Source organism: Xanthomonas vasicola, assembly GCF_000772705.2.
GTDB classification, from domain to species: Bacteria; Pseudomonadota; Gammaproteobacteria; order Xanthomonadales; family Xanthomonadaceae; genus Xanthomonas; species Xanthomonas vasicola.
In genome coordinates, this window is the sequence record NZ_JSBW02000048.1 from 1 (window position 1) to 57,671 (window position 57,671).

40 protein-coding genes, 3 pseudogenes and 1 riboswitch (1 of these 44 running past the window's edge) are annotated in these 57,671 nt (G+C 63.8%); of the genes and pseudogenes, 14 read left to right on the forward strand and 29 right to left on the reverse strand.

Annotation, left to right across the window (positions count from 1 at the left end; genetic code table 11):
- Positions 1-472 (reverse strand): IS5 family transposase (locus tag NX05_RS13120; protein ID WP_155550128.1); only part of this gene is annotated, 472 nt, incomplete at its 3' end.
- Positions 473-1,169: 697 nt separating this feature from the next.
- On the opposite strand from NX05_RS13120, the gene NX05_RS13125 reads away from it, so the two are divergent.
- The 5 genes from NX05_RS13125 (at position 1,170) to NX05_RS13145 (ending at position 8,380) form a co-directional block, all read left to right on the forward strand.
- Positions 1,170-2,468, forward strand: a complete 1,299-nt coding sequence (locus NX05_RS13125) for a NupC/NupG family nucleoside CNT transporter (RefSeq protein ID WP_039436707.1) — start codon at positions 1,170-1,172, stop codon at positions 2,466-2,468.
- Positions 2,469-2,559: 91 nt separating this feature from the next.
- A complete protein-coding gene (locus NX05_RS13130) occupies positions 2,560-3,510 on the forward strand; it encodes a ribokinase (RefSeq protein WP_010367542.1) in 951 nt (316 codons plus the stop codon).
- A gap of 535 nt (positions 3,511-4,045) precedes the next feature.
- Positions 4,046-6,391: a glycoside hydrolase family 98 domain-containing protein gene (locus NX05_RS13135; protein WP_039436705.1), complete on the forward strand. Its 2,346-nt coding sequence runs from the start codon at positions 4,046-4,048 to the stop codon at positions 6,389-6,391.
- A 134-nt stretch (positions 6,392-6,525) separates the two neighbouring features.
- On the forward strand, positions 6,526-7,524 hold the full coding sequence (gene dusB / locus NX05_RS13140; RefSeq protein WP_039436703.1) for a tRNA dihydrouridine synthase DusB: 999 nt from the start codon (positions 6,526-6,528) through the stop codon (positions 7,522-7,524).
- A 28-nt stretch (positions 7,525-7,552) separates the two neighbouring features.
- Entirely contained in the window at positions 7,553-8,380 is an 828-nt protein-coding gene (locus tag NX05_RS13145) for a methyltransferase domain-containing protein (protein ID WP_010367551.1), read from the forward strand.
- Here NX05_RS13145 and NX05_RS13150 read toward each other — a convergent pair.
- Positions 8,374-9,474: a metal-dependent hydrolase gene (locus tag NX05_RS13150; RefSeq protein WP_039436701.1), complete on the reverse strand. Its 1,101-nt coding sequence runs from the start codon at positions 9,472-9,474 to the stop codon at positions 8,374-8,376. The two genes, NX05_RS13145 and NX05_RS13150, sit on opposite strands and share 7 nt — an antisense overlap.
- Before the next feature lie 246 nt (positions 9,475-9,720).
- On the opposite strand from NX05_RS13150, the gene metK reads away from it, so the two are divergent.
- On the forward strand, positions 9,721-10,932 hold the full coding sequence (gene metK, locus NX05_RS13155; protein ID WP_039436699.1) for a methionine adenosyltransferase: 1,212 nt from the start codon (positions 9,721-9,723) through the stop codon (positions 10,930-10,932).
- Positions 10,933-11,540: 608 nt separating this feature from the next.
- On the opposite strand, the gene NX05_RS13160 is transcribed toward metK, so the two are convergent.
- Positions 11,541-13,142: a histidine-type phosphatase gene (locus NX05_RS13160; protein ID WP_039436697.1), complete on the reverse strand. Its 1,602-nt coding sequence runs from the start codon at positions 13,140-13,142 to the stop codon at positions 11,541-11,543.
- A complete protein-coding gene (locus NX05_RS13165; RefSeq protein WP_039436696.1) occupies positions 13,132-15,903 on the reverse strand; it encodes a TonB-dependent receptor in 2,772 nt (923 codons plus the stop codon). Before NX05_RS13165 ends, NX05_RS13160 begins: the two co-directional genes overlap by 11 nt.
- 6 nt (positions 15,904-15,909) lie before the next feature.
- Here NX05_RS13165 and NX05_RS25370 point away from each other — a divergent pair.
- Together NX05_RS25370 and NX05_RS13170 are read left to right on the forward strand one after the other, a co-directional pair.
- A pseudogene (locus NX05_RS25370) lies at positions 15,910-16,152 on the forward strand (hypothetical protein); the annotation flags it as partial.
- 221 nt (positions 16,153-16,373) lie between these two features.
- Entirely contained in the window at positions 16,374-17,024 is a 651-nt protein-coding gene (locus NX05_RS13170) for a DUF4917 family protein (protein WP_230597682.1), read from the forward strand.
- A gap of 384 nt (positions 17,025-17,408) precedes the next feature.
- Here NX05_RS13170 and NX05_RS13175 read toward each other — a convergent pair whose 3' ends face one another.
- From NX05_RS13175 to NX05_RS13185, 3 genes are all read right to left on the reverse strand, one after another.
- Complete coding sequence (locus NX05_RS13175; RefSeq protein WP_017112764.1) at positions 17,409-17,966, reverse strand: TetR/AcrR family transcriptional regulator; 558 nt, start codon at positions 17,964-17,966, stop codon at positions 17,409-17,411.
- A gap of 137 nt (positions 17,967-18,103) precedes the next feature.
- On the reverse strand, positions 18,104-20,818 hold the full coding sequence (gene ppc, locus NX05_RS13180) for a phosphoenolpyruvate carboxylase (RefSeq protein WP_039436694.1): 2,715 nt from the start codon (positions 20,816-20,818) through the stop codon (positions 18,104-18,106).
- A gap of 341 nt (positions 20,819-21,159) precedes the next feature.
- The gene (locus tag NX05_RS13185) at positions 21,160-23,694 is read right to left on the reverse strand and encodes a S9 family peptidase (RefSeq protein ID WP_052252035.1); all 2,535 of its coding nucleotides are present in this window, start codon (positions 23,692-23,694) and stop codon (positions 21,160-21,162) included.
- 124 nt (positions 23,695-23,818) lie between these two features.
- A riboswitch (S-adenosyl-L-homocysteine riboswitch) is annotated at positions 23,819-23,932 on the forward strand.
- A 31-nt stretch (positions 23,933-23,963) separates the two neighbouring features.
- Between NX05_RS13185 and ahcY the strand changes: the two genes are divergently transcribed.
- The gene (gene ahcY, locus NX05_RS13190) at positions 23,964-25,406 is read left to right on the forward strand and encodes an adenosylhomocysteinase (protein ID WP_010367570.1); all 1,443 of its coding nucleotides are present in this window, start codon (positions 23,964-23,966) and stop codon (positions 25,404-25,406) included.
- A 237-nt stretch (positions 25,407-25,643) separates the two neighbouring features.
- Here ahcY and NX05_RS13195 read toward each other — a convergent pair whose 3' ends face one another.
- The 6 genes from NX05_RS13195 to NX05_RS13220 form a co-directional block, all read right to left on the reverse strand.
- Positions 25,644-26,426: a class I SAM-dependent methyltransferase gene (locus NX05_RS13195; RefSeq protein ID WP_039436692.1), complete on the reverse strand. Its 783-nt coding sequence runs from the start codon at positions 26,424-26,426 to the stop codon at positions 25,644-25,646.
- Between the two features lie 31 nt (positions 26,427-26,457).
- On the reverse strand, positions 26,458-27,390 hold the full coding sequence (locus tag NX05_RS13200; RefSeq protein ID WP_172645763.1) for a sulfotransferase domain-containing protein: 933 nt from the start codon (positions 27,388-27,390) through the stop codon (positions 26,458-26,460).
- A gap of 496 nt (positions 27,391-27,886) precedes the next feature.
- Complete coding sequence (locus NX05_RS13205) at positions 27,887-28,573, reverse strand: sulfotransferase family protein (protein ID WP_039436688.1); 687 nt, start codon at positions 28,571-28,573, stop codon at positions 27,887-27,889.
- 152 nt (positions 28,574-28,725) lie between these two features.
- On the reverse strand, positions 28,726-29,283 hold the full coding sequence (locus NX05_RS13210; RefSeq protein WP_039436685.1) for a DUF3228 family protein: 558 nt from the start codon (positions 29,281-29,283) through the stop codon (positions 28,726-28,728).
- 227 nt (positions 29,284-29,510) lie between these two features.
- Positions 29,511-30,056 (reverse strand): DUF2058 domain-containing protein, encoded by a 546-nt coding sequence (locus tag NX05_RS13215; protein WP_010367587.1) that lies wholly within the window; start codon positions 30,054-30,056, stop codon positions 29,511-29,513.
- 619 nt (positions 30,057-30,675) lie between these two features.
- On the reverse strand, positions 30,676-31,611 hold the full coding sequence (locus NX05_RS13220) for a Gfo/Idh/MocA family protein (RefSeq protein WP_039436683.1): 936 nt from the start codon (positions 31,609-31,611) through the stop codon (positions 30,676-30,678).
- A 377-nt stretch (positions 31,612-31,988) separates the two neighbouring features.
- Here NX05_RS13220 and NX05_RS25250 point away from each other — a divergent pair.
- Positions 31,989-32,434: pseudogene (locus NX05_RS25250) on the forward strand (VOC family protein).
- A 37-nt stretch (positions 32,435-32,471) separates the two neighbouring features.
- On the opposite strand, the pseudogene NX05_RS13230 reads toward NX05_RS25250, so the two are convergent.
- Together NX05_RS13230 and NX05_RS13235 are read right to left on the reverse strand one after the other, a co-directional pair.
- A pseudogene (locus tag NX05_RS13230) lies at positions 32,472-34,228 on the reverse strand (S8 family serine peptidase).
- Positions 34,229-34,463: 235 nt separating this feature from the next.
- Positions 34,464-35,441, reverse strand: a complete 978-nt coding sequence (locus NX05_RS13235) for an NAD(P)H-quinone oxidoreductase (protein WP_039436681.1) — start codon at positions 35,439-35,441, stop codon at positions 34,464-34,466.
- A 540-nt stretch (positions 35,442-35,981) separates the two neighbouring features.
- Here NX05_RS13235 and NX05_RS13240 point away from each other — a divergent pair.
- The 3 genes from NX05_RS13240 (at position 35,982) to NX05_RS13250 (ending at position 39,042) form a co-directional block, all read left to right on the forward strand.
- Entirely contained in the window at positions 35,982-37,364 is a 1,383-nt protein-coding gene (locus tag NX05_RS13240) for a glycoside hydrolase family 2 TIM barrel-domain containing protein (protein ID WP_039436679.1), read from the forward strand.
- Between the two features lie 39 nt (positions 37,365-37,403).
- On the forward strand, positions 37,404-38,231 hold the full coding sequence (gene metF, locus NX05_RS13245) for a methylenetetrahydrofolate reductase [NAD(P)H] (protein WP_039436935.1): 828 nt from the start codon (positions 37,404-37,406) through the stop codon (positions 38,229-38,231).
- 139 nt (positions 38,232-38,370) lie between these two features.
- Positions 38,371-39,042, forward strand: coding sequence for a hypothetical protein (locus NX05_RS13250; protein ID WP_052239577.1), 672 nt, complete (start codon positions 38,371-38,373; stop codon positions 39,040-39,042).
- Positions 39,043-39,112: 70 nt separating this feature from the next.
- Here NX05_RS13250 and NX05_RS13255 read toward each other — a convergent pair whose 3' ends face one another.
- The 3 genes from NX05_RS13255 to NX05_RS13265 form a co-directional block, all read right to left on the reverse strand.
- Positions 39,113-40,060: a Nudix family hydrolase gene (locus NX05_RS13255; protein ID WP_010381749.1), complete on the reverse strand. Its 948-nt coding sequence runs from the start codon at positions 40,058-40,060 to the stop codon at positions 39,113-39,115.
- 340 nt (positions 40,061-40,400) lie between these two features.
- Positions 40,401-43,139 (reverse strand): preprotein translocase subunit SecA, encoded by a 2,739-nt coding sequence (gene secA / locus NX05_RS13260; RefSeq protein ID WP_039436676.1) that lies wholly within the window; start codon positions 43,137-43,139, stop codon positions 40,401-40,403.
- Positions 43,140-43,295: 156 nt separating this feature from the next.
- Positions 43,296-44,237, reverse strand: a complete 942-nt coding sequence (locus NX05_RS13265) for a M23 family metallopeptidase (RefSeq protein WP_026112340.1) — start codon at positions 44,235-44,237, stop codon at positions 43,296-43,298.
- On the opposite strand from NX05_RS13265, the gene NX05_RS13270 reads away from it, so the two are divergent.
- The gene (locus NX05_RS13270) at positions 44,238-44,684 is read left to right on the forward strand and encodes a DciA family protein (RefSeq protein ID WP_026112341.1); all 447 of its coding nucleotides are present in this window, start codon (positions 44,238-44,240) and stop codon (positions 44,682-44,684) included.
- Positions 44,685-44,870: 186 nt separating this feature from the next.
- On the opposite strand, the gene lpxC is transcribed toward NX05_RS13270, so the two are convergent.
- From lpxC to NX05_RS13325, 11 genes are all read right to left on the reverse strand, one after another.
- Entirely contained in the window at positions 44,871-45,782 is a 912-nt protein-coding gene (lpxC, locus tag NX05_RS13275) for a UDP-3-O-acyl-N-acetylglucosamine deacetylase (protein ID WP_039436675.1), read from the reverse strand.
- A gap of 236 nt (positions 45,783-46,018) precedes the next feature.
- Positions 46,019-47,263, reverse strand: a complete 1,245-nt coding sequence (gene ftsZ / locus NX05_RS13280; RefSeq protein WP_010367620.1) for a cell division protein FtsZ — start codon at positions 47,261-47,263, stop codon at positions 46,019-46,021.
- 315 nt (positions 47,264-47,578) lie between these two features.
- The gene (gene ftsA / locus NX05_RS13285; RefSeq protein WP_003485272.1) at positions 47,579-48,814 is read right to left on the reverse strand and encodes a cell division protein FtsA; all 1,236 of its coding nucleotides are present in this window, start codon (positions 48,812-48,814) and stop codon (positions 47,579-47,581) included.
- Positions 48,811-49,677 (reverse strand): cell division protein FtsQ/DivIB, encoded by an 867-nt coding sequence (locus NX05_RS13290; RefSeq protein ID WP_039436674.1) that lies wholly within the window; start codon positions 49,675-49,677, stop codon positions 48,811-48,813. The genes ftsA and NX05_RS13290 overlap by 4 nt, the downstream gene beginning before the upstream one ends.
- A gap of 112 nt (positions 49,678-49,789) precedes the next feature.
- Positions 49,790-50,746 carry a D-alanine--D-alanine ligase gene (locus tag NX05_RS13295; RefSeq protein ID WP_039436673.1) on the reverse strand — a complete coding sequence of 319 codons (957 nt, stop codon included), beginning with the start codon at positions 50,744-50,746 and terminating at the stop codon, positions 49,790-49,792.
- The gene (gene murC / locus NX05_RS13300; RefSeq protein WP_039436671.1) at positions 50,743-52,176 is read right to left on the reverse strand and encodes a UDP-N-acetylmuramate--L-alanine ligase; all 1,434 of its coding nucleotides are present in this window, start codon (positions 52,174-52,176) and stop codon (positions 50,743-50,745) included. Before murC ends, NX05_RS13295 begins: the two co-directional genes overlap by 4 nt.
- On the reverse strand, positions 52,173-53,453 hold the full coding sequence (murG, locus tag NX05_RS13305; RefSeq protein WP_039436668.1) for an undecaprenyldiphospho-muramoylpentapeptide beta-N-acetylglucosaminyltransferase: 1,281 nt from the start codon (positions 53,451-53,453) through the stop codon (positions 52,173-52,175). The genes murC and murG overlap by 4 nt, the downstream gene beginning before the upstream one ends.
- Positions 53,450-54,745: a putative lipid II flippase FtsW gene (gene ftsW, locus NX05_RS13310; protein ID WP_039436666.1), complete on the reverse strand. Its 1,296-nt coding sequence runs from the start codon at positions 54,743-54,745 to the stop codon at positions 53,450-53,452. Before ftsW ends, murG begins: the two co-directional genes overlap by 4 nt.
- Positions 54,745-55,830 carry a phospho-N-acetylmuramoyl-pentapeptide-transferase gene (mraY, locus tag NX05_RS13315; protein ID WP_010367638.1) on the reverse strand — a complete coding sequence of 362 codons (1,086 nt, stop codon included), beginning with the start codon at positions 55,828-55,830 and terminating at the stop codon, positions 54,745-54,747. Before mraY ends, ftsW begins: the two co-directional genes overlap by 1 nt.
- A complete protein-coding gene (locus tag NX05_RS13320; RefSeq protein WP_039436664.1) occupies positions 55,820-57,331 on the reverse strand; it encodes a UDP-N-acetylmuramoyl-tripeptide--D-alanyl-D-alanine ligase in 1,512 nt (503 codons plus the stop codon). The genes mraY and NX05_RS13320 overlap by 11 nt, the downstream gene beginning before the upstream one ends.
- A protein-coding gene (locus NX05_RS13325) for a UDP-N-acetylmuramoyl-L-alanyl-D-glutamate--2,6-diaminopimelate ligase (protein WP_172645765.1) crosses the window boundary here: on the reverse strand, positions 57,328-57,671 show its final stretch. It continues 1,132 nt past the right edge of the window; 344 of the gene's 1,476 nt are visible here — the last part of the coding sequence; the start codon falls outside the window, past its right edge — the gene reads right to left on this strand; its stop codon occupies positions 57,328-57,330. Before NX05_RS13325 ends, NX05_RS13320 begins: the two co-directional genes overlap by 4 nt.

Genomic DNA, 57,671 nt, shown 5'->3' on the forward strand with positions numbered 1-57,671 from the left:
CGTGATCGGCGTTCTTGGTCGAACTGGGTGCAGCGATCAGCGTCGCATCGACGATCGTGCCCGACCGCAGGCTCTGGCCCTTGCGCGCCAGATGCGCGTTGACCGCTTCCAGCATCCGCGCGGCAAGACCATGGGTCTCCAGCAGGCGCCGAAAATTGAGAATCGTGGTCGCGTCGGGAATGTCGTCCAACCCGCCGAGCTGGGCAAATCGCCGTAAGGTCGGAATCTCGTGCAGCGCTTCTTCCATTGCCGGATCGCTCAACGCATACCACTGCTGCAGCAGATGAATCCGCAACATCGTCGCCAGTGCGTACGGCTGCCGCCCGGGCCGCCCCGACACCGGATAGTGCGGCGCGATCAGCCCGAGCAGTTGCTGCCACGGAATCACCTGCTCCATCTCGGCCAGGAAGATCTCGCGCCGGGTCTGCTTGCGCTTGCCCAGGCCCTCAGCGTCACCGAACGTCAGTTGCATGGATCACTCCTCAACATGAGGCGGGTAGTGTCGCGTATCTGTGGTGAGTTGATCAGACCTTCCTTAAGCGATTGCTTACCGATCAGCGACCGGAAATCGTGGAAGCGTGGCGCCGCATCCGGGGGCGGGACCGTTGGCGGCATGGATGCCGCCATCGCGCCGCCAGGGACGGATTCACGGCGTGTCCCGACACCGGTGCGGCGCCGCGCACCGATAAACCAAGCATGACGCCTGCCGCCGCGTATGCATGCGCCATCAGCACCGCTGGTGAACGCACAGTCGCCACTGATCGCCATCACTACCGTTGGCAGAAAAATATTTATCCACTGAGGCCGATGCAGCACCGGCAGCACCAGCCATGCAGCTGCTGCGTCAGATCGACCACACGCGATCCGACAAATCCAATGCCAACCGACCGGCCCTCTACACGCTGGCGAGTTCCGCATGCACCTCTTCTTGCTACCCGCCAAGACCGCGACCAACAGCGCCGCCGCGATGTGAAACGCCGCCTCCATCAGCCCCGTGAACTCCCCACTTTGCGCAAGCACCACCCAACAGCTCGCTAGCGCAGTTCTGTCCGTGCCCGCCGTGGCTTGGCTGCGGGCAGGCAGGGAGCGTCTGAATGCCGCTCACCTTGCCCCCTGTCACCCCCTGCTCTAGGCTTTCTGTTTTGCCGTCAGCAGCCCCGGGGATTGGAATGGTCGAAGGTTTAGGAAGGATCGGTTTCGGCCTGTTCGGTCTGGCGGTGCTCATCGGCATCACCTGGTTGTTTTCGAGCAACCGCCGCGCGATCGACTGGAAGCTGGTCGCCACCGGTCTGGCCCTGCAGATCTCATTCGCCGCACTGGTGTTGCTGGTGCCGGGCGGGCGCGACGTGTTCGACGCGCTGGGCAAGGGCTTCGTCAAGGTGCTGAGTTTCGTCAATGAAGGGTCTACCTTCATTTTCGGCAACCTGATGAACATCGACAGCTACGGCTTTATTTTTGCGTTCCAGGTGCTGCCCACCATCATCTTCTTCTCGGCGCTGATGGGCGTGCTCTACCACCTGGGCGTGATGCAGGTGGTGGTGCGTGCGATGGCGTGGGCGATCACCAAGGTGATGCGCGTGTCCGGTGCGGAAACCACCAGCGTGTGCGCCAGCGTCTTCATCGGCCAGACCGAAGCGCCGCTGACGGTGCGCCCGTACATTCCCAAGATGACCCAGTCCGAACTGCTGACGATGATGATCGGCGGCATGGCGCATATCGCCGGCGGCGTGCTGGCTGCCTACGTCGGCATGCTCGGCGGCAGCGATCCTGCGCAGCAGGCGTTTTATGCCAAACATCTGCTGGCCGCCAGCATCATGGCCGCGCCCGCCACCTTGGTGGTCGCCAAGCTGCTGGTACCGGAAACCGGCACCCCGTTGACGCGCGGCACGGTCAAGATGGAAGTGGAAAAAACCACCAGCAATATCATCGATGCAGCTGCGGCCGGTGCCGGCGACGGCTTGCGCCTGGCGCTGAACATCGGCGCGATGCTGCTGGCCTTCATCGCGCTGATTGCGCTGATCAACGCTCCGCTGACCTGGCTGGGCGACGTCACCGGCGCCGCCGCGCTACTCGGACGCCCCACCAACCTGTCGACGATCTTCGGCTACGTGCTGGCGCCGATTGCCTGGGTGATCGGTACCCCCTGGGTGGATGCGACCACAGTGGGTTCGTTGATCGGCCAAAAAGTGGTGATCAACGAGTTTGTTGCTTACAGCGAGTTGTCGCGCATCGTGAAGGGCGAAGTGCCGGGCGTGGGCCTGAGCGCCGAAGGACGCCTGATCGCCACCTACGCGTTGTGCGGCTTCGCCAACTTTAGTTCGATTGCGATCCAGATCGGCGGGATCGGCGGGCTCGCGCCGGAACGTCGTCACGATCTGGCCAAGTTCGGCCTGCGTGCGGTGCTCGGCGGTTCGATCGCCACCTTCATGACCGCTACCATTGCCGGCGTGCTATCGCATTTCGGTTAAGGCGGCGCGGGTTCATCGGCGTAACGGTCTAATCACTGCACGCCGCGTTTCATACAGTCATTCAAGTCAGTCATTCAAGGCAAGGGTATTTATGAGTTCGGTCGTCGTTGTCGGGTCCTTCAATGTCGATCACGTGTGGCGCTGTGATGCCTTGCCTGCACCGGGCGCCACCATCGCCGGGCGCTACAGCACCGGCCCGGGCGGCAAAGGCTTCAACCAGGCGGTTGCGGCTGCACGTGCCGGCGCCAAGACGCATTTCTTGTGCGCGCTGGGCGACGATGCCGGTGGTGCGCTGGCGCGCTCGCTGGCGGCGCACGATGGTTTTGCGCTGATTGCCGAACCGAGCAATGAACCGACCGGCACCGGTGGCATCTATGTCGACGGGCACGGCCGCAACACCATCGTGATCGGTGCCGGCGCCAATTCGGTGCTGAGTGCGGGCTTTGTCGACAATCAGCGTCCGCTGATTGCTGCGGCAAAGGTACTGCTGGCGCAGCTGGAATCGCCAGCCGAAACCGTCGAATCGGCACTGGCGCTGGCACGCGAATGCGGCGTGCTGACTGTACTCAACGCTGCGCCGGCCAATGCGCCGACCTCGATCAGTCTGCTCAAACTGTCGGATGTGTTAACGCCGAACGAAACCGAATTTGCCGCCCTGCTCGGTCGCCATGTCGGCGAACGCATCAATGTCGACGATGTCGCCGCGCTGGATGGCAATACGTTGCACTCGCTGTGCCGCAAACTGCTGCCGGGCGGTACCGTTGTGGTGACGCTGGGTGCTGTGGGCGCCTTTATTTCGCACGCCGAAGAACAACTGCGCGGCGATACCGCAGCGCATTACCGGGTGGGTGCGGAAAGCGCACAGACCATCGATACCACCGGTGCTGGCGACGCGTTCAACGGGGCGTTGGTGGCATCGCTGGCGCAACTGCCGGCTGTCAGCTTCGCAACCCACGTGCGCTTTGCCACACGTTATGCAGCGCGCTCCACCGAAGTGGAAGGTGCGGCTGTGTCGATGCCGCGGCTGCGCGCAGACGACTGAGACCGCGTTTCACGGCAGTTCGGCGTGCGCTACATGCGCACGCCGTCGATACGATACGGCACCCACATTGGCCTGCCCAGGTCTCCTGAAAGCATGCGTGCGCGTGTCTCGCGCTCCATGACGACTACAACAATCCGGCAACCCCGTCGCACGGCCTTGCGCCCACGACGTGACACTGCAATGACCGCATCTTTTTCCTCGCAGTGCTGCGCACGTCCTGCTGCTTTCGGCACGCCACCCGATGCGCCATCGCGCTCACGCGTGACCGAGCGCTGCTTTCTGTGCTCGAAAAGCGAAAGCGCATTGCATAAAACGTGCTGACCGGTTGCGCGCGCTAGCGCGTTGTCCTCGCCTCACTACTATCGCCGCATCACCGGGCGCACCACGACCATTGCCTGTTGTCATGCGGGGCCGCCTTTGGCGGCGCGGCTTGCCAACATGCGGCCTGCATCGTCGAACTGGCACACTCCACGCCACGCAATCGGCAGTGCAGCGTGCGCCTGGCCCTGCCTCCCCAAGCTCAACGGAACAACCGATGATCCTGCGTCGATCGCGCAAGCCAATGCTGCTGCCATGCGCCTTACTTCCCTGCCTGCTCAGTTCCTGTGGTGGCCAGGATGCTCCCGATACCAGCGCCGCTGCGATGCCATCGCCGGCGGCGACAGTCACCGTGAGTGCTCCCCGCGCCATGACGTCCACCACTACGCCGGCGGCCACGATAACAGCGAGCGTGACCTCCGATCCGTCGCTACGCCGCACGCTCTCGCCCGACCAGCCGATGTTCGTCATCACCGCCGACACCTGGAATGCGGCCGACCCGCAAAAGATCATCGACCTGATTCCCGCCGATCTGCGCCCGTATTCGGTTCTGCTGATCTCGCTGTCGATCAATCACAAAGGCGCCACCGGGAATCAGTGCAACTGGATCCAGGTGGAAAACGGCATCGAAACCGCGCGCTCGTGGATCAAGACGGCGGCCGCCAATGGGGTCTGGGCGATGATCCAGCCTTCCAGCGGCGGCTTCAGCCACTTCCCCGATTATCCCGCCGGCACCGATCTGGAATCGACCGTCTACGGTGAATTCTTCCGCGACTATCCGAACTTCCTCGGCTTCAATTATGCCGAGCAGTTTTGGGGCTTCGATGAGCCCTGTTCGGTGTCGGCGGCGCAGCGCTGGGAGCATTGGTCCAACCTGCTCAAGCTCACCAACAAGTACGGCGGCTACCTGGCGGTGAGCTTCACCGGCGGCTACTGGGGCGCAAACATCAATCCATTGGCGATGGTCAAACGCAACGAAGCGCTCCGCAATGCGCTCGGCAGCTATTCCAAGAATTTCATCATCGAAGAAAAGTTCACCGCCAACTACGGCTTCCACGACATCGAAAGCGTTAGCCTGGGCATGTTCCTGTCCGGTTTCGCCGGACACTACGGCATCCGCCCGGATCGCACCGGCTGGTACGCCGCCGATGGCAGCAGCTATCCGGTGCAGGCAGGTGCGCCGCATTTGATCGAGCACTTAACGCTGACCGGCGAAACCTATTTCGACGGCCCGGAGTTGATTACCGCCGACACCGTGCATAGCTTGTCCAATGGCCTGACCGCCGATGGCTACAGCACCCGGCGCTGGGAATTTTTCCCGCAGTTCAAGAACATCCACATGGATGTCTACCGCAAGATCATCGATGGCACCCTGCGCATCCTCAGCCGCCAGCAGGTGATCGACCGGACCAAAGTCGTCGTGGTGGACGACACCACCAGCGGCAACGACCGGACACTGTATGCATCGCCGGAAACGCTGTTCTCCGGCCTGTATTTGATGGACGACGACGGGACGTATCTCAACCAGCACAGCTGGTACAAAAAGAGTGGACGCTGCCCGGCCATTCCGACCGTGTTGAAGCTCACCGACGAAGCGGCCAAGTCCTTTCCGGTGCAGATCAAGCGCAGCGAATACGCCACGCGCTGGCCCAGCATCGCAGCCAAGACCCAGGAGTTGAACGCGCTGTTTCCGCAGGAATACAGCGGCGATATCTACGCAGGACGCCAGGACAACACCTGGGTGACCTACAACCCGTACAAGACCAATCAGAGTGCAAGCGGCACGCTGGACCTGAAGTACAACACCTGCGCATCCGTCAAACTGACCTACGGGCAGTACACGACCGGCGTGATCAAGGAATTTTCCGACTCACTGTCGATCTACCTGACCAATTTCGATTCCGAAACCGGCCCGCTCAAGACCGACACCCTCACCATCAGTGGCGCCAGTGCTCCTCCCACCTACACCTTTGCCGATCGCGGCGACCACCAGCCCAGCACGATCACGGCCACGCGCAGCAGCGACGGGCTGACACTCAACGTCGCCCACAACGGCCCGCTGGACATCACCGTGAAATGTTCCGGCCCTGCCACCGGGCGCCTGAGCGCGTTCCCGACCGCCAACATCCAGGCACCGGCCGCGCCAGCCACCTACACCGGTGTGCGCCAGTACGAGGCCGAAAACTTCGATTTCCGAAGTATTGGCAGCCTGGTCGCCAACGGCCTCTACGGCGCCGTTCGCAATTACCAAGGCATGGGATATGTGGACGTCGGCGGCAACCCGGGCGCACGTCTGCGCACCACCGTCACCGTCCCCACGGCCGGCACGTACACCTTGAGCACCCGCTATTCCGCACCCGGCGGGAGCCTCAACACCATCGACCTCTACGTCAACGGCGTTCGGGTCGGGACGCCGGCCTTCACGCAGACCAGCTCGGCCAGCGACTGGGCCAGCAGCCCGCAGACGGCAACACTGACTGCCGGCGACAACGTGGTCGAGTATCGCGCGCGCGCCGGGGCGCAGACCAAGCTGTATCTGGACAACCTGGCCATCTCGCAATAAGCGCAGCTAACAAAACGACTGCGCAGCCCGGCCAGTGCTCGGACATTGCCCTGCACCGTCGCTAGCGGGCAGCACGCGGCGGCGGCAGGCGCACACACACGGCAGGCAAGGACGCCTGCCGATACACTAGTGCCATGCAAATCGGCCCTTACTCCATCGCCCCCAAGGTGATCCTCGCGCCCATGGCGGGCGTCACCGACAAGCCATTCCGGCTGCTATGCAAGCGGCTGGGTGCGGGGCTGGCGGTATCGGAGATGACCATCTCCGACCGGCGCTTCTGGGGCACGCGCAAATCGCTGCACCGCATGGACCATGCCGGCGAGCCGGACCCCATCAGCGTGCAGATCGCCGGCACCGAGCCGCAGCAACTGGCCGAGGCGGCGCGCTACAACGTCGACCACGGTGCGCAGTTGATCGACATCAACATGGGCTGCCCGGCCAAGAAAGTGTGCAACGCCTGGGCCGGGTCGGCGCTGATGCGCGATGAAGACCTGGTGGCACGCATCCTCACCGCGGTGGTGCGGGCAGTGAACGTGCCGGTGACCTTGAAGATTCGCACCGGCTGGGATTGCGACCACCGTAACGGGCCGGTGATTGCGCGCATTGCGCAGGACTGCGGCATCGCCGCGCTCGCCGTGCACGGGCGCACCCGCGACCAGCATTACACCGGCAGCGCCGAGTACGCGACGATTGCGCAGATCAAGGCCGCGCTGCAGATTCCGGTGGTGGCCAATGGCGATATCGATTCGCCGCTAAAGGCAGCGCAGGTGCTACGCGAGACCGGCGCCGATGCAGTGATGATCGGCCGCGCCGCACAAGGGCGCCCGTGGATCTTCGGCGAAGTAGCGCACTTCCTCGCCACTGGCGAAGTGTTGCCGCCACCGTCGCTGGCGTTCGTGCGCGACACCTTGCTCAGCCATCTGGAAGCGCTACACGCGTTCTACGGCCAACCCCAGGGCGTGCGCATCGCACGCAAGCATCTGGGTTGGTACGCCAAGGATCACCCGCAAAGCGTAGACTTCCGTGCGGTGGTCAATCGCGCCGAAACGCCGGAAGCCCAGTTGGCCCTGACACGCGATTACTTCGACGCCTTGATCGCCGGCGTGCCGCCCGCATTGTCCGACGCTGCCTGAGTCTTTCTGCATTGCTGGAGCCGCACGCATGAGCGCACCGAGCGACACCCCGACCTATCTGCACGGATTTTCGGCCACCGAACAGGCGCGTCTGCTCAAACAGGCGCGCTTGCTCGAAGCCACGCTGTTCAATCAGATCGATTACAGCGGCGCGCGTCGCCTGCTGGAAGTGGGCAGCGGCGTCGGTGCGCAGACGGAGATTCTGCTGCGCCGTTTTCCCGACCTGCATGTCACTGGCGTGGATCTGAGCGAGGCGCAGCTGGGCGCGGCGCGGGCAAATCTTGAACGGCTGGCGTGGTGCCGCGAGCGCTACACGCTGCAGCAGGCCGATGCGAGCGATCTGCCGTTCGAAGCGCGTCAGTTCGATGCGGCGTTTCTATGCTGGGTGCTTGAGCACGTGCCCTCGCCTGCGCGCGTACTCAACGAAGTGCGGCGCGTGCTGCTGCCCGGCTCGCCGGTCTACGTGACCGAGGTGATGAATGCCTCGTTCCTGCTGCATCCGTATTCGCCCAACCTGTGGCGCTACTGGATGGCATTCAACGACTTCCAGCATGACCAGGGTGGCGACCCGTTCGTCGGCGCCAAGCTGGGCAACCTGCTGCTGGCCGGCGGTTTCCGTGACGTGCACACCGAGATCAAGACGCTGCATCTGGACAACCGCGAGCCGGGTCGGCGCAAGACCATGATCGGTTTCTGGGAAGAAGTGCTGCTGTCGGCGGCCGACCAATTGCTGCAGGCCGGCGCGGTCGACGCCGCCACCGTGGATGGCATGCGCCGCGAACTGGCGCAGGTGCACAGCGACCCGAACGCGGTGTTCTTCTATTCGTTCGTGCAGGCGCGCGCCACGGTCTACTGAGTTGCCGATGCGGGCGCGGTGGCCGGAGCGCCGGCGTGTTCCAGGTCGCCGGTCAGCACGGTGCTGCTGGGCTCGTGCCAGATGCGCTGCCACATCTGCGCCAACACCGCGCCGATCTGGTCGCGTGCCACCGGCGCGCGGTACGCCGCCTGCACTTGCCGCGGCACGATCGGCTGCCACGTTCCATTGTCGCGATGGGCAACCACGAAGTTAGAGTTGTAGTCCGGCTCCAGCCCCATGCGCAGGTCGCTCAGCATCAGGTCGTCATCGACCAGGCGCGCGCGCATGAAGCCGCGATTGAACCAGGTAAGCCGGCGCACCGAGTCGAACGCAGCCACTTCGCCCAAGGCCTGGGTGTTACTGGAAAACCCGCGAAAGTGCATCGGGCCGGTGTCGGCCACCAGCGAACGCTCGCCGATGACGTAGCCGCTGGGCGTCATCGCCACCACGCGCCACAACAACGTATTGAGCGGCATCGGTACCGAGAACCGCGGTGCATCGGCCAGGCCCATCGCCCCCAGCGCACGTTCGGCTTGGCGGTCGACCAGTTGCTTGGCAATCAACGACCAGCCCAGATACGCGGTGCTCGCCACCAAGCCGATCACCAGCACGTGCTGCGCAAACGGACGCGCACGCGCAAACCAGGCCACTACGCAGGCCAGCAGGAGCCACAGGGTGTACGCCGGATCGATGATGAAGACGCTCGACCACATCGTCGGATGCGGATGCAGCGGCCACCACAGCTGGGTGCCGTAGACGGTGAACGCATCCAGCAGCGGGTGCGTGATCAGGGCCAGCTGGATCGCCCAGAACCAGCGGGTGGGCGCACCGGCTACCCGTCCGTTGCCATAGCGCCGGAACAGCCACCAGATCAACCAACCGACCAACGGCAGCACGAACAACGAATGGCTGACGCTGCGGTGCACCGTCATCAACGTCACCGGGTCGTCGGTCAGCGGCAGCAGCGCCAGTGCATCAAGGTCGGGTAAGGTGCCCAGCGCCGCGCCGGCCAGCAAGGCGGCACGCCGCTGTCCGGGCGGCGCAATGGCGGCAGCGATGGCGCCGCCAAGAACGATCTGGGTCACTGAATCCATCGGCCGATGCTAGCAGGCCGGACATGCACGGATACGACTGTTTAACGTGGTGTTCGGCCGGCTCGCACCGGTCCGTCACCGGACAGTTAATCGCCGTGCCGACGTAAGGCCGCCGTGCGTGCGGCCGGTTTGCACCGATATCGGCTTAACCCTAAAGCGATCCATTCAGGCGCACAATACAATCGACACACGGGGCGTGTATCATCCGCACCCATCTTTTCATCCGAATAAAGGGATATAAGCCTGATGTCCAGCTACCTGTTCACCTCCGAATCGGTCTCCGAAGGCCATCCGGACAAGATCGCCGACCAGATCTCCGACGCAGTGCTGGACGCCATCCTGGCCCAGGACAAGCGCGCCCGCGTGGCCTGCGAGACGATGGTCAAGACGGGCGTTGCGATCGTGGCCGGCGAAGTGACCACCAGTGCCTGGATCGACCTGGAAGCCTTGACCCGCAAGGTTATTCTGGACATCGGCTACAACAGTTCCGAGGTCGGCTTCGACGGCGAGACCTGTGGCGTGCTCAACCTGATCGGCAAGCAGTCGCCGGACATCAACCAGGGCGTGGACCGCAAGAACCCCGAGCAGCAGGGTGCTGGCGACCAGGGCCTGATGTTCGGCTATGCCACCAACGAAACCGACAGCTTCATGCCGGCGGCCATCCACCTGTCGCACCGCCTGGTCGAGCAGCAGGCCAATATCCGCAAGAAGAAGAACTCGGCGCTGTCGTGGCTGCGTCCGGACGCCAAGTCGCAGGTCACCCTGCGCTATGAAGACGGCGTGGCGACGGCGATCGATGCGGTGGTGCTGTCGACCCAGCACGACCCGGGCGTCAAGCAAAAAGACCTGATCGAAGCGGTGCGCGAGGAAATCCTCAAGCCGGTGCTGCCGGCCAAGTGGCTGCACAAGGGCACCAAGTTCCACATCAACCCGACCGGCAAGTTTGTGATCGGCGGCCCGGTGGGCGACTGCGGCCTGACCGGTCGCAAGATCATCGTCGACACCTACGGCGGCTGGGCGCGTCACGGTGGCGGCGCATTCTCGGGCAAGGATCCGTCCAAGGTCGACCGTTCGGCCGCCTACGCGGCGCGCTACGTGGCCAAGAACGTGGTGGCTGCGGGCCTGGCCGACCGTTGCGAAGTGCAGGTTTCCTACGCCATTGGCGTGGCCGAGCCGACCTCGATTTCGGTCACCACCTTCGGCACCGGCAAGATCGCCGACGAGCAGATCGAAAAGCTGATCCGCAAGCATTTCGACCTGCGCCCGTTCGGCATCATCCAGATGCTCGACCTGATCCACCCGATGTACCAGCAGACCGCGTCCTATGGCCACTTCGGCCGCAAGCCGAAGGACTTCACCTACACCGACGGCGCCGGCGCGCAGCACAGCGCGACCTCGTTCTCGTGGGAAAAGACCGACCGCGCCGACGCTCTGCGTGCTGCTGCGAAGCTGAAATAATCACGCCGCTCCCTGCGGGAGCGAGCGAGATGCTTCATGACTGGGCCGCTGATGCGGCCCAGTTGCGTTTTAGGGTTTGTCGGTAGGATGCAACGGATGCTGTTGCAGCTATCTCGATTGCAGTTTGTATCGCTTGCAGTGGCCTGATGCAGCAGCTTGGCGCGGCATGGCTGGAGCGATGGTGTTGTTGTCGTCATTAGATGCGGCGCACATCGGCGTAGGAGATAAAGCCCCTCTCCCCACGGGAGAGGGGTTGGGGTGAGGGTACGGAGCGATGCAATCGGTGCAGGCGCGTGGCAACGCATTGGTCATTGCAGAAACTGGTGACTCTCTGCCGCGCACCCTCATCCACCCCTGCGGTGCACCTTCTCCCCCATCAAGGAGGACACTGTTCCGGTGGGAGGAAGCAATAGCACGCTCCTGATGTAAGCGGGTAAGCTCCTCTCTTTCCAAGCTCCAACGCACACGCTTGAGCGCCGCTGGTGCAGCGCCCTGGAGCGCACACGCAGCAAGCGTAGGCAGCGACGCAGGGCGAAAATCGCCAGCAGGTATGCGACCAAGCTACACCGCATGCCAACTACTCAAAGATAGCCATCGCGATCATGCGGCTATTGATCAAGCCGCAATTGCTGCTCAAGCGCCTTGGCAAATTCAGACAATGGGCACGCGATGCGCCGCTCCGGAGCACACAGACCCAGCGCCACCTGCTGCTGCAAGGGTGGGTGAGCGAGATCCAGCGGTGCCAGGGTGCGCAATTGATCCAGCGATTGCGCCAGGTATTGGGCGCGCACGACCCGCTCGCCATTGGGTTCGCGCCACAAACCAAGCAACAGAGCGCCGCCCGGTGGCGGGTCGTCGGCGCCGTAGCCAGGCAGATGAAAATGCACACCCAGCAGGCCACTCAAGGCGGCGATGTGGGTGTCGCTGCCGACGAACAGCGAGACTTTCGGTGCCTGGGCATCGCTGAAACGTTGCAAGACCTCGCGCGCCAGCGGTGCACCCGACCGTGCGGCCATGTAGTGCGGCCGTGCATAGATGTCGAATAGCAATGCGTGCAAGCGCGACACTTGTGCCAGGCGTTCGGGTGTGGCGCGCCCCCAGCCGACCTGCGAGAGCGGCAGACCTTCTGCGTATTGCAGCAGCAACACCTCGCCAGTGCCGGAGGTCAGGTCGATCGGGCCGCCTAATTTGAGGCCACGCCCGTTGGCCGATGGCGCCAGCGTGGAAGGCATCTGTGCGAAATCGCAGGGCGTCTGCGTGCAACCCAGAATCTGCTGCAGCGCCTGCAGCTCGGCGGCATGGCCTTGCAGCAAGGCAGCAGGGCCACCGGTCTGTTGCTGGATCGATGCCACCGCTGCAGTCGCGTCGAACGGTACCGCGCCGGCTTCGATCGGTCGGAACAGCGGATCGTTGCTACCAGCCTCCCGATGCCCGGCGACAATGCCGCAACCAGGGGCCAGTGCATCGGCCAGCAACGCGCCGCTAGCGATGGTGCGTTGATCGGTATTGGCCCACACCGACACGCTGCCGCTGGCCGGGCAGCTGCTGCTCGGCAGCAAGGCCTGCTGTGCCAACCACTGACGCAGGTACTCGCCGCTCAATTGCACACCTTTGCGACCATGCGCGGTGAGCAGGCTGGCAGGCGTGGACCACTGCGGCCAGGGTTGATCGGCATAGTGCGCAGCGGCGGCCTCGCCTTGCAGCGGTGCGCGGACGCCGTGCCGGAACACCACCACCACGCGCTCCAGTTGTGCGGTTTGCGCAGAGGCCGGCGTACCCGTGCCTGCCTGTTGGCCGGCGGTGTCGGTCGATTGATCGCCAACACGCGGCGTGGATGCACTCGGCGTTGAGGCTGCGCAGCCACCCAACGCAAGCCCAACCACCAACAGCATGCACAGCGCGCTGCCAGTTGCCACGGACATGCCGCTAGGCATTTTGTTAGGCATGCGCGCAATGCCAACGCGCTGCATGCGTACTGCATATAACGTGCGTGCCGCGATCCCCATCGCGTCACGCACGCCAACGACCAAGCGCGCGGCCAACGGCGGTTCCCCACCGCCGGCCAACAGCGCAGGTTGCGACGCCCCCTGCCCCGTTCCATGGCAACCATCTGCGCGTCCTGCGTCTTGTTGCGCATCAGTCATGACATTGGCGCCTTGCTGCGCGCCTGCTAGGTCGTCGCCTGCGCATCGTGCTTGATCAGAACACATATTTTGCGGTCACCAGACTGGTCATGCCGGAATCGACGATGTCGGAAATTGCATCACTATCGTGGCCCACGTGTGCCCAGTAGCTGTGCTGCTTGGTGAGGTTGGCCACCGACAGATCCACGCGCAGGTGGTCGGTGGGCGCATAGCCCAGGTGCAGATCGACGCGGGTGATCGGCTTGATCCACACGTTGTCCCAATGCGCGCCCCGGTTGAGATAGTCGTACACCGACACGTATTCACCGGAGTAGTGATAGCTCACGTTGACCGACCACGGCCCCTTTTCATAAAACAGTTCTGCGTTGGCGAGCAGGTTGGGGGCGTTCTGGATGCGTTCGTGTGCGAAGCCTTCCGTCCCCAGATCCACGCGCGTGGTCTGACGGGTGACATTGGCGCCGATGCCGAAGCCATCCAGCGGCGCGGGCAGGCCCTGGAAGGTCTGCCGCACAGCCGCTTCCATGCCCAGCACGCGGCCGTCGCCGCCGTTTTGCGGACGCACGAAACGGGTACTGGCGGTACCGCTTTCGCCGGGGTTGGCGGCATTCGACCCGCTCTCGTAGATGTAATCGGTGAGGCGCTTGTAATAGCCGGCCAACATGGCGTGGCCGCCGCTGTCGTTCTGCCATTCGCCCGACACATCCACATTCAGCGACTTGATCGGTTTCAGATCCGGGTTGCCTTCGGTGATGGTGGTCTGGCCGTCGCTGGAAATATCGGTGGAGCGGCCGCCGCCCAACTGCACAAAGGCCGGGCGCGTGTAGCTGGTCCACACCGAACCGCGATACACGGCGCCATCGCCATCGGGCCGGTAATTGACGAACACGCTCGGCAAAGCGACGTTGTAGCGCGTGTGATTGTTGGCGAATGCGCCGACCTGCTCGGCACCGTTGATGGCGGCCGGCTGGGCCCAGAACGTGTTGGTGATAGCCGTATGTTCGAAACGCATGCCCGGCAGAATTTCCCAGTTACCGGTGCGCAAAGTCGCCATTGCGTAGGCCGCGCTCACCGCTTCGGTGGCGCGCATGGTGTTGCAGTTGAGGTTATTGATCGCCAGCTTGCCGCAACTGTCGAAACTGGCCGGCGTGAGCGTGCGCGCAATCAGGTCGTTGAGCGCTGCATTGCTCAGGCGCACGGTGGGAAACGCATATTGGTCCGGATAGACCGAATCGTAACGCTGCGCGATCAGGCCGGTGTCGCGCAACAAGGTACCGTCGGTGTACTTGGCATTGGTCCAGTCGCGATCGGTGAAGTTGCGCGAGCTGTCAACATACTTCACGCCGAACGCAATGCGGCTAAGCAGCCCGGCATCGAAATCGTATGCCACATCGAACTTGCCGCCACCCTTGTCCTGGCCGCTGTATTGCCTGGAAATCTGCCCGGTGCGTCGCGCGTACAGGCTGCCCACATCCGAGGCCTGTGCCTGCATGGCCGGAGTGAGCAGCGGCATCGGAAAGCCGTTGGCGTCGTAGCTGATGAAGCGGTTGGCGCCATAGGCGAAGTTGCTTGACCTGTATTGATCGTTGCGCGCTGAAATTTCCACGTGGTCCGGGCGATCGTTATTGCCGGTGCCGTAGAAGATGTTCGGTGAGAATGTCCAATGCCCGAGCTGCTTGTCTGCACCGAACTGCACGGTGGCAAGGTCAGCCTCTTCGGGGTTAGTTTCATACCAGTAACGCACTGCAACGCGATTGATCTGCGGCTGATACACGCCGCTGCTGCCGATCTGGGTGAAGCTGACATTGGCCGGGACAAACTGCGTGTAGCCGGTGTTTTGCTCGGTCTTGGCGAAGGCGTAGGTCATGCGTGCATACAGATGCAGGCTGGGGTCCACGCGCCAATCGAACGCCGCATTGCCGCCGTAGCGGCGCGTCTCGCCTTGCGAGTAACCGATATTCATCCCGGTGCTCTGCAACACATCCTGCGGGTCGGCGCCGGCTGCCAGATTGCCGCTGGCATCGGCACGGGCAAATTTCCACGCGCCATCGTTGCGTGCAGCCGAAGCGGCGGCCACTTCGCTGTTCACGAAATGGCGCTCGTCGTAATAAGCACTGACCGCCACGCCGAACTGCCCGGCATCGCCAAAACGCGCATGCCAATCGCCGGCTGCGCCGCTGCCCAGACCGGAATCGCCGTAGTCGCGTGCACGGCTTTCCAGTCGTCCGCTTAGCGTCACGCTGCCGCCCTGGCGGTCGGTCGAATCGAATGCGCTGGGGGTGCGGTAATCAATGGTGCCGCCGATCGCATCGCCGTCCATATCGGCGGTGGAGGTTTTGTTCAGGGCGATGGTCTGCAAGCCGGAGGGCGGCAGCAAGCTGAGTTGCACACCGCGGCTATACGGCATGCCCTGTGCCACGTTGATGCCGTTGATCAGGTTGACGTTGTATTCGGCATTGAGGCCACGCACCGATGAGAACATGCCTTCGCCGCGTGCAGCGCCGTCGATGCCGCCGAAATACGATTGCCCGGTATTGATCACATTGACGCCCGGCATCAGGCCCAACGCTTCAGCCACGTTGTGCACGGCGGTGGTCTTGAGATCGTCGGCTGACAACACATTCACGGTGTTGGTCGCGGCCATCTGCATGTCGGTCGCGTTGTAACGCGTGGCAGCGACAGTGACTTTGTCCAGCGTGGCCATCTCACCCTTGGCAGGTGTGGTGGCCTGCGCCTCCTGGGCAGCGGCATGCCCGCACAGCGCACACAACGATAAACACAGCGCCTGCGACAACCGCGAAGGACGCAACAGCGAACAACGAAAGATCATAGGTAATCCGATGAATGCAGCAGCGCGCCATGTACCGAAGCCACAGCTACGCCACCGCGAATGTGGGGAGCGAGGCAGCCAGCAGCGGCGCTGCTGCATCACACCTGCAAGCAGGCGCCGCGCATGGTGGTGATGCGGTATTTCAGTTTGGTGACCGTGCCTGCGAACATGAAAAATGCACGCATCGCATGCGCAAGTCGGCACATTCACGGACGTATTAATGCTAATTTTGTGCTGTCCTGCGCGTGCGGCCGCTTAGCCAGTCGGCGTGCCTGCGTGCAAGACAACATGTCGTAAGCGACATCGACCGTCATGCTGCCGGCAGCTGTCTCCCCCGAGGGAGCCGCCATCCAGCAAAGACATCAGACCTTCCATGGGTCAACTTCTCAGTTACTGCCTGTCAAGTCATATGTTCCAGTGCAGCGAGGCATTGTCGACGCAAGTGTTGCACTCTTACAGCGGAGGAATGGGTGGCCAGAGCGACGTTGGTTTTTGTAAACGGGTTGGGGATGGCATTGGACCCAACGTTCTTCTCGCTGGACAACGCCATCGGGCGCACGTGGGAAGATAGCGTGGCTCTTGATGAGCCCACAAAGGACCTGGTCCGCTACTGCTTGAGCGATGAAGGAGACCGTCCTCATGGCGAAGACGACTTGGACGACCTGCAACTCGTCGTATCGGCCTGCGATTTTCTTTCTCGAACCGGGAGTGGCGAGCTTCATTGGTTAAGCGACGACGGGAAGCGCTTTCCTGAGGCGGTCAGAAAATTCCTCTACCAAACGTCACTCCATTTCCATCGGCGGGATTCTGGGCTGCCCATGGATTTCATCACGTCTCTTGTCGCTTACTCCAAGAAAACAAAATCTCACGTCGCCACGTTGAACTACGACAATCTCCTTTATCAACCCATGATTAAAGAAGAAGTTATCGATGGCTATAACGGAGCACTTGTGGACGGATTTTTGAGAAATGGATTCGCAGAAGACAACCTTGAGAGGAAATACGGGCGCGACTTCGGCTATTACATGCACCTGCACGGATCGCCGCTATTTGTTGATCGAGATGACGGCGATAGAGATAAGAAAGTAATTAAAACTTCGGCAGGCAGAGCTCGGCACTGATCAAGACATTACCGACTCCCATATCGTACTGACCCATGTGAAGCACAAGGAGACGGTGATTGCCGCGTCGCGGTTGCTTACCTGTTATTGGGAGCATTTTGAAAGCACTGGAAGAATCCGAATCAGCCGTGCTTGTTGGTTACTCGGGAAGCGATAGACATCTCGACTCAATTTTAAGTGCGCGAGGCCCATCAAAAATCCGTGTGGTCGAGTGGGACGGAGCAGGACAAAAGGAAAGTCGTCAGGATTTCTGGAACACTACTTGGACACGAAGTTCATTTGGTGAGGCTCAATAACATCTTGAAATTCACCGACTGGTAGTGGCGTTAGCAAAACGCTCAACACCCATGCGGACACGTGTGGCGCGTGTCATCACGTGCGGTCTCAAGACACCTGCATGCCCAGCGCATGCATCAACAGATCGGCCGAGCGATGCGCAAGCCGCTTGCGTTCGGCTTCGTCGCTACCGCGCAGGCAGCTGCCCAGCATGTCGATCACCAGCAACAACTGCTCGTCATCGACATCGGCCCGGCACAACCCGGCGTCGCGGGCGCGATGCACGAACGGCAGAAAGATGCTGACCACGCGCCGGTCCGCGGCGTGCACTGCCGGGTGCGCGCGTTCGATCGAGCGCCAGAAGTCCACCATCGGCGCGGACTGGGCGATGTGCTCGGCCACATCGTGCAGCAGCACCGCCAAGCCATCCGGGCGGTCGGCCAAGTCGGCGGCCATACGCTCCAGCCCATCTAGGCCACGCGCCATCAACGCCGTCATCAGCGCGAGCCGGTCGGGGAAATTGCGGTACAGGGTGGCGCGGCCAAGACCGGCGCGCTCCACCACCAATTCCAGCGGGGCATTGACGCCGTGTTCGCTGAACACTTCGTCGGCGGCATCGAGAATCTGCCGGCGGCGCAGCGCGGCATCGGGGCGGGAAGTCATCATGCCGGCATTATCGGACAGATTTGTCCGGTTACGCCAGAGTCCGCTTGCCGCTTGCGTGCCCTTTCCGACCAACGGCCTGATCGCCGTTGGCTTGTCGTGGATATGCTCCCTGCCCGGCCTTGCAGCCGGCCATGCGATCAGCCGGTGTTCTGCACGCCTTGCGAGACGCCGTTGACGCAGGCCACCAGCGCGCGCAGCAGTTCCTCGTCTTCGCCATCGGTGGCGCGCCAGCGCTGCAGCAGGTCCACCTGCAGCACGCTGATCGGGTCGATGTAGGGGTTGCGCAGGCGAATCGACAACGCCAGCCGCGGGTCGTGCTGCAACAGCGATTGCTGCTGCAGCAGCGCCTTGACCCAGCCCTTGGTCAAGGCCAGTTCGTCGCGGATCAGCGGGAAAAACCGTGTGTGCAAGTCGCCCGACAACCGCGAGAACAACTCGGCGATGTTCAGATCGCCCTTGGACAACACCATGGCGATGTCGTCCAGGAAGGTGCGGAAGAACGGCCAGTCCTGCGCCATTTCGCGCAAGGTGTCTTCATGCCCGGCATCCACTGCCGCCTGCAGACCGCTGCCGACGCCGTACCAGCCCGGAATCACCGCACGCGCCTGACTCCATGCAAACACCCACGGAATCGCACGCAGGTTTGACAGCGCCGCATCCTGGCCTAGCCGCCGCGACGGGCGCGAGCCCAGCGTCATGCGCTCGATCACATCGATCGGCGTGGCCAGGCGGAAGTACTGCATGAAATCAGGCGCGCCGACGAACGCGCGATAGGCGACGGTGCTGCGTTCGGCCACCAGATCCATCGCCGGGCGCCAGCGCTCCTCGCGCGGCTCGGGCGCACGCGGGCGCAGGCTCGAAAGCAACACCGCGCCGGTCATCTGCTCCAGCGAGCGCAACGCCAATGCACGAATGCCGTATTTGCGGTGGATCACCTCACCTTGCTCGGTAACCCGCAAGCGGCCATCGACGCTGCCGCGCGGTGCGGCATCCAGCGCGCGGCTGGTCTTGCCGCCACCGCGTGCGATTGAACCGCCGCGGCCGTGGAAGAAGGTCAGCCGCACGCCCAACTCGGCGGCCGCTTCCAGCAACTCGACCTGCGCGCGTTGCAGGCCCCAGCGCGAAGCGGCGATGCCGCCGTCCTTGCCGCTATCCGAATACCCCAACATCACCATCTGCGTATCGCTGCGCGCGGCCAGATGCTGGCGATACACCGGGTCGGCGAGCAGGTCCTGCACGGTGCCGGTACCGCCACGCAGATCGTCCACGGTTTCGAACAGCGGCACGATATCCAGCGGCACGGCGCCAGCGTCGTCGACCAGCCCGCCGCGACGGGCCAGTGCGAGCACGGTGAGCACGTCGGCGCGGTTGTGCGCCATCGAGATGATGTAACTGCCCAATGCATCGGCACCGTGGCGCGTGCGTGCATCGGCGAGCGCGGCGAACACCGCATCCAGCCGCGCATTGCCTTCATCCTGCACATGCGGCAAGGGCTCTTTTCCGGCGGCATAGGGGCCGAGCACGGCGGCGCGCTGGGTGGCGTCCTGCACGTCCCAGTCGGTCTGGCCCAAGGCATCGGCCACGGCGCGCGCATGCACGCTCGATTCCTGGCGCACGTCCAATCGCGCCAGATGGAAACCGAAACTGCGCACGCGCCACAGCAGACGCCGCACCGCGAACCAACCGGCATGCAGGCCCTTGTTGGCTTGCAGGCTGTCCAGGATCAACTGCAAGTCGTGTTCGAGCTCCGATGGCGCCGCGTAGGCGCCGTCGGCATCGTCCAGGGTGGCCTGCAGGCGTGCGCGCATCAGGTCGTTGAGCAGGCGGTACGGCATGTCGCCATGGCGCGGGCGCGAACGTGCGGCGGCCTCGGGGAGCAGCGCGCGGTAGCGTTCCAGCTGCGCGGTGAGCGCAGGGCTCACCTGCACCAGCGTGGTCGATTGGCTGAGCAGGCTGGCCAGCTGCCAGAGTTCTTTCTGATAGCGGTCCAGCACCGCGCGCCGCTGTGCATCCAGGGTGCCGGCAATGGTGTTGGCATCCACATTGGGATTGCCGTCCATGTCGCCCCCCACCCAGGTGCCGAAACGCAGCAGGCGCGGCAACACTGGCACGCTGCCGTAGGTTTCTTCGATGGCGTGTTCGAGCGTTTCGTACATCACCGGAATGACGCGGTAGAGCACCTGGGTAAGATAGAAGCCCACATGCTCGCGCTCGTCGTCCACGGTGGGGCGCACCGGCGAGGAATCGGCGGTCTGCCACGAGGCGGTCAAGGCCATGCGGAAGCGCGCGGCGTCGCTGGCGCGTTCGTTGGGCGTGCGCATGCCGTCCAGGTTGTCGACCAGGCTGGCGACCATCAGCTGTTCTTTTTCCAGCAACGCGCGGCGCACTGCCTCGGTGGGATGCGCGGTGAACACCGGCTCCACATCGATACGCGGCAACCACTGGCTGAGTTCGTCCAGGGTCACACCCTGCGCCTTGAGCCGGCGCAATGCGTCGTGCAGGCCATCCGGCTGCGGCGTGTCGGTACCGCTGCGCTGGTACTCGCGGCGGCGGCGGATGCGATGCACGCGCTCGGCGATATTGACCACCTGAAAATAGGTACTGAAGGCGCGCACCAGCGCTTCGGCGTCACGCGGCTCGCGCCCGGTGAGTTGTTCGCTCAACGTGGATGGCGGGGCGTCGCTTTCGCGCCGCGAAATGGCGGTGGTGCGCACGCGTTCGATTTCATCGAGGAATTCCGCAGACACCTGCTCGGCGAGCAGATCACCCACCAGTGCACCGAGCCGCCGCACATCGTCGCGCAAGGGAAGATCGGGGGTAGCGAACACAAGACTGCTGCGGTACTCGTTCATCGGAAACGCACACCCTTTTCAAGCGCAAAGTCGTCGAAGACTAACCCAAAAGGATTAGATGATCGCGACGACGGCGATGGTTTCACCACCAACCATCGTGTGCCAGTGCCCCGTATCCGATGGCTCTCGTAGGAGGCGCGCGACGTGGCTTTCCCGGTAATGCTTTGGCGGGCAAGCCCGCTCCTACGGGTGAACGCAGCAATCATCTGGACGGCTCAGCAGATGTTGCCGGCAGCGCCCCAGCCACATCCGCTGCAGCAGCGCACCCGGGCGCGAAGAAGCGTTATCGATAAAGCCGCAGCGCGCGCAGGCGTGCTCCTACCGGTGCAAGCAACCATCGATCAACGTGTGCGTGAAGCGCCTGCATCCTTCACCGGATCGCCAACATTGGTCTTCAACCACTGCTCGCTTTCGGCCAGCATCTGCATGATCGACTGCCGCGCGCGGTACGCATGCGATTCATTGGGCAGCAGTACCAGACGCGCAGTGCCGCCCAGGCCGTTGATCGCAGCGAACATGCGCTCGCTCTGGATCGGGAAGGTGCCGGTGTTGTTGTCGTCCTGGCCGTGGATCAGCAGCAGCGGGTCCTTGATCTTGTCGGCGTAATTAAACGGCGACATCGCCTGATACACCGGTTGCGCCTGCCAGTAATTGCGTTCCTCTGCCTGGAAGCCGAACGGGGTAAGCGTGCGGTTGTAGGCGCCGCTGCGCGCGATACCGGCCTTGAAAAGGCGTGTGTGCGCGAGCAGGTTGGCGGTCATGAAGGCGCCGTAGGAATGCCCACCGATGGCGATGTGCTCGCGGTCGGTGACGCCACGCCGCACCACTTCATCCACCGCGGCCTGCGCATCGGCGATCAACTGCGGCACATAGGTGTCGTTGGGTTCGGCATCGCCTTCGCCCACGATCGGCATGGTCGGGTTGTTGAGCACCACGTAGCCGATCGCCAGAAACGCCTGCGGCCCCCAGTAACTGATCGCGTTGAACCGGTACGGCGAGTCGGTCACCTGGCTGGCGGTATCGGCGCTTTTGAATTCGCCCGGGTAAGCCCACATCAGCAGCGGCCGTGGGCCATCGCGCTTGGGGTCATAACCGGGCGGCAGCAGCAGCGTGGCCGTAAGGTCCACACCATCGGCGCGCTTATAGCGGATCTGCTCCTTCTGCACGCCGCGCAACTGCGGTAGCGGGTGTGCGAAGTGGGTCAATGCCCGTGGTGCGGGCGCTGCATCGCCCAAGGTCTGCACGACATAGTTAGCCGGCTCCTCCGGCGATTCGCGGCTGAGCAACAGCTGCGTGGCCTGCGCATCCAGTAACGCCAACGGTGCGGAATAGCTCGGCGCCTGCGAATGGAACAGGCGGGTGGCCTGCTTGCTGCGCAGATCGAATCGGTCCACGAACGGGCGGTCGCCTTCCGGCGAAGCGCCCTTGCCGAGCAGGAACAGGCTGTTGCCATCGCTGCCGGTCTGCAGCAGCGGGCGGCCCTTGCCATCGGCTACCGTCGCCGGCGTGCCCGGGTCTCTGTAGCGGTCCTGCGAGGAGCGGTCCCACAGCAATTCGGGCGCGCGTTGCGGTTGATCCGGTGCAATGCGCCATTGCTTGGTGCGGCGGGTCTTCCACCAGCTTTCGCTCAAGATCGCCAGATCGCCGCGGCCCCACTGGATGCGCTCGAACCGACTCTCCAGCTGCGCCAGCGTGACCGGCGCGCGCGTGAATGGCGCTGCCTGCATCCGCACCGCATCGCGGAGCTTGCTCTCGCGTGCCGGGTCGCCGCCGTCCAGCGCTTCGGCCCACACCAGCGTGGCCGGTGCATCGTGCCGCCAGCTGATGTCGCGCACGCCGGTCGGCACAGCGTCGTTACCGGTCGGCAGGCCTTCGACCAGCGGCAGTTGCGCGATCTGACGCACCAGCTTGCCCTGCAGGTCCAGCACCTCGATGCGCCGCGGAAAATTAGTCACCGGCACCAGGTACGAGAACGGCCGCTCGCTGCGTTCACTCAGAATGTAACGGCCATCCGGCGACACCGACAGATTGAGATAGATGCCCGGCGCGGCGATCGGGAGCACCTGCCCGCTCAGCGTGACGATGATCGGCTGGCCGGTGGCGTAGTACTCGAACACGCGCGCGTCGGCTTCGTTGCGCAGCAGGTCCTGGTAGGTCGGCAGCGAGCGCACCCCGGCGGCCGCGCTGGTCTGCTGGATCGCGGGGCCGGCCGGTGTCGCATCGCGGGTCGGCGGCGCGCCCTGCCCTGCAACCTGTTGCTGCAGCAGCAAGCCACTGCCATCGGGCAACCAACGCAAGTCGTCGTCGACGCTGGTGTTCAAGCCGGCCACCAGCCGCCGCGCCTGCCCGGCCGCAACGTCCACCAGCCACAGTTCGTTGGCGCCGCTGGCAGCATCTTCGCGGCGAAACGCCAGATAGCGCTGGTCCGGCGACCAGTTCAGGTCGGCCAGCGACAGCGGCGACGGCAAGCCGGCAATCTGCCGCTCGCTGCCGTCGGCCACCGACAACAGCCACAGCTTGCTGGCGAACGAAAACCGGCTGGCGGCAAACGTCTTTGGATGGATGCGCATGCCGGCCAGCTTCAGCTCCGGCTGGGCCACCTCGGCAATGTCCGGCAGAGCCGGCATTTGCAGCATCGCGGCCAGGTCGCGCTTGGGCGACAGCTGCAACAGCGGCGCGCGCGGGGCGTCCACCACCGCCTGCAGCGCCGTGGACGGCAGCTGATACCCGCCGCCTGCCACAGTGCCGGGTTGCACGGCTGCCGGGCTGGCAGGTGCCGGGCTAGCGACCGCCACCACCGGTACACTCAACGCCAAAGCCCCTGTCAACACCCATGTGTGCTGCCGCCAGCCTTGCGCATGCCGGTTCCTCTGCATTGTCTGTCCCCGATGATAATCGACCCCGGACCATAGCAGCCGCCCGTCGGCCGCTCCCCTGCCGTTGGTAGGGGGTGGGCTGCAATTCATGCCGAGGGGGGGTGCTGCCGATATAATCAACGCTGTTGTCGAGGGGCGCTGCGACCGGTAGGGCGGACTGATCGCTCACTGCACCACAGGTGCAGGTAAATACGGCCAGGCTCGACCAGCAGTTATCGTTCAACGGCGCCCGGAATTGCAGACATTCGTTTGCCTACCGGAGCCATTGCATGAACGCTGTGACAAAGATTACCCCGCACGCCGATTACAAGATTGCCGACATCTCCCTGGCCGATTGGGGCCGCAAGGAGCTGGACATCGCCGAGCACGAAATGCCGGGCCTGATGTCGATCCGCCGCAAGCATGCGCAGACCAAGCCACTGAAGGATGTGCGCATCACCGGCTCGCTGCACATGACCATCCAGACCGCGGTGCTGATCGAAACGCTCAAGGACATCGGCGCCAACGTGCGCTGGGCCTCGTGCAACATCTTCTCCACCCAGGACCACGCAGCCGCTGCGATCGCCGCGACCGGCACCCCCGTGTTCGCCTGGAAGGGCGAAACGCTGGAAGAGTACTGGGACTGCACCCTGGACGCGCTGACCTTCACCCTGCCCGACGGCACCCTCACCGGTCCGGAGTTGGTGGTGGACGACGGCGGCGACGTCACCCTGCTGATCCACAAGGGCTATGAGCTCGAAAACGGCAGCACCTGGGTCGACGAGCCGGCTTCCTCGCACGAAGAGAGCGTCATCAAGGCCCTGCTCAAGCGCGTGGCCGTCGAGCGCCCGGGCTACTGGGCGCGTGTGGTCAAGGATTGGAAGGGCGTCTCCGAAGAGACCACCACCGGCGTGCACCGCCTGTACCAGATTGCCGAAGCCGGCAAGCTGCTGATCCCGGCCATCAACGTCAACGACTCGGTCACCAAGAGCAAGTTCGACAACCTCTACGGCTGCCGCGAATCGCTGGCCGATGGCCTCAAGCGCGCAATGGACGTGATGCTGGCCGGCAAGGTCGCCGTGGTCTGCGGTTACGGCGACGTGGGCAAGGGCAGTGCCGCCTCGCTGCGCGCTTATGGCGCCCGCGTGATCGTCACTGAAATCGACCCGATCTGCGCGCTGCAGGCATCGATGGAGGGCTTCGAGGTCAACACCATCGAATCCACCCTGGGCCGTGGCGACATCTATGTCACCACCACCGGCAACAAGGACATCATCACCGTCGAACACCTGCAGGCGATGAAGGACCAGGCCATCGTGTGCAACATCGGCCACTTCGACAACGAGATCCAGGTTGATGCGTTGAACGCGCTGAAGGGCGTGGAGAAGATCAACATCAAACCGCAGGTGGACAAGTACGTGTTCCCGAACGGCAACGCGATCTTCCTGCTCGCCGACGGCCGCCTGGTGAACCTGGGCTGCGCCACTGGCCACCCGAGCTTCGTGATGTCCAACTCGTTCGCCAACCAGACCCTGGCCCAGATCGACCTGTGGGAAAAGCGCGACACCTACGAGAAGAAGGTCTACATCCTGCCCAAGCACCTGGATGAAGAAGTTGCGCGTCTGCACCTGGAAAAGATCGGCGTGAAGCTGACCACCCTGACCAAGGACCAGGCCGACTACCTCGGCGTGGACGTGGCTGGCCCGTACAAGCCGGATCATTACCGCTACTGAAACGTGGGCGCACCGTCGCCCATCCTCGACAGTGTGAATCAACGGGCGCCGCACGGCGCCCGTTGTGCATCAAGGCATCTATGGGTGAGACGTCGAATCTGAATCTGCCCACGCATCGCGCTGTGCGTCGTCGCTTGCGCTGTGGTCGATCGAAAGTGGCAGACCGCCCAGCGGCCAAGGTCACGACACGGTGACACTTGCTGCAGCCGCGCCGGCCCATCTTGGCCGATGGCACCGTCAGCGGCGTGCGCTCGCCGCGTCTGCATCCATCGCGGCAGGCTCATACACGGAAATCTGGCTACGGCTGCGCGCGGTATAGGGATGCCCGCTCCAATCGCCCCATCTGGCCCGCAAGCGCAAGCCGGCGATCCGTGCCATCAGATCCAGCTCGGAAGGCCAAAGATAGCGATAGCGATCGTTGAAGACGCGGGTCGCCGACGCCCCGATCATCACGATGCGCTGCTGGATCAGTTGCCGGGCAGGATCAGCGCTGGAGCACATCAGCATCACCGGCACGTCGCCCTCGTCTAGGGCCGGCGCCTCCAACGACCTCACCTTGCCGTCCGCCAGCAACGTCTCCGCCTGGGGCACCATCGTCTGCAGGACGAACACGCCGGAGGTTGCCAGGCGCTCGCGCACCGCGCGCAGGCAACGCAACTGCTCGTCCTGCGTCAACAGATAGCCGAGCGAATACACCGAATAGATCAGGTCGAACGGCCCGGCGACCGGGACATCGACAAAATCGGCGCAGACCAGCCTCAGTCGCTCGGCACCGGGCTTGGCACGAAGCATGTCCAACATGCCAGGCGAGTTGTCTATGCCGCAGACTGCCGCGCCGCCAGCCGCCAGCGGCAGCGCAATGCGGCCGGTGCCGATCCCCAACTCCAGCGCCGTGCCACTGCCGACCAGTGCCGCCAATGCCCGCGCACCCTGCGCTGCACTGGCAGCGGCCCAGTGGTCCCTCAGGCGATCGTAGTATCGTGACACCTGATCGTAGGCATGCGCTGACGATCCATCCATGCTGCTCTCCGCGAAAGACCCGCTGGCCACCCTAAGCAACCATCCCGGTCGTCGCGTGCGCCGACGACGCAACGTCGCCGGTGGCGAGCCAATGCGCGCACTCGGCGCCAAGCTCGGTGACAACACGCTGCCGATAGGCCGAATCGTCGGCCGGTGCCAGTCGGTCCCGCCACCGCCCATTGAGACCTTGATTGAAGAAGGCTCGGCCGCCGTCGCGCCAGAAACCGGCACCCTGTGGAACGTAGCGCGCCGCATGCGCGCGCATGTAGTCCAGACTGCAGTGCGCCAGCACGCGCTCGCAGCACTGGTCATCCAGCGGGATATCAAGGAATGCGGCAATGCGCCGCACTTGCGCACGCAGGTCATGAAGCAACGCGGCGTAATGCACCAGCAGCACGTTGTCGCAATCGCGCAGCGCCCACCAGGAACGCACGCCCTCCCAGAACGGCCACAGCGGCGCCCCATCGGCGCGCATCCAGGTCTGGAAATAGGCCTCGACCGAGCACGTGGGCGGCGGCATGACCTTCAATTTACCGTTGCCGGAGGGCTCCGCATCCAGACGCGCCTGCGCATCGGCGCTGACTGCCCGCTGGTGGTCATACAGGCTCCAGACGATGTCGCGCGCATCGCGGCCGACGTAGAGATAGCGGGCGCGTTCGGACAGCACCAGCGCATCGGCGGGCAGATGGGTTTTCACGAAGCGGCGATGGCGTTGCTCGGCGAGCAGTCGCTGCTTGGTGGCCTTGTCCGGATACACCGAGTCGAACCAGGGCGACAGCCGCGAGACGTCGATCTCCTCGGCGCCGCCGAAGATCAGTTGCGCGACGATCTGCTGCACCCAGGTCGTCCCTGCCTTGGCATAGCTGGCGATGACGACATCGTCGTCGCGAAAGGCGAAGTCGTTCCAGACTGTCGAGTCGAAAAAGCGATTGGAATATTCGCGCTGCTTGGAGGGCATGCCCACATCGGCGTCCTGTCGGTTGTCATCGCGTCGGGCTCATCAGATGTGCACACGCCAACACCTCGCAGCCGCATGCTACGCATGCGCGCCCGGCTCCAAGGCCAGGCAATACCCCGTAACGAGCTGCTGCACATCCGCACACTGCACTTGCAGGCCACCGTTGACCTGCGGCAGCGCGCATCGCCGTCGCCGACGATGCGCGTGCGTGCGGGCCATCCGGCCAAGCCCGCCCTGGCATTGCAGTTACTGCGTGTAGATATAGGCCACCTTGCGCGGACCAACCATTTTTAGAATCTTCGAAAACACGAGTGGCAGCATGGTTTTGGCAAATTTCATCACGCGCACCTTTGTCTGGAAGTTTCAGAAATGACGAACTCTGACATTCGCCTTACTTCAGGCTAGCAATAGTCATATGGCCAATCAACATTACGATTGGTACTTTATCTTTAAAGTAAAATTACCGGGCATGTGTCGCAGAAACAAGACACGCAATGTGCCCTTATCCGAACAGATTTTCGCGCAGGTACTCCAGATATTCGCGCACATGCCGCTCGCGTGCGGCAACGTCATCCGGCAGACGCAGGCCGCGCGTAAACCAACGCAGCCGCGGCCGTGCGTGCAAGTGTGGGTAAGGCTTATGCGGCACCGGTACGCCGAGGAAGCTGCACAGTGGCGCCCAGCCTTGCCGAGACGAGAACACCAACAACCGATCGGCTGGCACGGTATCGATCACCGCCTGATTCCAGCGGTTGAAGTAGTCGACCATGAAGGCACGGTCCTGACTGCGCCCACCCATCTGCTGTTTCAGAAACGTGCTGAATGTTTCGCCCTCGGGGCCGACGAAGGTGCTCTTTCTGCCCGGCATCAGGATGGTCTGGGTCACCGACTCGAACCAGCTGTCGGGATCGCGCACCGTCAGGACGACCTTGGCCTGCGGATATACCTCAATCAATTGCCGCCAGTAATAGCAACCAGGATGGTCGGTGCTCGAACGGTAGCCGGCGAAGATGGCCGACCAGTCTGCGACACCGCGCTCGGCGGCATTCCACAGCGGCAGTGCCGTACGCATGTTAGCGGCGACCTCCGTGGCGTGATAACACGGTCCAAATCCCAAATGTTCCAGCGCGAACTTCAGCGACAGCGTCCCGGTTCTGCCTAGGCCAGCACCAAGCACTTCTAACGACATGGCGATTCTCCGATCCATTACACGCAGGGCGGCAACCTAGCACGCACCCATGGCGTACGCGTCCCGGCACTGGCAGTCAGGATGGATGTGGCAACTACATGCACCACGCGCAATTTAATTGACGGACAAGAACGCGGACCGGAGCCAAACGCTCACCCACGCCAATTGGCATTGCGCTCCCAGAACGCGACGCTACGCCGATAGGCATCGCGGTCCAGCGGCGTGCCAGAGCCGCCCTCTTCCACGCCCAGGGCATTGCGCAACATGGTGATCGGTGCCATCGGAATCTCGTCCGGCTCTGCGGTGTAGAGACAACCGACCACACCCCACTCTGCCTCGATGGGCGTGCCTTCCTTGGCCAACTGCTCGCGGCTGTAGAGGATGGGCAGCAGATAGGCAGCCACCGGTGGTTCGACACCTTCGAACCAACGCACCAGCACGGCCAATTCCTGCGTGCTGCGCGCCTCGTAGCCGGAACGCAGCAGGTGCCGGTTGTCATCGGTGACGGGAATGGTGAGGCAGCGGGTCGAAGTCCAGTTGCGGTGCACATGCAATTGGCAAAACGGCGCATAGCCTTCGATCACGCGTAGCGGCGCCTCGTCGTTGAGCCGCTGGATGAACTGCTCGGGCGCGCAGTCCTGAATGGCATTGCGACGCCCATCGCGCGGAAACAAGCGGGAGCGGGCGAACTGGGTCAAGACGATCGACATAAGCGGATATGCGGCGACTAAGAGCGTCAGAGTAGCGCGCGGGCTGGGCTGCGACTACGTTGCGCGACAACGCGGCCAATGCGCGGCGACTAAGCCGGCGCGAGCAGGTGTTCGCAATCGATTTTCGGCAGTTGCGGAACACCCGTCGATAACGCGCAGATACGCAGCAGGTAGTGAGGACGCGAACACGATGCGGGCAAATCCGTATCTGCAGTAGCTCGTCAGCGCTACCAAATCAAATCGTCCGGCACCTTGAACTGGCTGTAGTAGTCATCATCGCTATCGGCCGCAGCCGGCGCGCTGTTGCGTCCGTGATCCAGCACCACGGCATCGGCATCGCGGCTGTAAATCTTGTCGGCGGCCGCGCGCGGAATCAGCTCAAAACCATCACCGTACCGCACGATCACCAACGCACCGCTGGCCAACTGGTTGCGCAGCGTCGTGTTGACCAGCACGCTGCGGATCACGCTGCCGTCGTTGAAGCGGTAGTCGATCTCGCCTTCGCGCTTGACCTTGTTGGTCTCCACGATCTGCCGCACCTGCGCAAGCACTTCCTGCCGGCGCACCTGCACGTTGCGCTCCTCGGCCAGCGCACGATCGCGCTCGGCACGCTCAGCCTGCAGGCGCGCCGCATCAACCTTGTCCGTCGCCGCCGGCGGCACCGCCGCGCCCTTGGCATGACGCTGCTTGACTTGTTCGCGTGCAACCTTGTCCACCTGGGCTTTTTTCACCAGGCCGGCCTTGAGCAGCTGTTCTTGCAAAGGATTGCGCATTGGGAAGTTAGGCAGTGGACTGGCGGCTAGTTTAACGCGGCAGGCACTAAGCTATCGTCGTAGCCTGACCGACCCGTTGGCATCGCCCGTGGTCCTAGCCGCGGCCGTGTAGCTGCCAGCCGCGGCAGGCTGCCCACTCCGGTTTATCGCCGCATCGGCGGGCTGGTGCGGCTGGGCCTGATGGCAGCTGTGATGCCATTCGGCGTCTACAGTGTCTCCGCAGGTCACAAAGCACAATGACGCATGGCTTGCCCAAGCTGCGCAAGGCCATCTGCAGACCGTGCCCGCCGTTTACGACGGAATGCTGGCGGCGTGATACGGGTGAAGCGTGTAAGCCGCGGGGTCGTCACCTTGGCATTGCCGAACAAGGGCTGCGAGGCGTGGAACGGTGACGTGCGCGGGGTCGGCGGAAAGCTAGCGGCAAGCAACGCGAAACAATGTGCCTGCGTCATCAGCGAATGTATCCAGATACCACTGGCCATGCTGCGCACACTGCCTGTCAGCCATGAGCTTCGCCTATCGCTGAGCCTGGATCGATATAGCCGGCGCAAGCTGCGCGCTGCAGAACTTCCGGCATGCTGCGGGCAGCAGTCAACGTTAGCCAAGCAGGCGCACGGCCTTACCAGGCGAACGGTGCGGTGACCTTGCGCGCACCCAGCAAGAAGGCATCGGCCACATGCACGAACGGTGCGACATCTACTTCTGATTGACCGGCGCGCACCAACTGCACGAAGCGCCGGTACAAGCCGTCGTATTCGCTAGCGGTAGGCAGCGCCTGCGGCTTCCCATCGATGCTCAGTTTGGCACCGCCTTCGCTGAGCACGAGCATGCCCGCGGTGGTTTCCACTTCAATATCCCAGCGTTGGTGACCGGTCTGCAGAAAGTCGAATTCGGCCGTCACCGGTACGCCTGCGGTATCGACAAACGCAAGACGGGCATACAACGGCGCCTGCCGGTTGTCGGGGGTGTGCAACTCTGCCTCGCGCAGCGCGAAGCTGCGCGGCAGCAGATGGGTCGCAATGGAGAGCGCATTGATGCCAGGGTCGAACACGCCCATGCCGCCGGGTTCAAGAATCCAGTCCTGGCCCGGATGCCAGTGGCGAATGTCTTCCTTCCAGCTGATGCGCGCGCGCACGAGTTGCTTGTCGGCCAACCATGCACGGGCAGGCTCCACACCGGCAGCGCAGCGCGAATGCCAACTGGTGAACAGGCTGCGTTGCGCACGCTGCGCCACGGCTTGCAGGTCATGAATTTCGGCGAGCGTGGCGGCCGGCGGTTTTTCCAGAAACACATGGCGGCCAGCCACCAACGCGGCTTGTGCCAGCGCATGTCGGCCCACCGGTGGCGTACACAAGGCCACCGCCTCGATCTGCGGCTGCGCGGCGAAGGCGTCTTCCAGTGTGCGATAGGCCGGCACACCATCGACCGTGCCATGCCGGCTCACGGTGGCCACCAGCTGCACATCGTCCAGGGCCGCGATGGTGGGCACGTGCTGATCGCGGGCGATCTTGCCGATCCCGACAAGGGCAATGCGCAATGCGTCTGGATGCTTCATCGAAACCTGCGTGCTGATAGAGGTGGTAATAACGGGTGCGAACGCCTGCTCACGCACACTGCATGGTCACCGCTAGGCGGTTCGATGCTGGTCGTGCTCGCGATGGCGCAGTGTACGGTCAGGGTGCAGCCACTGCGAGACATCGCTCCTGCTTGTTTTGCTATACCTGCGCGCTGGCCACCGCGCACGGGGACGGCTCACTTGCACAACGAAGGCGGCGTACAAAGGTTGCGCTCCGCGTTGCGGAATCAGCAACTGGCCAACCTCGACCACAACGTCACAGGCCCGCTGTGCAGTGCGCGATTGACGCCAGCGCGCATGCAGATGAGCATCGCTGCCGGCACGCCAAGGTGCCGTCGCCATTGAAGGCTGCACCGATGTTGCATCACGTTTCGCTGGGCGTTCGTACGATCGAGATATCCGCCGCGTTCTACGACGCAACGCTGGGCGCGCTTGGCTATGTGCGGGTGTGGTCCGATCTGGAGCCATGCACGCACGACCAAGCTGTCGGCTATGGCCGGCCAGGCGGCGAGGATTGCCTGGCGTTGAAGCAACGCCACGCCATGCAGTGTGCGCCGGGGCCGACTTCCATCTTGCGTTTGCCGCCACCGGTGCGTCGGCCGTGGACGGCTTCCATCGCGCCGCGCTACAGCACGGCGGCCACTGCAATGGCACACCCGGCGTGCGACCGGACTATGGCGATGACTATTACGCCGCGTTCGTCATCGACCCGGACGGGCACCCCATCGAAGCGGTGGTCGACCGTACGCCAACGCGGCAACCGGCACCGCCGCTACGCGACGTTGGCATGTCGGTGCTCTAAGCCGCAGCAACGGCAAGCTCACCGCACGCATTGAACGTCATGGCAATGCCTGCGTCAGGAAACGGTCGAAGTCGCCGATGTTCATGCTGCCCCAGCCCGACGCGAAGTCCCATCCAGAGCTGGCATTATATCCATCGTGATAGAGGCCGTTGCTACCGACCACGACGTCATGGGCACGCTGCGCATCATTATGCTGGCTGGCGTACTGATAGATCTGCGGCGCGACGAAGCCCAGCCTGGGGTGAGAGTGCAATAGCCGGGCGATATAGCCGGCGAAGGTCGGAGCAGCCGCACTGGTGCCCCACACATACCAGGCAGCCTCATTGCCCTGGGCGTTGGTGCCGCGAATCTGTGCGCTGCTGTAGAACGAGCCATTGAAGCTGACGTCGGGCACGGCGCGGTATCCAGACGCCGTCTGCCCAGGCAGGAGAGTGCGTTGCCACTGTGGCGCGTAAGCGATCTTGCTAATTCCCCCTGGCTGAGCTGACGGCCGACACCGGCGTTCCAGACGCGCTCGGAGGAGTAGCTGCCGGGGTTGCCAGCCTGGGTCTGCAATTCAGTGGCGCCGACAGCAATCGCGTAGCGGTGCGACGCCGGCCAACCGACCTGGCGCAGATCCGGGCGGCCCACCAGCGTGTCGTAATAAGGCGCGTTGGCGCGCGCACTCAGCGGCAGATAGACGCCGTCGTCGCCGCTGCAGATCACGAAGTTCTGCCCCTGACGTACCGCCTTGCTGAGGCTGGCATCCATGGCCTGGAAGATGGCGTCGTTCACCTGGGTCTCCTGCGCATAGATCGACATGCTCACCACGCGGGCCAGATTGTCGTCAGCAGCCCGGGCCATGCCATCGATCATGCTCTTCCAGGAAAAATCCGGGATGTTGTAGATGATCAGCTGCTTCAATCCGCCGGCGCTACCCACCAGCAGTTGGGTATCCATGTCCCACTCGACTTCGGAATCTTTGCTGGCGGCGCTGGACTGGTAACCCGGTGCACTGGGGTCGCCCACCGTCACCACCGTGACCAGAGTGCTGAGGCCATGCAGCGTCTGGAAGCTCTGCAGCCGCGCGAGGGTATTTTCCAGATTGCCGGCGGCGATGACCGCACCGACGATATCGCTGGCCGGTGCCAGGGTATCGGCGCCATAGGCGCTATTGAGCTCCTCGATGCTGTGGCGTACGACTTCTGCGCCGCCGCTGTTGGAGGCCATCACGGCTCTGCTATTCCACAGAGATGTGCGCGCGGCGCTCAGCGGCGCGCCGTGCGGTGTGACCTTGGCACCAGCAGTGCCGTCCAGGCCGACCACACCTTGCACCACCGTCTGCAAGCCAGCCGGTACTGCGACCGCGCCCTGCGCTGCGGCAACGCCGACGCGGCCATCGGCAGTCACCGCACGCAGCTGGGTACCAAGGGCGGCCTGCAACGCCGCCACTGTTGCACGGACTTGCAGCAAGCGGCCATCGGTGGCCGGGCGCACATCGGTGATGCCATACCGGCTCAGATATGCCTTGACCTGTGCGATATCGCTGGCGGAAGCAGCCGACGCCCGGGCCAGTGGACCGCGCAACAGCGGATCGCCGCCATCACGGGTCAACCACTGCTCCACCGCCGCATGCTGCTGGGCCATGCTCACCTGCGGCTTGAGCACGAAATCCACCTGCAGGATGCGCTCCGGTGCGAGGGCAACACCGGTAGCCACTTGCGAAGGTGTCGGCTCGGCCGCGTGCGCGGTGCCGGTCAGGCCCAACGCGATGGCGCAGGCCAATACGACCCGGCAGAAAGAGCGCGTCACCATGCGTTTACCGCCATTGATCGTGAGTAACAGGCTGCGGATTCTCATGAGGCAGCATCAATTGCAGACGCAGCAGCGCGAAGTCTCTGTGCGTAAAGCGATGCGAATGCCAACTGACGCTCAAGCCCTGCGCCGAGGTGCCTGCCCACTGCACGCGGTGGCCCTGCCGACGCTGGCCAATCGCAACGCACGGCGACGACAGCCGCCGGCGCCGGTCGGTTATTCGCATGCCTGCGTCCTACATTTCCAACACCACCTTGCCCAGGTGGCTGCCCTGTTCCAGATAGCGATGTGCCGCGGCCGCTTCGCTTAGCGGGAAGCGCTTGTCGAGCAGCACACGCAGCTTGCCCTGTTCGATCCACGGCCACACCACGCGTTCCACTTCTGCGGCCAGCCGGGCTTTTTCATCGGCATTACGTGGGCGCAGCGTCGAGTCGGTGATCACCGCCTGCTTGCGCATCAGCACCGGAATCGGCACCTCGATGGTGGCGCCGGCCTGTGAGGCGATATAGACGATGCGTCCGCGTGGATTGAGCGCTTCCAGCGTGTCGGCGAATACTGTAGCGCCCACCATGTCGAGCGCGACGTCCACACCGCCGTGCCCCTTGGCCACCTCGACAAACGATTCGCCGGTGGAATCGACCGCCACATCGGCACCCAATTCGCGCGCCTGTGCGGCCTTGCTGGCCGAGCGTGCGGTCGCCAGCACGTGCGCGCCTGCCGCCTTGGCCATCTGGATCGCGGTGACGCCGATGCCCGAGGTTGCACCGTGCAACAACAGCCATTCGCCCGCCGCGAGCCGGCCGTGTTCGAACAGGTTGGCGTAGGCGGTGAAGATGGTTTCCGGCAGCGCGGCGGCGTGCACCAGATCCATGCCCGCAGGAATCGGCAGCACGTGACGCGCATCGACGGCAGCGTATTGCGCATAACCGCCGCCGCCCAGCAGTGCGCAGACGCGGTCGCCCACTTTCCAGCGACCAGCCGGCTCCACGATCTCGCCGGCGATCTCCAGCCCCAGCGTTTCCGGTGCGCCAGGCGGCGGCGGATAGTGCCCGGCGCGTTGCAGCAGATCGGGTCGATTGATGCCGGCGGCGTGCACGCGGATCAGCACCTGGCCCGGTGCAGGACGCGGGCGCGGTTGCTCGATGGCGTACAGCGCGTCGGCGTCGCCCTTGCCATCGCGGATGGCGATGGCGGTCATCGTGGTATCGCTCATAAAGGCGCTCCGTAGAAGTTGCGCCAAGTGTAGGCGCGCAGACGTCAACGCTTGGCGCAGAGGCATCGCACGTTTACCTGCAAGTGGTGCCGCAGCAGCTGCAGACAGGTGATGCGGTTGCGTAGAACTGCGCTGCAATGCTGCTGCGTGTGCGAACGAGGTATTGCGCAAATGGACGAGCGGTTATCATCGACAGCATCTCGAAAAAGTTCAGGCAAGTATCGGATTGCTCGCCGGCGCAAGCGCACCCGCAAGCTCGTCGAGGCTGCGCGCCGGCACGACTCAGATGCGCCCCAAGGATTCGGCGATACAGCCATCGCCCTTTCCGACATGTCGCACTCCGACTAACTGGTTTGGAATGCCTGAAGCTCACCGAGCGCGGCGCAGGCTCGCGCATCTAAGCGACCCGCCGGTGCAGCAATCGCCCCCGAACAAGATGCGATGACCCGCAAGCAGCCCCAACCAGGCAGACGCTACGCGTCGGCCCGCAGCACGGTGTCCCGGCCTATGCTGGCGTCTTGCTAGCCACCAGGAGCTGCCATGCCGATGCCGTGGAATGTGCGCATCACCGTCATCTGCGTGCTCGCATTGTGCGCAAGCACGCCCACACGTGCAGCGCAGGTGCGCATTGCCCAGCAAGCAGATGGCTATCGCCTGTTGGTGGATGGCGCCCCGTTCGTGATCAAGGGCGCTGGCCTGGGCAATGGCAGCATGGAAACGCTGGCCGCACGCGGCGGCAATGCGCTGCGCACCTGGCGCGTTGATGCTGACCCGCAACGCCAGCGCGCCTTGCTCGATCGTGCGCAGCGTAACGGTTTGAAAGTGGCGGTCGGCATCGAGGTCGGCAACCAGCGGCATGGCTTCGATTACAACGATGCTGCCGCGGTGCAGCAGCAACTGCAGCGCATCCTTGCGCAGGTACGGCGATCGGCAGCGCATCCGGCGGTATTGATGTGGGTGGTCGGCAACGAGCTCAATCTGGATTACAGCAATCCCAAGGTGTGGAATGCGGTCGGCGAGATCGCCGAGGCCATCCACAGCATCGATCCGGACCACCCGGTCACCACCACGCTGGCCTGCTTCGACAAGCAGCTGATCGACCAGCTCAAGACACGCGCACCGGCACTGGACCTGATTGCCGTGCAGCTTTATGGCGATATTGCGGCGCTGCCGCAGAAACTGCGCGATAGCGAGTGGCGTGGCCCCTACGTGGTCACCGAGTGGGGCCCCACCGGGCATTGGGAATCGCCAACCACAGGCTGGGGCGCACCGATCGAAGACGACAGCACGCGCAAGGCGGTATTGCTGGAACAGCGCTACCGCAGCTACATCGCCAGCGACACCCGCCAAGGGCTTGGATCGTTCGTGTTCCTGTGGGGCGACAAGCAGGAGCGCACGCCCACCTGGTATGGCCTGTTCCTGCCCTCGGGCGAAGCCACGCCCAGCGTGGACACGTTGCAACTGCTGTGGACCGGGCAGTGGCCGGCCACGCATGCGCCCGCCGTGTCGGCACTCACTCTGCATGGCCAGCGCGCGACCGACAGCGTGAGTCTGCGCCCGGGCCAAGCCGTTACCGCAAGCATTCACGCCAGTGGCGCATCCCTATTGCGCTACACCTGGCAGATTCGCAGCGAAAGTACTGCCCGCAGCATCGGCGGCGACCCGGAGACGTTGCCACCGTTGGTCGATGTCGGGTTTGAGCCGACCCTCGCCGCCGGTGATCGCGCTGGCGCACGTGATTCGGGCGACACGGTCCGCCTGATCGCACCACCGCCCGGCAACTATCGTTTGTTCGTTGAAGTACACGACAACGCGGGCCGCGCCGGTTACGCCAACCTGCCGTTCCGCGTTCTGCCGCCGCATCCCGCATCAGCGCCGCGCGAATCGGAACTGCCGCAACCAAATATGCATTCATCGCGATGAAGCGATATTATGCCCACACGCTTTGCCGAACCCGCCGCGATGACGCATCTCAGTTTCGAGTTCTATCCGCCCAAGACCGATGACCAGCGCGCGCAACTGGACCGCACCGCAGCCAGGTTGAAGGGCTACGCGCCGGAGTATGTGTCGTGCACCTTCGGCGCCGGCGGCTCCACGCTGAGCTACGCCTCCGAAACGGTGCGCCACCTCAAGCAGAAGCACGGCTTCGAAGCGGCGCCGCATCTGTCCTGCGTCGGCGGCAGCCGGCAGGAAATCCGCGAACTGCTCAAGCTGTATCGGGCGATCGGCTGCACCCGCATCGTTGCATTGCGTGGCGACCTGCCTTCGGGCATGGGTCATCCGGGCGACCTGCGTTACGCCTCGGACCTGATCGCCTTCATCCGCGCCGAGCACGGCGATGCGTTCCGGATCGAGGTCGGCGCCTATCCCGAGACCCATCCGCAAGCGACAGATGCGCTTAGCGACCTGCGCTATTTCAAGGCCAAGGTCGATGCCGGCGCCGATGCGGCGATCACCCAGTATTTCTACAACGCCGATGCCTACTTCCATTTCCGCGACGCGGTGCAGCGCATGGGTGTGGAGGTGCCGATCATTCCGGGCATCATGCCGATCTCCAACTTCTCGCAACTGCGGCGGTTTTCCGAGCAGTGCGGTGCGGAGATTCCGCGCTGGATCGGCAAGAAGATGCAGTCCTACGGCGACGACGCCGATGCGGTACGCGCGTTCGGCGCAGAAGTCGTCTCGGCCTTGTGCGAGCGCCTGATTGCAGGTGGCGCGCCGGCACTGCACTTCTACACGCTCAATCTGGCCAAACCGACCACGCAGGTGTTGCAGCTGCTTGGACGCTAAGTGCCCTTCGCATTTTCACGTGTTTCAAGGTGCGCTTGGAAGCACGTATCGGGCACGTCGTTCGCTGTCCCTTCCTCACAGCACAGGACGTCACGCGCCACGGCGTAAGTCACGATGCGCACGCGGGCTGACGACGTTGATGGAACGACAGACAGCCATCGCACCCGCCCCAGCGCGCACATGCATCGCCAACTCACACGCGCCCGGCTACGCTGTGCTGATGCCTCGCCTTCTGCCCCTGCTGTTACTGCTCTGCGCCTGTCCCGCCGCACGTGTGCAGGCGCAGGAGATCCATCGCTGCGTCTCGCCGGACGGGCAGACCATGTTCACCGACCGGCGCTGCGAAGACGTTGCCGCGGCAAGCCGCGCGCCATCCGACATCCGCCCGCAAGGTAATACCAGTCTGTATCGCTATGGCTGCCCAAGGCGGCTGAGCGAACTGGTGTCGCTGCTGCAATCGGCAGTGGACAGCCGCGACGTCAATCGTCTGTCCAGCCTATACCTGTGGAGCGGGCAATCCGATGCCGCCGCCAATCAGGTGCTGAGCCGCCTGGAAGCGATCGTGCAGCGTCCGTTGCTGGATATCGTGCCGATGTATCCGCAAAGCGACGACACCCCAACCTGGGACGCCGAGACCACCGCGCCCACCCCATCGCTGGATGGCAGCACCATCGACGCGCCACTTGCCGCCCCACCTAGCCGCCCGCACCCCTGGGGCCTGCGGCTGGAACAGAACCTCGCCAGCGGCACGCCTGCGCGCAGCGTGCTGAGGCTGCGCAGGCAATACAACTGCTTCTGGGTGACGTTCTAGCGGTGTCTGCGTGTCGCCGTGCTGTGTGGGATCGCAGAAGGATCGCCGAACACCGACTGCGTCGGTGCAGTCACTGCGGCCACAGCGAGCGGATCGCCGCGATGCCCTGCGCGCCATGCGACCGCGCCTCTCGCACATCCTCGATCTGCATGCCGCCAAGCGCGTAGATCGGCAGCGAGACCTGTTCGCGCAAGGCTTCAAAACCATCCCATCCGATCGGGGTGGCGCCCGGGTGCGATGCGGTGGCCTGCACAGGCCCCAACACCGCGAAGTCGCAGCCGATCCGTTGTGCGTGGCGCAAGTCGTCCAAGCCATGGCACGACGCAGCCACGAGGTGTTCTGCGGGCAGCGGGCGTTCCTGCAAACCAGCCAACTGTTCCGATCCCAGATGCACGCCGATACCAAGTTCCGCAGCCAGCGCGATATCGCGATTGAGCAGCAGCTGCGCGCGCGCGCGGCCACGCAAGCGCATGACCTGCTGCAACAGTGCTTGCCAACGCGCAGGCGCAAGCTGCCGCGCGCGTAGCTGGATCCGCGTAATGCCGTTGTGCAACGCGAGCTCCAGGCCCTCCAGCCAGCGCGCGTCGTCCTCCGGCTCGGGCGTGATCAGGTAACGGTCGGGCTGACGCAGCACCCCCACCACGGGCACGTCGGCGGGCGGCATCGAATAGCGGGCCAGCTTGTCTGCCGCCACCCAGGTCATGGCCTGGCCTTCGCGGCCGCGTGGGCTGCCTTTCCAGGCGGTGATATGCCGCACTTCCAGACGCAGCCGCTTGTCCGGATAGAGCTGCGGCACATCCATGAGCCAATCGCCGACCTGTGCCTCGATGCCGAGCTCTTCGTTGAGCTCGCGCACCAGCGCTTGTTCGGAGGTCTCGCCAGGCTCGCGCTTGCCGCCCGGGAATTCCCACAGGCCAGGCATGTCACGGGTTTCGGTACGGCGGGTCAGCAGGATGCGCCCGCGGGGGTCGGTGATCACGCCGGCAACGACGTGAATGGATCGAAGAGAATCAGGCATGGCGACAAGAGTGCCGCGAGTGAGCGGTGCAGTGCAATGCAGCCGGGATTGCGGATTTGGGATTCGCTAACGCAGGCGTTGCACCAGCGTTACCAATTGCCGATCACGCACTCCCAATCTGCGCCTCAGCGCAGCAGACCAAAGCCGCACTCGCCCGCCTAACTGCGCGTCCTTCAAAAGGCTATCGCAGTACTTCCGAAAGAAAAGCCCCGTTGGTAAGTGATAAGGGGGGCGCGCCGAAGGCGCAGGGAATCGGAAGCAGCACCGTGAGCCCGCTATCCGCAACGCGGATAGCGGGTGAGCAGCCCGCAAAGCGGGCTGCTCCACGGTCAACTCAGCATCAGCTGAGTTGACCGTGGCAGTGCTTGTACTTCTTGCCGCTGCCGCAGGGGCATGGGTCGTTGCGGCCCACCTTGGGTTCGTCGCGAGTGACCTGCGAGACCGGGACCGGCGCGTTGCCGCCCTGCATCTGCTCCACTTCCTCGTCGGCACCGTAGCCGCCCGCCTCTTGGTGCTGGAATTGCGAGGCCATCAAGCGCGCCTGCGCCTGCAGCCGTTCCTGCTCTTCCAGTTCGGCCACTTCTTCTTCGCTGCGAATGCGCACACGCGCGAGCAGGTTGATCACTTCGCGCTTGACGTTCTCCAGCATATCGGAGAACAGCTCGAAGGCTTCCTTCTTGTATTCCTGCTTGGGCTGCTTCTGCGCATAACCGCGCAGATAGATGCCCTGGCGCAGGTAATCCATCTTGGCAAGATGCTCCTTCCAGCCCTGGTCCAGCACGGTCAGCATCACGTGCTTTTCCAGCGCGCGCATGGTGTCGTTGCCTACGGCCGCTTCCTTCTCGGCAAAGTGCGCATCCACCGCTGTCTGCACCTTGGCGGCAATCTGCTCGGCATCGATTTCTTCCTGCGCGCGCACCATGTCTGTAAGCGACAAGGTCACGCCCAGCTCCGACTCCAGCGTGGCTTCCAGGCCCTTCAGGTCCCACTGTTCGTCGACCGAATTGGGCGGCACGAAGCGTGCGACCAGGTCGTAGATCACATCGCCGCGAATGCCGTCGACATTGTCCTTGACCGACTCGGCGTCCAGCAATTCGTCGCGCTGCGCGTAGATCACCTTGCGCTGGTCGTTGTTGACGTCGTCGAAATCCAGCAAGTTCTTGCGGATGTCGAAGTTGTGCGCTTCCACCTTGCGCTGCGCCTTTTCGATCTGCCGGCTGACCAGGCGATCTTCGATGACGTCGTCTTCCTTCATGCCCATCATGCGCATCGCCTTCTGGACCCAGTCCGAAGCGAAGATGCGCATCAGATTGTCTTCCAGCGATAGATAGAAACGCGACGAACCCGGGTCGCCCTGACGACCGGCACGGCCACGCAACTGGTTGTCGATACGGCGCGATTCGTGGCGTTCGGTACCGATGATGTGCAGGCCGCCAGCGGCCTTGACCGCATCATGACGGCGCTGCCATTCGGTCTTGGCAGCGAAGCGCTGCTCGTCGCTGATGTCTTCGCCCATGCCATGCAGTTCGGTTTCCAGCGAACCGCCCAGCACGATGTCGGTACCGCGACCGGCCATGTTGGTGGCGATGGTCACCGCGCCCGGCTGACCGGCGTTGGCCACGATGGTGGCCTCGCGCTCATGCTGCTTGGCGTTGAGCACTTCATGCTTCACGCCGGCCTTGCGCAGATGCTCGGACAGCATCTCCGAGGTCTCGATCGAGGTCGTACCCACCAGCACCGGCTGACCGCGCTTGGCGCAGTCTTCGATGTCGGCCAGCACCGCATTGAACTTGCCCTTGCGGTTGAGGAACACCTGGTCGGGATGGTCCTTGCGCACGGTCGGGCGGTTGGTCGGAATCACAACCACCTCCAGGCCGTAGATGCTCTGGAATTCGTAGGCTTCGGTGTCGGCCGTACCGGTCATGCCGGACAGCTTCTTGTACATGCGGAACAGGTTCTGGAAGGTGATGCTGGCCAGCGTCTGATTCTCGCGCTGTACCGGCACGCCTTCCTTCGCTTCGACCGCCTGATGCAGGCCGTCGGACCAGCGACGCCCGGACAGCGTACGACCAGTGAATTCGTCCACGATCACCACTTCGCCATCGCGCACGATGTAATCCACATCGCGCTGATAGATCGCATGCGCACGCAGCGCCGCGTTGAGGTGATGCACCACGCTGAGGTTCTGCGCGGCGTAGAGCCCGTCTTCGGCGTTTTCCAGGATGCCGGCCTGCAGCAGCAGTTCTTCGGCGTGGCCCATGCCCGCTTCGGACAGATGCACCTGCTTGCCCTTTTCGTCGATCCAGTAATCGCCTTCGCTCTCTTCGCTTTCCTGCTTGGTCAGCTGCGGCACGATGCGGTTGACGCGGATGTACAGCTCCGGCGATTCGTCGGCCGGGCCGGAAATGATCAGCGGCGTGCGCGCTTCGTCGATCAGAATCGAGTCGACTTCGTCGACGATCGCGTAATGCAGATTGCGCTGGTAACGGTCGGCGCGCGACAGCGCCATATTGTCGCGCAGGTAGTCGAAGCCGAATTCGTTATTGGTGCCGTAGGTGATGTCGCTGCCATAGGCCTCGCGCTTGTCGCTGTGCGGCATGCCCGGATACACCACGCCCACGCTCAGTCCCAGCCAGTTGTACAACTTGCCCATCTGCGCGGCATCGCGGCGCGCCAGGTAGTCGTTGACCGTGACCACGTGCACGCCCTCGCCCTGCAGCGCGTTGAGGTAGACCGGCAGCGTGGCCACCAGGGTCTTGCCTTCGCCGGTGCGCATCTCGGCGATCTTGCCCAGGTGCAACACCATGCCGCCGATCAGCTGTACATCGTAATGGCGCATGCCGAGCACGCGGCGGCTGGCCTCGCGGCACACCGCAAAGGCTTCGGGAAGAATCTTGTCCAGGGACTCGCCGGCGGCAAGCCGCTGCTTGAACTCCGGGGTCTTGGCTTGCAGCTCGGCGTCGGAGAGCTTCTCGATCGTCGGCTCCAGCGCATTGATCTGGGCGACGAGGCGGTTGAGCTGGCGCAGCTGGCGTTCGTTACGACTGCCAAAGACACGGGTAAGCAGACTGTTGATCATTGAAGAAACCGGTTGAAAAGGAACGGTTTGACCGACGCCGGTCCCCACAGACCCGACCGCCGTAAACGAAACAGGGCGCACTGCGCCCTGTCGATGGCAACACCCTATTGTAGCTTGGGGCGGGCCTTCACGAATCAAGCGCGGCCCGCGCCTTCTTCAACCGCGCCCTTGACGTCCCACCGGCGTGGTTTCGCCCAGGAATTTGCGCGGATTAACCACGCGCCCGTCCGCCCACACCTCGAAATGCACGTGTGCGCCAGTGGACCGACCGCTGGAGCCGGCACGCGCCACCTGCTGGCCGGCGCGCACCAGATCGCCCACCTTCACCACCAGGCGCGAGTTGTGCGCGTAGCGGGTCACATAGCCGTTGCCGTGATCCACTTCGACCACATTGCCGTAACCGCCGCGCACACCGGCGTAGCTGACCACGCCATCGGCAACCGCCATCACCGGGTCGCCCACGTTGGCGTGGAAGTCCACACCCTTGTGGAAGGCCGAACCACCGTCGAACGGATCGGCGCGACCGCCGAAGCCCGAAGTGATGTAGGTATTGCGAATCGGCATCCGCGACGGCACCGAATTCTGCTCGAGCTGATGATCAAACATCAGCGAGGCCAAGACGTTCAATTGCTGGCCGGAGGCGGAGAACTGCTGTTCCACTTGCCCTAGCGTCTCTTTGAGCTCTTTCACCGGCATGTCGCTGACCGGCTCGTCGCCGCCACCGACGCCGACCGGCTCGTCGAAGTCGAACTCGCCGTCCTTCAACCTGCCCATTTCGGTCAGGCGCTCGCCCAAGGCATTAAGCCGGGTGGCCTGCGCCTGCAGCTCGCCCAGACGGGCAGCCAGTGCATTGACCTGCGCCTGCGAGGCGCGCTGCGCCTGGGCCAGCTCAGCCTGCTGCTGCGCAACCTTGGCCTGCAGCGCGGAATTGGTCACCATGCCGGTAGCGGTGCTTGCACCGACGCCAACCAGCATGCCCAGGCCCAGTACCGCACCAAGCACCACCATCGGCCGATCTGCTGCAAAGCCCTGTAACTGTCGGGCCACACGCTGCGCCCGGGTCTGTCGAGATTTGATTACTACTTTATTCAACGCCATATGAGTGTCATGTCCAAGCCCAAGTCCAACGCACGCAACCCTTCCGCTCCACAACCGGCCATCGAGGCCGCGTTGGGGGAAAAGGCTGGCGACCCCTTGCGCCGAGCCTTGTGGCTCGATGCGCTGGACCGGCAGTTGCGCCCCCTGTTACCACCTCATCTGGCCACCCGTTGCCGGTTAGCCAATGTCCGAGGCGAACAACTCGTTTTTCTGGTGGATTCGCCGGTCTGGCATGCCAAGGTGCGGCTTGCCGAAACCCAAATCCTGGATGCAGCCCGATCCATCGGACTAAAGGCCACCGCAGTGACCATCAAGACCGCAACCGTGCCGCTGCATTCCCCAACGCAGCAGAACCGCGACCGTCCCAAACCCGTGTCCGAGGCGACGCACAAAGGTTTGCGCGACGCATTGGCTTCCTTGCAGGACGTCCTACCGACCAAGCGGTAAGGTCCTCACCGCCTATCCAGAGCGGCCGCCAGTGCGTGAAAGAGTTGCGAGGACCGCACACGACCCGACGCATCCTAGCGGGCATGTGGCCCCCGGGAGTTAGGGAAGTCTTAAATAAATGTTAAAAACAGACCCGAAATGCAACAGGGTTCACACTTTGAGTGCCAACTTGGCCATTCCCTGACACTACGCGTAGACAGGGCTGGCGTAGGTGACCGGCGGTTGCTCGGTGCCTTCCGGAAAGCTGACCCATTCCCAGGCGGCCTGGTCGGCCAACAGCGCACGCACCAGTTTGTTGTTGAGGGCGTGGCCGGATTTGAAACCTTCGTAGGCACCCAGGATGGCGCCGCCGGCCAGATACAGGTCGCCGATGGCATCCAGAATCTTATGCCGCACGAATTCGTTGGTGTAGCGCAGGCCGTCTTCGTTGAGGACGCGGAACTCGTCCAACACGATGGCATTGTCCATCGACCCGCCCAGGCCCAGATTGCGCTCGCGCATGTACTCAAGGTCGCGCATGAAACCGAACGTGCGCGCGCGCGAGATTTCCTTGACGTACGCCGAGGTGGAGAACTCGATTTCTTGGCGCGATTGCTTGGCCGGGATCATCGGGTGATTGAATTCAATGGTGAAGCCGAGCTTGTAGCCTTCGTACGGCTCAAAGCGGGCCACCTTGTCGCCCTCGCGCACTTCCACCGCCTGCTTGATCCGGATGAAGCGCTTGGGTTTGCTCTGTTCGACGATACCTGCCGACTGCAGCAGGAACACGAACGGGCCTGACGAGCCATCCATGATCGGCAACTCGGCCGAGGACAGTTCGACGATGACATTGTCGACGCCCAAGCCCGCCAATGCGGACATCAGATGTTCGACGGTCTGGATCTTGGCACCGTTGCAGGTCAGGCCGGTGCACAGCGTGGTCTCGGTGACCAGCTCGGCATCGGCGGGGACTTCGACGATCGGTTCCAGGTCCACACGTCGGAACACCACGCCGTGATCGACCGGAGCCGGTCGTAGCGTCATATACACCTTGTCGCCGCTGTGCAGGCCGACGCCGGTGGCGCGAATGGTGTTTTTGAGAGTGCGTTGCTGGGTCATATGCGAAGTCTGGCTGAACAAAGCAGACAGACGCTGAACCGACTGTCTAATCCGCTGAGATTATCCGAATTTTAACAAGTCGTGCGTGACGGAAACTGTCATCGCGCGGTCACGGCATTACAAAAGCTGCCGGATCGGCACCGATCCGGCAGAAATGACATGACATGGCAGTGCACCCCGAAGCGGACTCCGGGGCGGGATGGGCTGCGTCACCGTAGCGACGCAGCCGACGCTCCTTAGTCGGCCTGGCGGCGCAGGAACGCCGGGATATCCAGGTAATCGTTGGGCAGGTCAGCCGCCGGCGCCGAGGAGCCGCCGCCGGTGTGGTTGCTGCTGCCGCTGCCGACTGAGTCGCTGCTCGGACGACGCAGGCCCAGGCCCATGCTGCCGCCGACCGCCTTGGACACCGCGTCGCCACTGGTGGTGTCGAAGTCGCCGAACTCCGGCTGGCCGGTGGTGGCGTTGCGGACCAACTTGATCGGCGCACGTTGATCCGGACGCTGGGTCTGACGCGCAACCGCACGGTTCAGGCCGGTGGCCACCACGGTCACGCGCACTTCGTCCTGCATGTCCGGGTCGAGCACGGTGCCGACGACCACGGTGGCATCTTCGGACGCGAACGCTTCGATGGTACGACCGATTTCGTCGAACTCGGACATGGTGAAGTCCGGGCCGGCAGTGATGTTGACCAGGATGCCGTTGGCACCGGCCAGGTTCACATCGTCCAGTAGCGGGTTCTGGATGGCGGCTTCTGCAGCGGCCTGCGCGCGATCGTCGCCGCGTGCCGAACCGGTGCCCATCATGGCCAGACCCATCTCCGACATCACGGTGCGCACGTCGGCGAAGTCGACGTTGATCAGACCCGGGCGCACGATCAGATCGGCGATGCCCTGCACGGCGCCCTGCAGCACGTCGTTGGCAGCGCGGAACGCCTGGATCATGGTGGCGTTGCGGCCCAGCACGGTGATCAGCTTTTCATTGGGGATGGTGATCAGCGAGTCGCAATGCTGGCTCAACTCTTCGATGCCCTTCAGCGCCACCTGCATGCGGCGACGGCCTTCGAACGGGAACGGCTTGGTGACCACGGCAACGGTCAGGATGCCCATCTCCTTGGCCAGCTGCGCCACCACCGGTGCGGCGCCGGTACCGGTACCGCCACCCATGCCAGCGGTGATGAAGACCATGTCCGCACCTTGCAGCGCGTCCATGATGCGCTCGCGATCTTCCAGCGCCGCCTGACGGCCGACTTCCGGATTCGCGCCTGCGCCCAGGCCCTTGGTGACATTGGTGCCGAGCTGCAGCTGCAACTTGGCGCCGCAGTTCTTGATCGCTTGCGAGTCGGTGTTGGCGGTGATGAATTCCACGCCATCGACGTTGGTGTTGACCATGTGTGCGACGGCATTGCCACCGCCACCGCCCACGCCCACAACCTTGATGACTGCGTTGGGAGCCATTTTTTCAATCAGTTCGAAATGTGCCATGTCAGTGTCCTCTTGAGCCGGATTGGTGAGGTGGGATTGGGGATTCGGAAGGACTCCGTTATCCGCCCCATCTCTCCGTCCGGCGAGTGTTGTTGTTTGAAAGTCGGGTCTGGGTTGCGTGGCCATTGATGCGCTGTTGCGCTCTACGACTCACCACACCTGCTCCTCGACGCAAATGCCTGCAAAAAAATTTTACTGCCTACCTGCTCGCCGCTCTCTACTGTAATTTTAGCAACCGTTGACGCTTTGCTTTTTGCTCTTGCTCTTGCTCTTGCTCTTGCCAATCTTGAATCCCAACTCCCGAATCCCGGCCCGTCAAAATTCGCCGCGATACCAATTTTTCAATTTCTTGAACAAGCTGCCCGCACGCCCGGTCGGGATCGACGGGCGACGCGGATGTTCGATCTGGCTGCCCATCAGCAACAGGCCGACGCCGGAGGCGTGCACCGGGTTGCCGACGACTTCACCCAGTCCAGTGACGTGCTGCGGAATGCCCACGCGCACCGGCATCTGCAGCATTTCTTCGGCCAGTTCCACCACGCCTTCCATCTTCGAGGCGCCACCGGTGAGCACCATGCCGGCGCGCACCATTTCTTCGAAGCCAGACCGGCGTAGTTCGGCCTGCACCATCTCGAAGATTTCCTCGTAACGGCCCTGCACTGCCTGCGCGAGTGCATGACGCGGCATGCGGCGCGGCGGGCGATCGCCCACCGATGGCACCTGGATGCTTTCTTCCGCGGTGGCCAACTGCGCAAGCGCGCAGGCGTAACGCACCTTGATCTGCTCGGCTTCCGGCGTGGGCGTGCGCAGCATGTGCGCGATGTCGTTGGTGACGTGGTCGCCGGCGATCGGCAAGGAAGCGGTGTGGCAGATCGCACCTTGCACGTACACCGCCAGATCGGTGGTGCCGGCGCCGATGTCCACCAGCACCACGCCGAGCTCGCGTTCGTCGGCGGTCAGCACTGCGACCGACGATGCCAGCGACGACAACACCAGATCGTCGACCTGCAGGCCGCACTTCTGCACGCACTTGGTGATATTGGCGGCCGCGGACTGCGCGCACACCACCAAATGCGCATGCACTTCCAGGCGCACGCCGGTCATGCCAACCGGGTTACGGATGCCCTCCTGCGAATCGTCCAGCACGTACTCGCGCGGAATCGCATGCAGGATGCGCTGGTCGGCGGGAATGGCCACCGCCTTGGCGGCATCGAGCACACGCTCCAGATCGCTCCAGGTCACTTCGCCATCGCGGATCGGCACGATGCCCGGCGAGTTCTTGCACTGCACGTGATTGCCGGAAATCGATGCATACACCGAGCGGATTTCGCAACCGGCCATCAGCTCGGCTTCTTCCACCGCACGCTGGATCGACTGCACGGTGGATTCGATGTCCACCACCACGCCACGCTTGAGACCGCGCGATTCATGCGAACCGATACCGATCACTTCGATCGGATTGCCGGGCGAGTATTCGCCGACCAGCGCAACGACCTTGGAGGTGCCGATGTCCAGTCCAACGATGAGGGATTTGTCGCCTTTGCGATTCATGTATGCAGACTGCGTTGAAGAGTGAATGACGGAAACGCGTAGGCCAGACGATCGATCAGGCGTTGCGGAACACGGGTGGCGACGGGATGCACTTCCGCAGGCGGCGCGGCAGGCGCGGCAGGCGTGACCGGCGTGGCGCCCTTGGGCTTCTTGCTGTCGTGCGGCGTCTCACCAGGAGCGCGCTCGACGGTAAAGCCGTTGGTGTAGCGCAGGTCGGCGCGGGCGATCGGGCGCTGCGGATCGGCCAGCTGCGGCAATATGCGGGCGAAACGCTGCAGGCGCGCGCGGGCATCGTCGCGGCCGACCACAATCTGCACGCCATTGCTCAGACCCAACGACCAGCTACCGCGGGCGTCCATTTCAAGACGCTCCACATCCAGCCCGGTCGGTGCGAACAAGGCGCGCGATTCGTTGTACAGCGCCACCACATCCTGGGTCTTGCTGTCCGGCCCATCCAGCTGCGGCAACTTGAAATCTTTCAATAGCGGCGGGGTACGAAACAGCCGGCCCTGCTCGGACAGCATGCGGTCGGTGCCCCAGCGCGCAAACGGCTTGTGCTCGGTGACGTGCACTTCCAGCACATCCGGCCAGCGCTTACGCACCTGCGCACTTTCCACCCACGGCAAACGCGCGATGGCGTCCTGCGCCTGCTGCAACTTCACTGCGAAAAAGCCTGCGCGCGCATACGGCAGCACCACCGCACGCAATTCTTCGGCCGGCACGCGCTTGAAGTCGCCGGACACACGCAACTTCGCCAGCGGCCAACGCTCGGCACCGACCCAGCCATTGAGCACAGCCACCACCGGCAGCGCGACCAATGCCAGCGCGAGAAACCAGGCCAGAATGCGCAGGGTGGCGTTCATGCGCATGCTCCGCACGCGGGAATGGGGAATCGGGAATCGGGAATCGTCAACAGCGGCGCACTGCCGGCTGTCGCTTTTGCGATTCCCGATTCCCGATTCCCCATTCCCTGCATCACAGCGTCTGCTCCAGCACGCGCCAGACCAGCGTTTCGAAATCGATGCCGAGCTGGTGGGCGGCCTTGGGCACCAGCGAGTGGCTGGTCATGCCGGGAGCGGTATTCACTTCCAGCAGATACAGCTCGCCGCTGCTGCCATCGCGCATCACGTCCACGCGGCCCCAGCCACGGCAGCCGGCAGCGCGGAACGCGTCCAGCGCGAGCTGGCGGATCTGCGCTTCGGCATCGCCTTCCAGCCCCGGGCACAGGTACTGCGTGTCTTCGGCAAGGTACTTGGCGTTGTAGTCGTACCACTGGCCCTTGGGCACGATGCGGATGGACGGCAACGCGGTGTCTCCGAGCACGGCCACGGTAAGTTCGTCGCCTTCGATCAATTGCTCCATCAACAGCGCGCCGTCGTAGCGCGCAGCCAGGGTCACTGCTTCTTCAAGCTGTGCCTGGTCGAACACGCGGCTGACGCCGACGCTGGAGCCTTCATTGGCCGGCTTGACGATGACCGGCAACCCGATCTGTTGTGCAGCAGCGTGAATCTCCGCGGCGCTGGCGCCAGCAGCCAACCGCGCGTAACGCGGCGTTGATAGGCCAAGCGACAACCACACCTGCTTGGTGCGGATCTTGTCCATGCTCAGCGCCGAGCCAAGCACGTTCGAGCCGGTGTACGGCACGCCGAAGGCTTCCATCAAGCCCTGCACGATGCCGTCTTCGCCGCCGCCGTTATGGCCGTGCAGTACGTTGAACACGCGATCGAATTGCTGCGCGACCAACGCCTTGGCCAACGCTGGAATGCCATCGACCGGCTGTGCATCCACGCCGCGTGCGCGCAGCGCTTCCAGCACGTTGCTACCGGAATTCAAGGACACTTCGCGCTCGGACGAAGTGCCGCCGAGCAACACGGCGACGCGGCCAAAAGCGGCCGGATCGCTGATGCGGGCATTGGCGATGACCGCGCTCATGCCTGCTCTCCGACGAAACCGTTGTTGATGATGTGTTGTGCCACGTAACCGATATCGCCAGCGCCCATCATCAACAGCAGGTCGCCGTCTTGCAGCACGTCCGGCAACACTTCGGCAAGGCCGGCAATCTGGCCGACGACCACCGGCTCGCTACGGCCGCGCGCACGGATGGCGCGTGCCAGCGCACGTGAATCGGCGCCCGGAATCGGTGCTTCGCCGGCCGGGTAGACTTCGCTCAACACCAGCGCGTCGACGGTGCTGAGCACGGCAGCGAAGGCGTCGAACTGATCGCGGGTGCGGCTATAGCGGTGCGGCTGGAAGGCAACGACCAGACGCTTGTCCGGCCAGCCGCCACGTGCTGCAGCGAACACGGCTTCGAGCTCGCGCGGGTGATGGCCATAATCGTCGACCACACGCACGCGCGCGCCGGTGCTGGTGGTGACTTCGCCCAGATCGTTGAAACGACGGCCGATGCCGGCGAAATTTTCCAGCGCGCGTGCAATGGTTTCCGACGCTACGCCGAGCTGCCAGCCGATCGCGGCAGCAGCCAAGGCATTGAGCACGTTGTGACGACCCGGCAATGCCAACGTCACTGGCGTGGTGGTGCCTTCCGGCAGGCGCAGCGTGAAGCGCATGCGCGGACCGTCCTGCATCACATCTTCGGCGCGCACGTCGGCGTTTTCGCTCATGCCGTAGCTCATCACATGACGCGGCGTCTTGCCGGCCAGTGCAGCCACTTCCGGGTCGTCGATGCACAGCAGCGCCAGGCCATAGAACGGCAGGCGCTGCAGGAATTCGGCGAATGCGGCCTGGATGCGGGCGAAGTCGTTGCCGTAGTTTTCCAGGTGATCCGAATCGATGTTGGTGATGACCGCCATCAACGGATTCAGGCGCAGGAAGCTGCCATCGCTTTCGTCGGCTTCGGCAACAAGCCATTGGCCGCCACCGAGTTTTGCGTTGGCACCGGCGGCCAGCAGTTGCCCGCCGATGACGAATGTCGGGTCCAACCCGCCTTCGCTCAGCACAGCTGCAGCCAGGCTGGTGGTGGTGGTCTTGCCATGCGTGCCGGCCACCGCAATGCCGCGACGGAAGCGCATCAGCTCGGCCAGCATGGCGGCACGTGGCATGATCGGAATGCGCTGGCTGCGCGCTTCCATCAGCTCGGGATTGTCGTCGCGAATGGCGCTGGACACCACCACGCAATCGGTGCCCAACACGTTGGCCGCCGAGTGGCCGCGCATCACGCGCGCACCCAGCTTGGCCAAGCGACGCGTGGCCGCGTTATCAGAGTTATCGGAGCCGGAGACTTCATAGCCTAGCGTCAGCATCACCTCGGCAATGCCGCTCATGCCGGTGCCGCCGATGCCGACAAAATGCACGCGCGGAAATGCACGCACCAGATCGCCACTGTCCTGCAGACGGCGGATCACTGGGCACCTCCTGCGGAGGTGTGAATCGGGAGTCGGGAATCGGGAATCGTGTAAAGCTGAGCGCCAGCGGCGACGGAAACTTGGTCGGGGCGCTTGTCTGCGTGCATCAATGTCTGTTCCTGCGGTTGTTCTGAGCTCTGCCCATTCCCCATTCCCGATTTACCACTCCCGGCCTCTTGAAGAATGATGTCGGCGATACGCTCGGCGGCGTCTGGTTTGGCCAGGGTGCGTGCAGCGTTGGCCATCGACAGGCGACGGACCGGGTCGGTGAGCAGGGTCTGCAACACCTGCTGCAAGCGCACTGCCAGGCTGTCGTCCTGCTTGAGCAGCACGGCGGCGTCGGCGCCGACCAGGTATTCGGCATTGCGGGTTTGATGGTCGTCGACGGCGGCGGCAAACGGCACCAGCACGCTGCCGACACCGGCGGCGCACAACTCGGCCAGCGTGGATGCGCCGGCGCGGCACACGACCAGATCGGCCCACGCATAGGCGGCGGCCATGTCGGCGATAAAGGGCTCGACACTGGCGTTGACGCTGGCCTGCGTGTACGCCGCTTCGGCTTCGGCACGCAGCTTTTCGCCGCACTGATGGCGCACGTCGACCTCCGGATGACCGAGTGCGGCCAGCGCTGTCGGCACCGCCTGATTCAACACGCGCGCGCCTTGGCTTCCACCCAGCACCAGCACGCGCACCGGGCCAGTGCGGCCGACCAAACGGTTCGCCGGCGCAGGCAGTGCGGCGATTTCTGCGCGCACCGGGTTGCCTACCGCTTCTTCGCCAGCGAAGCTGCCGGGGAATCCCGTCAGCACGCGGCGCGCAAAACGCGACAACACCTTATTGGTCATGCCAGGTGCGCGATTTTGTTCGTGCACCAGCAACGGCGCACCAAGCAAGCGCGCAGCCAGGCCGCCCGGGCCGGCGGCAAAGCCGCCAAAACTGATCACCGCACGCGGCTGACGCTTGCGCAGCACAAAGCCGGCGGCGCGCACCGCGCGCATCACCCGCACCGGCGCACCAAGCAACTTCACCACGCCTTTGCCGCGCAGGCCGCTGATGGCCAGCGTATCGATTGGAATATCGTGCTGCGGTACCAGACGGGCTTCCATGGCGCCATCGGCACCCAGCCAGGTCACCGGCACGCCGCGTGCACGCAACACCTTGGCCACGGCCAGTCCCGGGAAGATATGCCCACCGGTGCCGCCCGCCAGAATCATCACTGGGCGAACTCCCGCGAATGGATGCGCGGCAGTTTGCGAGGGATGCGCAGCAACGCTCACGCAATCCTCCCAAACGTCGGCTCCACACGCGGCTGCATGCGGCTGGTGCCGCGCAGGATCGCAGAGGCCGGTGCCACGGGGGCCGCGGCAGCTGGTGCCGCTGCCACAGGCGCGGGTGCAGCAGCAGTTTCGCCCTGCGGCGACAACTTGCTGCGCAAGCGCTCTGCACGATCCATTTCGTAGGACACGCGCAGCAACAGGCCAATCGCCACACAGGTCATCAGCACCGACGAACCGCCGGAGGAGATCAATGGCAGGGTCAGGCCCTTGGTCGGCAGGATGCCCAGGTTGACGCCAATCGACACAAAACTCTGCATCGCGATCCACAGGCCGATGCCGAAGGCGATGTAGCCGGAGAAATGCCGCTTCATTTCCACGCAGCGCATGCCCAGCCAGAACGCGCGGCCGACCAGCAGCGCATACAGCGCGACCACACCGCAGACGCCGATGAAACCGAGTTCTTCGGCAATGACCGAGAAGATGAAGTCGGTATGCGATTCGGGCAGGTAATTGAGCTTCTGCACCGATGCACCTAAGCCTACGCCGGTCCACTGGCCGCGGCCGACCGCCATCAGGGCGTTCGACAACTGATAGCCGGAGCCGAGCTGGTCGGCCCACGGGTCCAGGAACGAGGTGATGCGACGCAGGCGATACGGCTCCAGGATCGCGATGAAGGCGAAGATCGGCAGCCCGATCACGATCGGCATCGACATGCGCGGCAGGTTCACGCCGCCCAGCACCAGCATGCCGGCGGTAATCGCCAGCAACAGCGTGGACGAGCCGAAGTCCGGCTGCATCAGCAACAGGCCGACCAGTGCGATCGCAACGCCCAGCGGCTTGAGCATCGCCGGCCAGGTGGCGTTGACCTCATCGCGGAAGCGCACCAGGTAGCTGGACAGCCACACGATGTAGAGCACCTTGACCGCTTCCACGGTCTGGAATTTCGACACGCCCAGATTGATCCAGCGCTTGGCGCCGTTGACGCTGCTGCCCAGCCCCGGCACGAATACCACCATCAGCAGGCCGAAGCAGGCCAGCAACAACACCTGGTTGTATTGCTCGATGGTCTTGAGCTCGGTGCGCATCGCCCAGAACGCCAGACCAACGCCGATACCCAGGAACAGCAGGTGGCGGGTCAGGTAATAGAACGGGTTGTCGGACAGCTCGATCGAGCTGGATGCCACCATCACCACGCCCAGCGAGGCGAGCGTGGCCGCGGCCCCGAGCAGCCACGGATCGTAGCGGCCGCCGATGGCGTCCAGTCGTGTGGCTTGGCGGGACATGTCGTTCATCAGCGCACCTTCAACGTGGCAAGGCCGATCAGCACCAGCACCACCGAAATGATCCAGAAACGCACGATCACGCGCGGCTCCGGCCAACCCTTGAGTTCGAAGTGGTGGTGGATCGGCGCCATGCGGAACACGCGCTTGCCGGTGAGCTTGAAGCTGGCCACCTGGATCATCACCGACAGCGTTTCGATCACGAACACGCCGCCCATGATCACCAGCACCATCTCCTGACGCACGATTACCGCGATGGTGCCGAGCACCGCGCCCAGCGACAGCGCGCCGATGTCGCCCATGAACACCATTGCCGGATAGGTGTTGAACCAGAGAAAGCCCAAGCCTGCCCCTGCGATCGCCGAGCAAATGATGATCAGCTCGCCGGCACCGGGAATCAGCGGGATTTTCAGGTATTCGGCAAACACCACGTTGCCCGACGCATACGCGAACACGCCCAGCGCGCAGGCCACCAACACGGTCGGCATGATGGCCAAACCATCCAGGCCGTCGGTGAGGTTCACCGCGTTGGAGAAGCCCACGATCCAGAAGTAGGCGATCACCACGAAGCTCACGCCGGCCAGTGGCAACGCGATTGACTTGAACATCGGAATGTAAAACGTGATCGCCGCCGGGACGTCGGCGGTGTAGTACAGGAACAACCCGGCGGCCAGACCGAAGATCGACTGCAACAGATACTTCCAGCGCGATTTCAGGCCGTTCGGGTCGCGGCGCACGATCTTGATCCAGTCGTCGTACCAGCCGATCGCACCGAAGCAGATCATCACCGCCAGCACCAACCAGACGTAGCGGTTACGCAGGTCGCCCCACAGCAGCACCGACAGGGTGACGGTGAGCAGGATCAGCGAGCCACCCATGGTCGGCGTGCCGGCCTTGGAAAAGTGCGTTTGCGGGCCGTCTTGGCGGATCGGCTGGCCGCCCTTGAACTGGGCGAGCTTGCGGATCACCGCAGGGCCCATCCACAACGACAGGAACAGCGCGGTCAGCGCAGCCAAAATGCCGCGGAAGGTCAGATAGTTGAACAGCCCGAACAGGCTCTCCAGTTGCTGCAGCCAACGGGCCAACTCAAGCAGCATGGGATGCGCCCTCCGCAGATGCGAGCAGCGCGGTGACGACGCGGTCCATCGCGCTACCGCGCGAGCCCTTCACCAGGATCGTGATGGAGGCGGCACCCGAAAGAGCGGCCGTGGACGGCGATTGCTGTTGGTGAATCACTGCATGTTCCTGCGTATTTCCTGATGCGTGTTGCTGTGTGCGTGTTTCCCGGCTGGCGGCATCGAACAGATCCGCCTGCAGGGCGTCGATCAACTCGGCATGGGTGGCGAACACGCGGCCTCCTTCGCCAAATGCCTGCGCCGCGGCGGCGCTGAGCTCGCCCAGCGCGTAGAGCCGCTGCAGCTTGGCCGCACGTGCGCGACGTCCGGCAGCGGCGTGCAATGCGACACCTTCGGCACCGAGCTCGCGCATGTCGCCGAGCACCAGCCAGCCGTCGCCCGGTGCGGCGGCCAAAGCGTCGATGGCCGCATCCAGCGAGCCGGGGTTGGCGTTGTAGCTGTCGTCGATCAGCACCGCGCCACTCGGCAAGGTCTGTGCAATTTGCCGACCGGCCACCGGATGCGCCTGTGCCAGACCGGCCGCGATCACCGGCAAGGCGATACCGGCACCGAGTGCCAGACCGGTTGCCGCCAAGGCGTTGAGCACGTTGTGCCGGCCCGGCAACGGCAGCGCAACCTGCGCCTCGCCCTGCGGGGTCACCAAGGTGAACTGCGCAGCACCAGCCTGCAGTTGCAGCTGACGCGCCGAGATATCGGCACTGATCTGCAAGCCGTAGCGCAAGATGCGACGTCCCTGCACCGGCTGCGCCTGCAACTGCTGCTCGAACCACATGCCAAACGCGTCATCGGCATTGATCACGGCCACGCCATCGGCGGGCAGCGCGGTGTAGATGGCGCCCTTGGTCTGTGCAACGCCGAGCAAGCTGCCCAGACGCTCAAGATGGGCAGGCGCGATGTTGTTGACCAGCGCGACATGGGGCTGCGCGATATCGGTAAGATAGGCGATATCGCCCGGCTTGCCGGCGCCCATTTCGTAGATCGCAAAATCCGCATCGTCAGGCGCGGCAATCACCGCCAGCGGCAGGCCGATCTCGTTATTGCGGTTGCCCGGCGTGGCGTACACGGTGGTGCCATCCACGCGCCCGGCTTCCTGCAGGATCGAGAGCAGCAGCGCCTTGACGCTGGTCTTGCCGTTGGAGCCGGTCAGCGCAAGCACGCGTGTGGCGCGGTCGCGCTGCATACCGGCAGCAACCCGCGCCAATGCCAGCTCGGTGTTTTCCACCACCACCTGCGGCACGCTCAGCGCCGGCAGCAGGCGATCCACCAGCAATCCGCTGGCACCGTGCGCGACGGCGTCGGCGGCAAAGTCGTGCCCATCAAAACGCTCACCGCGCAGCGCGATATACAGGCTGCCATTGGCGAGCGTGCGGGTGTCGTTGCCCACCGCATCGATCATGGCGTCGTCGCCATGCAGCTCGCCACCGGCCCAATGCGCAATCAACGACAGTGGAGTGAGCTTCATGGGCGCACTCCCAGCACGGTGCGCGGCAGCAGCGCCTGCGCCGCCACGATGGCGTCGTCGAAGGCATGCCGCACGCCGGCAACTTCCTGGTATGGCTCATGCCCCTTGCCGGCGATCAACACGATGTCGGACGCGCTGGCCATGCCGATGGCCTGATGGATCGCAGCAGCGCGGTCACGCTGCACGATGGCGGCATCCGGGCGCGCGAAGCCGCGCAGGATATCGGCCACGATCGCGTCGCCATTTTCGCCACGCGGGTTGTCGTCGGTGACGATGGCCACGTCGGCGTTGAGTTCTGCAATCGCCGCCATCTGCGGGCGCTTGCCGGTGTCGCGTTCGC

Excerpts from the sequence above, each read along its gene's own strand:
- NX05_RS13125 (WP_039436707.1), top strand. The coding sequence starts at position 1,170 with ATGGTCGAAGGTTTAGGAAGGATCGGTTTCGGCCTGTTCGGTCTGGCG.
- NX05_RS13130 (WP_010367542.1), top strand. The coding sequence starts at position 2,560 with ATGAGTTCGGTCGTCGTTGTCGGGTCCTTCAATGTCGATCACGTGTGG.
- NX05_RS13135 (WP_039436705.1), top strand. The coding sequence starts at position 4,046 with ATGATCCTGCGTCGATCGCGCAAGCCAATGCTGCTGCCATGCGCCTTA.
- dusB (WP_039436703.1), top strand. The coding sequence starts at position 6,526 with ATGCAAATCGGCCCTTACTCCATCGCCCCCAAGGTGATCCTCGCGCCC.
- NX05_RS13145 (WP_010367551.1), top strand. The coding sequence starts at position 7,553 with ATGAGCGCACCGAGCGACACCCCGACCTATCTGCACGGATTTTCGGCC.
- NX05_RS13150 (WP_039436701.1), bottom strand. The coding sequence starts at position 9,474 with ATGGATTCAGTGACCCAGATCGTTCTTGGCGGCGCCATCGCTGCCGCC.
- metK (WP_039436699.1), top strand. The coding sequence starts at position 9,721 with ATGTCCAGCTACCTGTTCACCTCCGAATCGGTCTCCGAAGGCCATCCG.
- NX05_RS13160 (WP_039436697.1), bottom strand. The coding sequence starts at position 13,142 with ATGTGTTCTGATCAAGCACGATGCGCAGGCGACGACCTAGCAGGCGCG.
- NX05_RS13165 (WP_039436696.1), bottom strand. The coding sequence starts at position 15,903 with ATGATCTTTCGTTGTTCGCTGTTGCGTCCTTCGCGGTTGTCGCAGGCG.
- NX05_RS13175 (WP_017112764.1), bottom strand. The coding sequence starts at position 17,966 with ATGATGACTTCCCGCCCCGATGCCGCGCTGCGCCGCCGGCAGATTCTC.
- ppc (WP_039436694.1), bottom strand. The coding sequence starts at position 20,818 with ATGAACGAGTACCGCAGCAGTCTTGTGTTCGCTACCCCCGATCTTCCC.
- NX05_RS13185 (WP_052252035.1), bottom strand. The coding sequence starts at position 23,694 with ATGCAGAGGAACCGGCATGCGCAAGGCTGGCGGCAGCACACATGGGTG.
- ahcY (WP_010367570.1), top strand. The coding sequence starts at position 23,964 with ATGAACGCTGTGACAAAGATTACCCCGCACGCCGATTACAAGATTGCC.
- NX05_RS13195 (WP_039436692.1), bottom strand. The coding sequence starts at position 26,426 with ATGGATGGATCGTCAGCGCATGCCTACGATCAGGTGTCACGATACTAC.
- NX05_RS13205 (WP_039436688.1), bottom strand. The coding sequence starts at position 28,573 with ATGTCGTTAGAAGTGCTTGGTGCTGGCCTAGGCAGAACCGGGACGCTG.
- NX05_RS13210 (WP_039436685.1), bottom strand. The coding sequence starts at position 29,283 with ATGTCGATCGTCTTGACCCAGTTCGCCCGCTCCCGCTTGTTTCCGCGC.
- NX05_RS13215 (WP_010367587.1), bottom strand. The coding sequence starts at position 30,056 with ATGCGCAATCCTTTGCAAGAACAGCTGCTCAAGGCCGGCCTGGTGAAA.
- NX05_RS13220 (WP_039436683.1), bottom strand. The coding sequence starts at position 31,611 with ATGAAGCATCCAGACGCATTGCGCATTGCCCTTGTCGGGATCGGCAAG.
- NX05_RS13235 (WP_039436681.1), bottom strand. The coding sequence starts at position 35,441 with ATGAGCGATACCACGATGACCGCCATCGCCATCCGCGATGGCAAGGGC.
- NX05_RS13240 (WP_039436679.1), top strand. The coding sequence starts at position 35,982 with ATGCCGATGCCGTGGAATGTGCGCATCACCGTCATCTGCGTGCTCGCA.
- metF (WP_039436935.1), top strand. The coding sequence starts at position 37,404 with ATGACGCATCTCAGTTTCGAGTTCTATCCGCCCAAGACCGATGACCAG.
- NX05_RS13250 (WP_052239577.1), top strand. The coding sequence starts at position 38,371 with ATGGAACGACAGACAGCCATCGCACCCGCCCCAGCGCGCACATGCATC.
- NX05_RS13255 (WP_010381749.1), bottom strand. The coding sequence starts at position 40,060 with ATGCCTGATTCTCTTCGATCCATTCACGTCGTTGCCGGCGTGATCACC.
- secA (WP_039436676.1), bottom strand. The coding sequence starts at position 43,139 with ATGATCAACAGTCTGCTTACCCGTGTCTTTGGCAGTCGTAACGAACGC.
- NX05_RS13265 (WP_026112340.1), bottom strand. The coding sequence starts at position 44,237 with ATGGCGTTGAATAAAGTAGTAATCAAATCTCGACAGACCCGGGCGCAG.
- NX05_RS13270 (WP_026112341.1), top strand. The coding sequence starts at position 44,238 with ATGAGTGTCATGTCCAAGCCCAAGTCCAACGCACGCAACCCTTCCGCT.
- lpxC (WP_039436675.1), bottom strand. The coding sequence starts at position 45,782 with ATGACCCAGCAACGCACTCTCAAAAACACCATTCGCGCCACCGGCGTC.
- ftsZ (WP_010367620.1), bottom strand. The coding sequence starts at position 47,263 with ATGGCACATTTCGAACTGATTGAAAAAATGGCTCCCAACGCAGTCATC.
- ftsA (WP_003485272.1), bottom strand. The coding sequence starts at position 48,814 with ATGAATCGCAAAGGCGACAAATCCCTCATCGTTGGACTGGACATCGGC.
- NX05_RS13290 (WP_039436674.1), bottom strand. The coding sequence starts at position 49,677 with ATGAACGCCACCCTGCGCATTCTGGCCTGGTTTCTCGCGCTGGCATTG.
- NX05_RS13295 (WP_039436673.1), bottom strand. The coding sequence starts at position 50,746 with ATGAGCGCGGTCATCGCCAATGCCCGCATCAGCGATCCGGCCGCTTTT.
- ftsW (WP_039436666.1), bottom strand. The coding sequence starts at position 54,745 with ATGAACGACATGTCCCGCCAAGCCACACGACTGGACGCCATCGGCGGC.
- mraY (WP_010367638.1), bottom strand. The coding sequence starts at position 55,830 with ATGCTGCTTGAGTTGGCCCGTTGGCTGCAGCAACTGGAGAGCCTGTTC.
- NX05_RS13320 (WP_039436664.1), bottom strand. The coding sequence starts at position 57,331 with ATGAAGCTCACTCCACTGTCGTTGATTGCGCATTGGGCCGGTGGCGAG.